The following is a 57,671-nucleotide window of genomic DNA, read 5'->3' as shown; positions in this document are numbered from 1 at the left end:
GCGGTAGTTGTCCTGCTGTGCCGGCACCCCGTCGAGCCCGACGGCCCGGCCGCCGGCGTGGGCGAGGGCGGCGCGCCAGGTGGTCAGCCCGTGGCCGAGGCCGCGGAGTTCGGGACGGACGAGGTAGAAGCCGAGGAAGGCGTAGCAGTCGTCGTAGGTGACGACCGAGATGGCGGAGACCGGCTCCCCGTCGACGCGGCCGAGGAAGAAACCGGCGGGGTCCTGCGCAAAGAAGGCCGGGACGTCGGAGAGCCCGGGATTCCACCCCTCCTCGGCGGCCCAGGACCGCACGAGCGCCCACTCCTGCGGGGTGGCGGACGAGACGGAGAGCGAACTCATGGGGTGTCCTTCGACGGCCGGGGGCGGGCGGACGCCCGAGCGTCGGAACCAACCCGGGCAAAGCGCGCCGAGCATAATGCCGTGCCGCACCAGCACCGACGGATTCCGGCCGCGCGGCACCCTCGGCGGGACGGCGCCCCTGCCGTGTGGGGAATCGTCCCTGCGGGACGTATGCCCACAACGGCGGGGCCCCGCCCGCGGCGGGCGGGGGCGGGCCCACAACCGCGGCGCCGTTCAATGGACCAGGCGCAATCGGGACGGCGATGCCGTCAGGTGGATCGTCTGGCCCCACGTCAGCTCCAGCGCGTCCGATTCGACGCCGTCGCCGAAGGCGACCAGGCGGTCCGACTCGACGGTGAGGCGCAGGCCCCGCCCCGCCCCCAAGAGGCCCTCGACGAGCGTCGTGCCGGTCGTCGGTGACGGCCAGGCCTCGCGGACGAACCAGGCGAGCCGCGCGTCCGCCGGCGCCGGCAGGGCGAGCGTGCTGGAGCGCTGCTCCCACAGGGACCGGAGCCAGCCCGTCGCGCCCGTCCCGGTGCCGACCAGGACGCCCGAGGAGGCCTGGGGCTCGGGCGGGACGTCCGTGCCGTCGAGCCCGAGCGTGTAGCGGGCGGTCTGGTGCCCCGCCGGCCCGACGTAGATCTCGTTCAGCGCGAGGAGCCGCTGCGCGTCGTCCGTGACCGCCTCGACCATCGTCAGCTCGTCGACGGCCGCACCGGCCCCCGCCGCGTACGGCAGCAGCCGCCGCGCCCGGTCCGGCCGGTGCCGGACGAGGACGCCCGGGTTGCGCCCGGGGTCGGCGTCGATGCCGATGACGGGCTGCCCCGTCAGGTACTTCGCCGCGTTGGCGACCAGCCCGTCCTGTCCGACCACGACGACGACGTCCTCGGGCCCGAACAGGAACCGGTCCAGGTCGGCGCGCTCCACCCGGGTCTGGCGCCACGTCAGCGGGACCGCGCCCGCCACCTCGGCGAGCGCCGCCAGGGTGCGTTCGTGCCGCTCGCGCACCGCGTCGACGGAGCGCCCGCGCGCGGCGAGGAAGAACGCGGCCTGCCCGTGCGTCCCGTGCCGGGCGAGCAACTCCTCGTACTCCGTGGTCCGGTGCACGAGCACCGCGCGCGGCGCGAGGCTCACGGCCGCGCCCCGCCCTCGCCGCCGCCGAGCCTGGCGAGCAGACCGGTCAGCACGTCGGGGGAGAGCGTCAGGTGCTCGATGCGCGGCAGGTTCTCCGCCGCCCGGGTCACGGCCAGGGCGTGCAGGGTCGCGGGGTCCGCCTCCGCGTGGGCGCGCAGCCACGCGGACTGCGCTCCGGCGCGCGCCTCGCCGACCTCCCGCGCGGCCTCCGCCTCCGCCTGGGCCAGTCGTACCTTCCGTACGGCCTCGGCCTCGGCGCGTACCGCGTCGGCGGCCGCGTTCTCCTCGGCCTCGCGCCGCGCGTTGGTGCCGCGCTGCTCGACGAGCCGCTCCTCCTGGCGGGCGAGCTCGATCTTGCTGGCGAGCTCGTTCTCGGCGATGGCCCGTTCCCGTTCGACGGCGACCGCGCGCCGCTCGTACGTGGCCCGGTCGGCCTCCTGCTGGATCTGCTCGCGCGCGGGTGTGCGCAGGGCCCGCTCGACCTCGGGCTCGGGGCGGATCGCGACCACCCGGACGGCGACGACCTCGATGCCGGTGTCCGGAAGGCGCGGCTCGGCGGCGAGTCCGGCCGCGATGCGGTCGCGTACGGCCGCCACGCCGTCGACGAGCGCGGCGGCGAGCGTGGTGCGGGCGAGGACGTGGAGGGCGTGCTGCTGTGCGGTCTCGGTGAGGAGGGTGGCGAGCTGTTCGAGCGGGGTGCCGCGCCACGCGCCCGTGTCGGGGTCGATGGAGAAGTCGAGGCGGGTGGCCGCCGCGCCGGGGTCGCCGATCCGGTACGTGACGGTCGACTGCACGCTCACGTCCTGGAAGTCCGCCGTGCGGGCGTGGAAGGCCATCGCGAGCTCGCGGTCGTTGACCGGAACCTCGGAGAGGGCGGCGGTGAGCGGCCGGAACCAGAAGCTCAGCCCCGCGCCGTCGTGGACGAGCCGTCCGCGGCGCTGGTGGCGGATGTGGGCGGTGGGCGCGGAACGCAGATGGCGCCAGCCGAGCCGCCGGGTGATGTCAGCCATGGAAATGCCCCCTTGTCGTCATGCTGACGATAGTGGGCTCGAACGATTGTCGTCAAGATGACGAATAGGGGGTCGTGGCCTCCGCGACCGCCACCCTCACCCCGCGACCGGCACCGGCACCGGATCGCTCTCCGGTGAGCCGAGGCCGGTCGTGCGGGGTGCGGGCCGCGCCTCCGGGGCGGCGGGCGGTGCCGGTACGGCCGGGAGAAGCGCCGCCCCGACCGGTGAGGCCGGCGCCGAGCCCGAAACGGCAGTCGCCGCCACCGGCTCCACCGCCGCCGAGCCCGAAGCGGCGGTCACCGGCGCCGGTACGGGCTCCGCCGCCGTCCCGCCCTTCGTCAGCAGCACCACGCCCCGCGCCGCGACCAGCGAGGCGCCGGCCGCGACCAGCCAGCCCCACGCGCCCGCCCGGAAGGTCTCGCCCAGCAGGGCCACGCCGATGATCGCGGCGGCCGCCGGGTTGGAGAGGTTGACGACGGCCAGCGGCGCCGCGAGCCCGCCCCGGTAGGCGGCCTGGGACAGCAGCAGTCCGCCGCTCGCGAAGGCGGATATCAGCACCGCGAGGAGCGCGGTCTGCCACCAGGTCGGCTCGGCGCCGGGCAGGTCGAGCGCGAGCGCGGCCGTCAGCGTCTGGGTGAGCGCCGAGGCGACGCCCGAGGCGATCCCGGAGGCCGTGGCGTGCCCGAGCCCGCGCGCGGCGGTCCCGTTCTGCTCGCGCCCACGCAGCCGCCCGGAGGCCAGTACGGCGATCAGGAACGCGGTGGACGCGGCGACGATCAGGGACTCGCGCAGGCTGAGCGCCTCGCCGGGGGCCGTCGGCCCGGTCACCGCGACGAGCCCCACGAGTCCGCCCAGGGTCCACAGGGCCCCGCGCCATTCGGTACGGGTCACCCGGCGCCGCGCGTAGTACGCACCGAGCGGCAGCGCCGCGACGAGCGTCAGCGCGCCGAGCGGCTGGACGAGCGTCAGCGGCCCGTAGTGGAGGGCGGCCACGTGGGCGAGGGCTCCGGCGGCGTTGAGGCCGACCGCCCACCACCACTGCCCGCGCGCGAGGAGGGCGCGCAGCGCGCCGCGCCCGTCGGGGGCGGCGGGGGAGGCGGCGGCGAGCCGGGACTGGGCGACGGCGGCGAGCGCGTACCCGGCGGCGGAGACGAGGGAGAGGAGCACCGCGAGCACGGTGCCGACGGCGGGGTTCATCGCAGGGCTCCGACCGGGAGGGGCGCCGCACCGAGCGGGCGGGATACGGGTGGGGGCGCCGTCCGGTGGCCGGGGGCGCGGACGACGAGCAGTGCGAGGCCGAGGAGGACGGCGGCGGCGAGCGCGTCGAACCAGTAGTGGTTGGCGGTGCCGACGATGACGAGCAGGGTCAGCAGCGGGTGCAGCAGCCAGAGCACCCGCCAGCGGGACCGGGTGGCGGTGATCAGGCCGATCGCGACCATCAGGGCCCAGCCGAAGTGCAGCGACGGCATGGCCGCGAACTGGTTCGCCATCGAGTCGGTCTCCGGCACCGCCCCGTAGACGGAGGGGCCGTAGACCCGGGCCGTGTCGACGAGCCCGGAGGCCGCGAGCATCCGGGGCGGGGCGAGCGGCATCAGGAGGTGCAGCGCGAGCGCGGCGCCGGTGAGGAGGGCGAGCACCCGGCGCGACCACAGGTAGTGCGCGGGGCGGCGCCAGTACAGCCAGGCGAGGAAGGCGAGGGTGGCCGGGAAGTGCACGGCCGCGTAGTACGTGTTCGCCGCCCGGATCAGCGGTTCGCCGTGCAGGAGCAGCTGCTGGATCGTTCCCTCGCCCGGCAGGTGGAGCGCCCGCTCGGCGTCCCAGACGCGGTCGGCGTTCCGGAAGGCGCGGGTCTCGTGGCCGTTGGCGAAGAGCCGGCCGAACTTGTAGACGAGGAAGAGCGCGGTGACGAGCGTGAGCTCGCGCAGGAGGGGCGGCCGGGCGGCCGCGGGCGCGGCCGGGGACTCGGGCGCGGACGCCGGCCCCGGCCGAAGCCCCGGCTCCGGCTCCGGTTCGGGATCGGAAGCGGAAGCGGAAGCGGGTCCCGCGTCCTCCCCGGCCCCGTCGTGCCCGGCGGGGCCGGGGGTAGGAGGCATCCCCGGTCCTGCAGGACGTGGCACTCGTATCCCGCGTATCCCGACAGCCATCGCGCGGCCCTCTAATCCGTCAAATCGCCAACAAACGGAGTGAGCCTAGATCCGAATTCAGCGAGACGCAAGCGTCTCGATACGTTTGCGTCTCGATTGTGCACCCCCTACTCTCGTATGTGCAGAGACAGAGGTGTCCGGGAGGGATCGATGTCCACACAGGCCGCGACCGCCGCAGCCCGTCGCAGCAAGATCACGCCGGAGCGCGAGACGGAGCTCTATGACGCCGTGCTCTGCCTTCTCCGTGAAGGCGGATACGACGCGGTGACCATGGAGGGCGTCGCCGCCCGCACCAAGTGCGGCAAGGCCACCCTCTACCGGCAGTGGGGCACCAAACCCCAGCTCGTGACCGCCGCCCTCGCCCGGCGCCGCTGCACCGTCTTCGCCGGCATCGACACCGGCAGCCTCGCCGGCGACCTGCGCGAGGCCGGCCGCATCGCCGCCTCCCACCGCGAGAGGGACGCCGAGCTCATGGAGGCCGTCGCCCAGGCCTTCATCCAGCACCCCGACCTGCGCGCCGCCCTCCGCGAGACCGTCATCGCCCCCGAGGTCGCGGCTCTCGACGCCGTCCTGGCGCGGGCGGTCGAGCGCGGCGAGATCGACGCCGACAACCCGGCGATCGGATTCGTCGCGCCCTGCTTCATGGGCATGCTCCGCATCGAGCGGCTCTTCGAGGAGCGCTTCGCCGACGCCGCGACCATGCGCACCTTCGTCGACGCCGTCCTCCTCCCCGCGCTGCGCGTCGAGGGCTGAGAGACCCGGGGGCGTCGGGGAAGGCGAGGCCTGGGCGCGTCCGGGGGAGGCCGGGCCCGGGCGCGTCGGGGAAGGCGGGGCCCGGCTCGGTCCTGCACCCTGGAGCCATGGCCGCCGCAAGCACCCCCGCCGTCCGCGTCCGCCGCGTCTACGAAGACCCGTCACCCGACGACGGCGTGCGCGTCCTCGTCGACAGGCTCTGGCCGCGCGGCCTCAAGAAGACGGACGCCCACGTGGACGAGTGGCCCAAGGCGCTCACCCCGTCCACCGAACTCCGCCGCTGGTACCACGGCCCCGAGGGCGAGTACGAGGAGTTCTGCCGCCGTTACGAGGCCGAGCTGGACGCCCCGGAGGCCGCCGCCGCGCTCGACCGGCTCAGGGGCCTCGCCGCCGAGCGGACCGTCACCCTCCTGACGGCCGCGAAGGATCCGTCGGTCAGTCACACGTCCGTCCTGCAGCGCGAACTGAACGCGAACTGAACGCGCACTAGGCGAGGCGCGGGCACAGCCGGGGCGCCTCGGCCGCGGCGTCCACCACCCGGCCCCCGCCCCCGGCCCCCTCGATCCTCTCGGCCAACTCCTGCGCCCACGCCACGAGTCCGCCGACATCGATCCCGTACGCGCCGTCAGGTCCGGGCGTCGCACCCTCCAGGCGGTTGGCGCCCCGCCGCAGCAGCCTGGCGCCGCCCGCCGTGTTGCCGCGGGCCGCGTGCGTCAGGCCGACGGCGAGCTGGGCGAGTCCCTGCCACAGGTCCCGCTCCGCCTCCGGGCCGGACTTCCAGGCGTCCTCGAAGACCTCGTGCGCGTGGAAGGGCATCCCCGCGTCCAGCAGCCGCTGCGCCTCGCGCAAGGTCTCGTCGGGCCCGCGGACGACCCCCTCGGGCTGCCGGGGCACGCCCTCCGCCCCGTACGGCAGCGGACGGCCGAGCCCGTCGCGCGGGCGGGCGCTGCGGGCGCGCCCGGCCTCGTCGCGGTCCCTGCCGCCGCCCTCGCCGTGCCCGCCATCATCACCCGTTGTCCGGTTCACCCGTCCATTGTCGCCCCCTGGACGATCACGGGCGCTAGGCTCGTCGGTCCGGCGCTGTTCCGGTCCGCGCGGGTGGTGAGACCGGTAGCGTCATGACCAACAGTTCGTGTGTGGGGAGTGAGTCACCGGTGCCGACGGATCCCGAACAGTCGCCGCCCGCAACGCCGTTCGCGCCGGGTGCCTCCGACGCGGATCGGGGCGGTCTGCTCGAACGCGGCCCGGAGCTCGCCGCGGCCGCCCACGCCGTCGACGAACTCGTCGCCGGAGCCACGGCGGACGGCCCCGGGCGCGGCGGGATACTCGTCTACCGGGGCGAACCGGGCATAGGGAAGACCGCGCTGCTCGCCGAGATACACCGCACCGCCCGGGACCGCTGCACCGTCCTGACCGCCCGCGGCGGCGAGACGCTGACCTCGGTGCCCTTCCACCTCACCCGCCAGCTGCTCCAGCCCGCCCTGGACGGCTTCGGCGCCGACGAGGTGCGGCAGCTCTTCGGCGACCACTTCGACCTCCTGGCCCCGGCCCTGGGGATCGCCCCGCCGTCCTCGGACGCGCCCGCCGACCCGCAGGGCGTGCTGCTCGGCCTCGCCCGGCTCCTCGAGCGCCTCGCGGACCGGCTGCGGGACCGGCCCCCGGTGCTGCTCGTGGACGACGTCCACTGGTCCGACGCCGAGTCCCTGGCCTGGCTCGACACCTTCACCCGGACCCGGCGCGACCACCGGCTGCCCGTCCTCGTCGTCCTCGCCCACCGCCCGTTCGTACGGGAGCCGCAGGGGCCCGGCGCGCCCGCGACGCTCGCCGCGCTCGCGGACCGCGCCGTCCTCACCCTCGGCCTCAACGCCCTCACCTCCGGGGCCACCGCCGAGCTCGCCCGGGACGCGCTGGGCGGGCACGCGGACGAGTCGTTCTGCCAGGAGCTGTGGACGGTGACCTCCGGCAATCCGTACGAGACGGTCGAGTTGCTCGCCAACGCCCGCGACCGGATGCTCGAACCCGTCGCGGGCTCCGCGGGCCAGCTCCGCGACCTCGGCGCCGGGACCCGCGGCGGCGGCCTCGTCGCCCGCCTGGAAGAACTCGGCAGCGGCCCGACCCGCCTCGCCTGGGCGACCGCGGTCCTCGGCACCGACAGCACCCCCGAGCTCCTCGCGGCCCTCACCGGCATGAGCGAGAAGCAGGTCGCCGAGGACACCGAACTCCTCCGCGCCGCCAGGATCGTGACGTCCCCGACGAACGGCCGGAACGGACTGGCCCTCGTGCCCGTCCCGCCGCTGGAGTTCACGCATCCGCTCATCGCGACGGCCGTGTACGGCTCGGTGCCCACGGCGATGCGGACCGCCATGCACGGGCGCGCGGCCTGGGCACTCACCCAGGCGGGCAGCGGACCGGCCGCCGTCTCCCGCCACCTCCTCGAAGTGCACCCCGACGACGACCAGGACGTCGTGACCGGGCTCCGGGCCGCCGCCGTCGAACACCTCGCCGTCGGAGCCCCCGACGCGGCCCGCCGCTGCCTGGAGCGGGCCCTCATCGAGCCGCCCGGCCCCGACACGTACGCCAGGGTCCTGTACGAACTCGGCTGCTCCTCCCTGCTCACCGCGCCCGCCGCCACCGTCGGCCACCTGCGCTCGGCGCTCGACCTGCCCGGCCTCGACGACGACCTGCGCATCGACGCGACCTTCCGGCTCACCCAGGCCCTCGCCCACAACAACCAGCTCCAGGAGGCCGCCAGGGCCGCCGCCGTCGAACACGCCCGGACGCCGCCCGGCACCGGCCGACGACGCCTCCAGGGTGCGCACTTCATGTACGAGGGGTTCCAGGCGGCCGAGGCGGACGGACCGGACCGCTCCCGCCGCCTCGCCGAGCTCACCGCCGGCTTCACGGGGGCCGACAACTCCGAGCGGGCCCTCATCACCGTCCGCGGCTTCGACGCGATGATGCGCGGCGAACCCGCCGCCGAGGTCGTACGGCTCTGCGACCTCGCCCTCGTCGACGGCGCACCCGCCCGGGGCCTCAGCTGGACCGACCAGGAGTGGGGCTTCGAGATCCCGTCCCTGACCGGCATCGCGTACGCCTTCGCCGACCGTCCCGACCGGGCCGAGGCCCTCTTCACCGAGGCCGTCCGCGCCTTCGAGATCTCCGGCTGGAGCGGCGCCCACCTCGCCTTCGCCCGCGCCCTCCTGGGCCTGGTCCACCGCCGGCGCGGCAACCTGCCGCTCGCCCAGCACCACCTGGAGGAGGGACTCCGGCTCGCCGACCGCGTCGGCGACGGCCTCCCCGTCCACTGGGACACCGCCTGCCTCCTCGTCGACACCCTCGTCGCCCGGGGCCGTACGGCCGAGGCGCGGACCGTCGCCGACCGGTACTCCTTCGGCCCGCCCTGGCCGGGCGCGATCGTGCTGCCCGACGGCCCCAGCGTCCTCGGCCGGCTGCTGCTCGCCGAAGGCCGCGTCGACGAGGCCGTGTCCACCCTGGAGGGCGCCGCCGAGGCCCTGACCGTACGGGGCCGCCACCACATCGTGTGGGCCCCCTGGCCGCTCGACCTCGCCCGCGCCCTCGCGCCCACCGAACCGGAGCGCGGGGCCCGGATCGCCCGCGAGGCCCACGGCCACGCGGAGCGCCTCGGCACGCACACCGCCCTCGGCGAGGCCCTCCGCTGCCTGGCCCTCTTCGCGGACGACCCGGCCGAGTCCCGCCGCCTCCTGGAGCAGGCGGTCGAGCACCTCGCGGCGTCGCCGTCCCGCTACGAGGAAGCCCGCGCCCGCCTCGACCTCGCCCACGCCACCGGCGACGCGACCGCCCTCGCCGAAGCCGCCGCCCTGGCCGCCACCTGCGGCGTCGACCCCCTGACCTCGGAGGTGTGACAGCCCGTGTGTCCTCACCACCCTCCGGAGTGAGGTAATGTTTTCCCTGCACGGCGACGCGGGAGAAACCCCGCGGAGACGAGCACCGGGACGTGGCGCAGCTTGGTAGCGCACTTGACTGGGGGTCAAGGGGTCGCAGGTTCAAATCCTGTCGTCCCGACTCGAAGGAGTCGCAGATCAGGGGCCGTTTCAGAGCAATCTGAAACGGCCCCTGACTCGTTTCTGGGAACCGGTCCAGCCGGCCTCCGCGCGCGGCGGCAGCACGGTGGTCGCGCCCACGGCGAAACCGAACTCGGCGGGCACGTCACGGGTGAAGCCCGCCGGCGGTCCTCCAGGTGGCAGGCGATCTCCCGTTCGATGAGCAGCACGTGGAGGGGACGACCGCGCAGCGGGTGGGGTCAGGGCTTCGGGACGGTGTTGATGTACTCGGTGCCGGTGCTGTGGAAGTCGTCCACCGTCTTCTGGACGTCCGCCCGGGAGACGGCCTCGTCGGCCTTGTAGTAGACCCAGTCGACCTTCATGTCCCAGACGCGCGGGCCACCGGTGAAGGGGAGGTCGATGAGCCAGTTGCTGAAGTGGATGTCCATCTGCTCGCGCGGGACGTACTTGCCGGAGCTGGTGAAGAGCTCCTTGCCGTCCAGGGAGTAGGTGACCTTTCCGTCCATGGCGGTGATCATCATGGTGTGCCAGCCCCCGAGGCGCCGCTTGAGGGTGTTGTGGACCCGGTCCGGCGGGTCGGCCTTGTACCAGCTGACGTTGTCGAGCTGCGGACCCACCGAACCCCAGCCGCCGTTCGGCAGGTACTCGAAGTCGAGTTCGCTGTAGTTCTCCGAGGAGTCCGAGGGGGAGATCGGGAAGAAGGTCTGGACGACGTGGTCGCCGTCGCGTCCGCTCGTGGGCTGGTCGCTGAGGTGGACCCGGGCGGCGAAGGTTCCCGTGAAGAAGTTCCGGCTCGTGGTCTGCACCTCGACCTGTGTGGTGCCCTGCTCGGTGCCGTCGGTGGAGGAGCGCAGTCGCAGGACCTTGCCCCCCTCGGCCGTCGGGTCGGAGGGGAAGGCGGCGCCGTCGGCGCTCCAGGTGTCCTTGACCCCCGGGCCGCCCCCGCCGGTACGGACCTCCCAGCCGTGCGCGGCGAGGGAAGGGTCGTCGGCGCCGGTGTAGTCGAAGTCGTCGAACAGGGTTCCCGGCGGCCCGGTGGGCGTCGGCGAGGCCTCCTGCGCGGGCCCGGCGGCGTCGGCGCCCCCGCCGGTCGCGGGGTCGGCGGAACACGCGGCGAGTACGCACAGGAGGGCGGGCAGCGTGAGCGCGGTCCACGCTCGGCGACGAGAGGTGCGGCGGGGCTGGCTCACACAGGCTCCTTGGGGCCTAGAGGCGGTGACTGGACACGCCCGTTGCATGCGGATCAATCGCTGATCGCATGAATCGAGCGGTCATCCTAGCGAAGGATTCAAGCCGTCCCACCTCGTGTCCGCGACCCGGCCCCCCAAGGGTCGGGAGACACCCGCCGACATACCGATCCGGTTACGACGCTCGATCGGATCGTGCCAAATGCGTCCATCGCATACCAATCGATTCAGGCCGTGCGCTACGGTCCGCTCTACGCTTCAGCGGTCTCCACACCCTGCACAAAAAGGCCACACACGATGCGCCAAGTCGCCACATCCTCCGGGCGCGGATCGGTACACCCGGCACAACCCGGCATGGCCGAATCGCGTTATGAGGAGCCTGCTCCGGCACCGGTGTTCGTCGACCAGTCGGGTCTGCGCAGCCGTCTGCTGCGGCGTTTCGGCTGGCCGGTCTCCGTGGTCGGCGCGATCCTGGCGGCCGCCATGGGCAGCAGCCTCATCGGCATGCAGTCGGACGCCCCGGCGATGGAGATACCGCCGAAACCCTCGTACTTGCCCGACAGGGGACCCTTGTCGCCCTCCTGACCCCGGAGGGTGCGGTCTGCGACACCCCACCCGAAAGTTCGGCCATCACGCCGAATGTCGTGACATTCCACGACGACCCGCGACCATCGTGCCGCCCGGAGCGACGCCTGCGGGCCGGCCGAGCGTGCCTGATCGTCCGCACCACCCATCTCCAGGAGCGCCCTTGTCCCGCCACCAGCGTCGTCGGCAGTCCCTGCTGAGGCCACGCCGACTGGCTGCGCCGCCGCTGCGCTTCTTCATGCCGCTGTCCCTGCTGGCCTGCCTGCTCGCGCTCCTCGTCCTGCGCGGCCTCGCCACCAACGAGGCGTTCCACGACACCCGGATCGCGACCTCGGTCGACAAGACGACCGTGCCGGAGAACCTGCTCAAGGGCGGCCCGATCATCGACGCGCGCGGCTCCAAGAACGAGCGCCCGGTGAGTTATCGGATCCCCCATCACACCGTGGTCCTGAGCTTCGACGACGGCCCCTCGCCGGAGTGGACCCCGAAGATCCTGGACGTGCTCGCGGCCCACGACATCCGCGCGGACTTCTTCGTGACCGGTGCGATGACCACGCGCCACCCGGAGCTGATCCGGCAGATCGTCGCGGGCGGCCACGAGATCGGCGTGCACACCTTCACCCACCCCGATCTGGCCTACCAGTCCCACACCCGGACCAGCTGGGAGCTGGCGCAGACGCAGCTGGCGCTGGCCGGCGTCGCGGGCGTCCACAGCGCGCTGTTCCGCCCGCCGTACTCCTCCGACGCCTCGGCGCTCGACGACTGGAACTACCCGGTGATCAAGTACGTGGGCTCCCACGGCTACCTCACCGCGTTCATCGACCGCGACACCGACGACTGGAAGCGTCCCGGCGTCGACGAGATCGTCAAGGCGGCGATGCCGCGCAAGCCCGGCGCGGGCGAGCTGATCCTGCTGCACGACGCGGGTGGCGACCGTACCGAGACCATCGCCGCGCTCGAGCAGATCATCGAGAAGCTGCAGGGCGAGGGGTACCGCTTCGCCACCATCTCCGAGGCGCTCGGCGCCACCAACGCCACCGTGCCGGTGCACGGCTACCAGCTGTGGGCCGGCAAGTGTTTCATCTGGGCCAGCCAGGCCGCCGTGCTCACCCTGCCCGTCCTGGTCGGGATGCTCGCCGTCGTCGGCTTCCTCAACTTCGGCCGGTTCGCGCTGATGCTCGTCCTCGCACCGCTCCACGCCCGGCGCTCCCGGCGGCGGGACGCGTGGGGACCGCCCGTCACCGAGCCGGTCACCGTCCTCGTCCCGGCCTACAACGAGCGCGAGTGCATCGCGAACACCCTCAACTCCCTGATCGCCAGTGACCATCCGATCGAAGTGATCGTCATCGACGACGGCTCCACGGACGGCACCGCGGACATCGTCGAGGAGATGAACCTGCCGTTCGTCCGGCTGATCCGCAAGGTCAACGGCGGCAAGTCCAGCGCGCTCAACACCGGCATAGCGGCCGCGTCGCACGACATCATCGTGATGATGGACGGCGACACCGTCTTCGAGCCGTCCACCGTGCGCGAGCTGGTCCAGCCCTTCGGCGACCGGAGGATCGGCGCGGTCGCGGGCAACGCCAAGGTCGGCAACCGCGACAGCCTGATCGGCGCCTGGCAGCACATCGAGTACGTCCTCGGCCACAACCTGGACCGCCGGATGTACGACATGCTCAACGTCATCCCGACCATCCCCGGCGCGGTCGGCGCCTTCCGCAAGGAGGCCCTGCAGCGGGTCGGCGGGATGAGCGACGACACCCTCGCCGAGGACACCGACATCACCATGGCGGTGCTCTGCGACGGCTGGCGGATCGTCTACGCCGAGCGCGCCCGCGCCTGGACCGAGGCCCCCGCCAGCGTCCAGCAGCTCTGGTCCCAGCGGTACCGCTGGAGCTACGGCAGCATGCAGGCGATGTGGAAGCACCGGCGCGCCGTGACCTCCCGGGGCCCGGCCGGGCGCTTCGGCCGGATCGGGCTGCCGCTCGTCGTGCTGTTCGGCGTGGTCGCCCCGCTGCTCGCGCCGCTGGTCGACATGTTCCTGCTGTACGGCGTGCTGTTCGCGGACGCCCCGATCACCCTCGCCAGCTGGGGCGGCTTCATCCTGCTCCAGGCCGTGCTGTCCTGGTACGCCTTCCGGCTCGACGGCGAGAAGCCCCTGCATCTGATCAGCCTGCCGATCCAGCAGCTGGTCTACCGACAGCTGATGTACATCGTCCTGTTGCAGTCCACGATCACGGCGCTGACCGGTGGCCGACTGCGCTGGCAGAAGCTCCGGCGCACCGGCGAGGTCGCCGCACCCGTGGAGGCCTGACCATGACCGTATCCCTCGGGTTCGGGGGCACCCAGGACACCGTGCAGCTGCGCATCCCCGCCGCTCTGCGACGGGAGTCCCAGCCGGAGCCGTCGGCACCGTCCCCGCGCAAGGGCGGCCGGGACCGCTATCTCGACCTGCTGCGCGCGCTGGCGCTGGTGCGCGTGGTGCTCTACCACAACTTCGGCTGGTTCTGGCTGCCCATCGTCTTCCCGTCGATGGGTGTGATGTTCGCGCTGGCCGGGTCGCTGATGGCGCGCTCGCTCAGCCGTCCCGCCCTGGGCGTCATCCGGGGCCGTCTGCGTCGGCTGCTGCCGCCGATGTGGCTGTTCGGCGCGGTCATGCTCATCCTCGAGATCGCCGACGGCTGGGGGCCCGAGGCCGAGGGGCATCCCAACTGGTGGTGGGGCAAGCTGCTGTTCTGGCTCGTGCCGCTGAGCACTCCGCCGTACGCCGAGTCGCTGAACGGTTTCGACCATCTGGTGGGGCAGGGCTGGGCGGTGCAGGTCATCGTCCCGCTCTGGTACCTCCGCGCGTACCTCTGGTACGTCCTGCTCTCACCGTTGATGCTGTGGGCGCTGCGGCGGATGCCGGTGGTGACGCTGTCCGTGCCGCTCGCGCTGGCGATCGTCATGAACACGTTCTTCATCGACCAGGAGTTCGTCTACAGCCGGGTCTGGGAGACCGTCAGCGACTTCGCCACGTTCGGCTCCTGCTGGATCCTCGGCATGGCCCACCAGGAGGGCCTGCTCAAGAAGATCCCGCAGTACGTCGTGCCGTCCGTCGCGCCGCTGGTCATGGTGGCCGGCTGGTGGTACCTGCAGACCCGACCGGTCGATCCGACCGTGCCCACCGACATCGAGAGCTGGCCGATAGCCCAGGCCCTGTGGTCCTTCGGCTTCGTCGCCGTCCTGCTCCACGTCAGTCCCTCCTGGGAACAGTGGCCCAGACCGCTGGAACGCTGGAACGGCCTGGTCAGCCTGCTCAACGCACGCGCTGTCAGCGTCTACCTCTGGCACGAGACCGCGTTGGTCGCCGCCATCCCGCTGATCGACCCCCTCTGGTCCGTCGGCTTCTTCTACGAGCACGGCCAGTGGCTGCTGACCAGCCAGTGGTTCCCGCTGATGGTGGCGATCCCGCTGATCGGACTGCTGGTGCTGACCTTCGGCTGGGTCGAGGACGTGGCCGCGAAGCGCTCTCCGCGGCTCTTCCCCTACCCGCGCCGCGTGCGGGGCAGGCGCCGGGCCGGCGTCTGACACGGGCCGTCCGACCCGCGGACGTGCCGGGACGGCAGTGACCCGCGCCACCGATTCCGGTGCCGCGGGTCACTGGCCAGGGCCTGCTGCCCGATGCTCGGCCGGCGACGCGGATGAGCTTCCGGTTCGCGAACTCGTCGACACCGTAGCGGCCGAGCTCCCGACCGGAGCCGGATGCCTTGACGCCGCCGAACGGCAGTCCGGGCTCCTCGGTGGCCACCACGTCGACGGCCTGCGTTGCCACGACCACCGGGTCCCGACGCGGGACGGCCACTCGACCGGCTCCGGTCTCTGTGCCCTCTTCGCCGACGCGACCGCGTCGGCGAAGAGGGCACAGCGGCGTCACGGTGCCAGGTCGGTCACCGCCCACGTCGCGTCGTGACTGCGGGTCAGACCGCTGCAGGGACGACGGGCTGGGACTGGGTGGCGCAGTGGATGCCGCCGCCCCCGCCGGCGATGTTGTCGATCCTGACCTGGACGATGGTCCGGCCGGGGTACGCGGCCCGCAGGATGTCGTAGGCCACACCGTCGGCGTAGCTGTCGCCGAACTGGGGGACGAGAACCGCGCCGTTCACGGTCTAGTAGTTGGTGTAGCTGGACAGGAAGTCCGTTCCTCTTCCTCGGATGTACCGCCGGTCGGGTCCAGGCAGTTCGGTGATGTCCGGTCGGCGCCCCCGGGCGTCGGTGGCGCTCTGCAGGACCTTCTTGGTCTCGTTGTAGACGGCGACCCACTTGCTGCTGGTGCCGGGGCCGGGCTGGTCGAGGATCACCTTTCCGGGCGCGACGAAACGTGCCAGACAGTCGATGTGGCAGTCCGTGATGTCCTGCCCGGCCAGACCGGGGACCCAGATGACCTTGTCGACGCCGAGGGCCCACTTCATCGACTGCTCCACCTGGTCCTGGGTCATGCCCGGGTTCCGGTTGCTGTTCACCATGGAGCTGACCGTCGCCATCAGGGTGCCCTGACCGTCGGTCTCCAGCGAACCGCCCTCTCCGACGAACGGAGCCTGGATCCTGTTGACCCCGTACCGGCCCAGCAGTGCCGTGGCCGCCACGGCGTCGTTGGCGTAGGGCTGGTAGTAGCTCGTGCCGGTCTTGCCCCATCCGTTGAAGTTGGTGTCGACACCGGCGATGGCGCCAGGCGCGACGACGAACGTGGGGCCGAAGTCACGGATCCAGAGGTCGTCGTTGGCCATCTCGACGACTTCGATGCCGTGGTACGCGCCGGAGCCGCAGACGTACCGGGCATCGGCGGCCTGCGAGGGGCGCGCCAGGACGACGACCGGCTCGAACCGGGAGATGGCGTAGGCCACGCGTGCGATGTCGTTGCGGACGCCGTCGAGCTGTGTGGACCAGACCGACGAAAGCGCCGGCCAGGCCATGAAGGTACGGACGTGAGGGTCGGTCTCCGCGGGGATCCGCAGCGTGGCGCCCGATCCGGCGGTGGCCGCGACGGCGGTCGTGGGCAGTGCGGACCCGAGGGCGGCGAGGCGCGACGCGCGACCGGCCGAGAGTCCAGCGATCCGCCGACTCGCGAGCCTTTTCGACGAGTCGGCCGGGTTCGTGGACCTCGGTCGCGAGGCCTGCCGCAGCCGCCCCCCGGCGTCGAGGATCTCGGCCGAGTACAGCAGGTCCAGTGCCTTGGGCAGGCCGACCAGACGCGGCAGGAACCGGGTGGAGACGGCCTCGGGTGTGATGCCCAGGCGGCCGAGGACGAGGCCGAAGCGAGCGTCGTCGGACATCAGCCGGGCGTCCATCGCCAGGGTCATGGTGGCGCCGATCCCGACGGCGGCACCGTTGATCGCGGCGATCACGGGCTTGCGGCAGGCGTGCACGGCGAGCGTGACCCTGCCGCCGGTGTCCCGGACCCGGCTGATGTCGGGGTCGGACAGGTCACGCATGTCGGCGAGTGCGGGCGTGCGCGACTCGTCGAGCCGAACACGTTGCCCTCGGAGCTGAGGTTCATGCCGGCGCAGAAGGCCTTGCCCGCACCGGTGACGACGACGGCGCGTACGTCGTCGTTCTCGTTGGCCTCGGAGAAGGTCCGCTCGAGTTCCCCGGCCTTGGTCGGAGTGAAGGCGTTGAGGCGGTCGGGCCGGTCGAGGGTGACGGTGAGGATGCCGTCGTCGACGCGGTGGCGGAGGGTGGTCCATGCCATGAGGTCGTGCTGCTGTTCCTGTTCCTCGGCCGGGGCGGTGATCATCCGCGGAGGTCGGCGAGCCTGCCCAAGGGCCTCCACCGGCGGGGCCGGACCGCCCGAGGCGCAATCCGCCGCTTCGCGGCGATGTCGGCGGGTCGAACGGGGTCGTGTCCTCCCGGTTCAGCAGGGCCCGATGCGTCGTCGGCGATCCGGCGAAAACGGTGACACGTTCGCGCTGTGGGAGTTCCAGGGCCGACGCCGAGCGACCCTCACTCCTGGGGGTCAAGGGATGCAGGTTCACATCCTGCCGTCCCGAGACGGTGCTCTCGCGGTTGCTGCTCGCCCTGCAGACGGGGAAAATGGTGATTGAGCTCCGGCTCGTCGCCGGGGCGTGGCCGGTGGAACTGTCCCACCGCGCCGAGAGTCGGTGATCGGGGGCCGGATGCCCAGGATCCCCCGCGGCGTGGCCGACGCGTCTGCCGGACGGGCCGTGGTACGCGACCGCCAGGGCACACTCATCGCACTGGATCTGGAGACCGGCGCGGTGTTGTGGCGTCAGGGACGCGACCTTCGGCCCTGCGCGCTGGTGGCCGGGACCGTGGTGGCTCTGCGCGTCGGTTCCCTCGTCCGTGTCGAGCAGCTCGACACGGACGAAGGAACCGAACGCTGGACGTCGCCCCCTGTCGATCTGCCGGTGTGGGCGCGCCCGGCGCTGCACGACTCGCCCGAGTTCGGCGTGGACACGGACGGGGACCAGGACCCGGTCGTGATCCGGTGGACCGCCCGGGCCCTGTACCGGGGCGGAGCGCCACCAGGTCCCGACGTGGCGGGGAGTCAGCCCCGCACGGCGCACGGCGCCCTGCGGATCGGTGTGGCGAGTCCGTCGATTGAGCCGCAGGCCTGGACGGCGACCGAGGCGGAGGCGGAGGTCCCGCCCCCGCACCCGCCGCTCGCCGCCGACGTCCTGGAATACGGGCAGGTCGGCGACCTCCGGATGGAGCTGACCGTGGGCCCCGGCTCCGGCGGCGAGGACGCCGTCGTACTGCGGGCGGTGGACACCCGTACCGCTTCGGCCGTCTGGGAGGTGGTGCTCGACGAGACGGCCGAGAGCCGTCCCCGCAAACTCAGACCGTAGCCATGCCGAGCATGGATCCCCTCACATCAGAGGCGGCGCATCATGACCATCTCGGACGAACAACTCGCTCAAGCCAAGGACATCAGCGTCGAGCAGGTGCAACTGCTCCGCAGGAGCCGGGGGGCCACGAACGAGACACTCGACGGCCTGCCCGTCACGGCGGTGCGACGGGCACTGCGCCGCCTCGACTACCCCGACCTGCCCCATGCACGCGTACTGTTCCGCCTCGAACAGGAACGCGGCGACGACGGTACGGTGCCGCCGCACGCCCAGGGGGCGGCACGGGCCCGGATGCGCTCCCTGCTGCGGAGCACCGCCCCGGCTCCCGAGACGGCCGGCGTACCGACCGGTCATCTCCGCGGCGCCCGCGCGGACAGGCCGGCGCCGACGGCGGGGATGGCCCTCACCCGCTGGGAGTGGCTCGGCCCCGGGAACATCGGCGGCCGCACCCGAGCGATCGTGGTCGACCCGGACCACCCGAACAAGATGTGGGCCGCGAGCGCCGGCGGCGGCGTGTGGATCACCCGCAACGGCGGCGCGAAGTGGGCGCCCGTGGACGACTTCCTCGGCAACCTCGCCTGCGCGTGCATGGCGATGGACCCCTCGGATCCGTCGACGGTCTACGTGGGCACCGGCGAGGGCTTCTCGAACGTCGACGCCCTCCGCGGCAGCGGCATCTTCCGCACCACCGACGCGACCACGTGGACACCCCTGCCGGCCACGCAGACCGAGGACTTCCGCGCCGTGAACCGGATCGCGGTCTCCGCATCGGGTGCGGTGGTCCTCGCGGCCACCGACACCGGACTGTTCCGCAGCTCCGATCCTGCGCGGGCGACGTGGACCCGGGTCCTGGACATCCCGCCCGGGCAGGTCGTGTTCGACCCGAGCGACGACAAGAAGGCGGTCGCCGGCTCACTCGACGCGGGTGAGGCCTGGTTCAGCGCCGACGGCGGGCTCACCTGGCAGGCCGCGACGCACGGCCCGTGGTCGGGCCGGGTCGAACTCGCCTACGCGGTGAAGGACCCGACGATCGTGTACGCCTCGGTGCAGGCGCAGACCGGCCGCATCTTCCGGTCCACCGACGGCGGCAGGACGTACAAGAGCAGGCAGACCCGGGACCCGAGCGGCCAGGTGGCCGACTACCTGGGCGACCAGGGCTGGTACAGCAACGCGATCTGGGCCGGGGACCCGACGAACGCGGACCTGCTGGTCACCGGTGGCGTCAATCTGTGGCGCAGTACGGACGGAGGCGACCATCTCGCCGAGATCAGCACCTGGTGGGACCCGGCCTCGGCGCACGCCGACCACCACGCCATCGTCTCGCACCCCTCCTACGACGGGACGCACAACAGGACGGTGTTCTTCGGCAACGACGGCGGCGTGTTCAAGGCCGCGGACCTCGCCGTGGTGGGGACGGAGCCGAAGGCGCCGTTCGTCGACGGCTGGACCGAACTGGACAACAACTACGGCGTCACGCAGTTCTTCGGCGGATCCGGCAACACCGTCAGCGGAAAGATCATCGGTGGTGCACAGGACAACGGCACGCTCGTCTTCGACCCCGCGGCGGGGACCGAGGGCTGGGCGGAGTTCCAGGGCGGTGACGGCGGCTGGTGCGCCTGCGACCCGACCGACCCCGACGTCCTCTACGGCGAGTACGTCTTCCTGAACATCCACCGGAACGACGACGGCGGCGCCACCGACGATCCGGACCGGTACATCAGCGGCCAGTTCTGGAACCCCGCGATTCCGGGCTGGGACTGGAAACCGGTGCCGTTCCGGATCCCCGACGCCAAGAACCAGCGGGCACTCTTCATCGCACCGTTCGTCATGGATCCGGGCAACCCGCAGCGGCTCCTCGCCGGCGGCCTCTCGCTGTGGCGGACGAACAACGCGAAGGCGCCGAACACGCCGACCTCGGGCCCCAGCTGGACGTCGATCAAGCCCAGCGCGGGCTCGCCCATCAGCGCCCTCGCCGTCGCCCCGACCGACTCCGACATCGTCTGGGTGGGCCACCGCAACGGCATGCTCTTCCACACCACCAACGGCACGGCGACGACCCCGACCTGGGAGCGCGTCGGAGTGATCGGCCCGAGTCCGCTGGGGCCCCAGCGGTACTGCACGTGCATCACCGCCCACCCGGCGGACGTGAAGAGCGCCTACGTCGCCTTCGGAGGGTTCGAGGCCGGCAACCTGTGGGTGACGAACGACGGGGGCGCGGAGTGGACGGACCTCTCCCCGACGCTGCCCGCCGCCCCCGTACGGGCGCTCGCCGTGCATCCGCGGCGCCATGAGTTCCTGTACTGCGGCACCGAGGTCGGCCTGTTCGCGAGCGAGGACGAGGGGACGACCTGGTCGCCGACGAACGAGGGCCCGGCCAACTGCTCGGTCGACGACCTGTTCTGGATGGACGAGACCCTGGTCTGTGTGACCCACGGCCGCGGCATGTTCCGGATCGACCTCTCTTCGGTCTGACGGTCTCCGATGGTGAAGGTGAGCACGATGATGCGCAACGTACGCCTGCGGGGCCGGATCGAAGCGATCGCGGCCTCCCTCAGTGGACTGTTGTTCCTCCTGACCCTGGTCTGGCCCACCTGGATCGAGGAGGTCTTCGGAGTCGACCCCGACCAGCACAGCGGGGCCCTGGAATGGGTGATCGTCGGGGTCGCCCTCTGCGCCACGATCACGTTCTCGCTGCTCGCGCGCGCCGAGTTCCGCAGGGCACGCGCCGTGCGGACCTGAGACGGGCCGCATGCCGGTGGAGCCGAGCCAGGGCCTGTGACAGCAGGCCCTGGCCCTCCGGCTCCGTCGGTCGTACGGAGACGGGTCAGGCGAAGCGTACGGGCAGCCGGTCGAGGCAGATGTGCCGGCCGTTCTCGAAGTAGCGGGTCGGGTTCTCGGTGAGGGTGAACTCCGGGTGCCGGAGGAGTTCGTGCAGCACCTGGGCGAACTCCGCCCGGGCGAGGTGGGCGCCGAGGCAGAAGTGGATGCCGTGGCCGAAGGTGAGATGCCGGTTGATGCCGCGGTCCAGACGGAAGGCGTCCGGGTCGGGGAAGACCTCCGGGTCGCGGTTGGCCGCACCGGTCAGCAGCACCACCCTGGCGCCGGCCGGGATCTCCGTGCCGCTCACGACGACCGGCCGGGTGGTGACGCGGGTGCCGTGGTCGACGGGCGTCCACAGCCGCAGCGCCTCCTCCACGGCGGCCGGGACCAGGCCGGGGTCCCGTCTGAGCGCCGACTGGAGTTCGGGCTGCCGGCCGAGCTGCCACAGCAGGTGCGCCAGGGTGTTCATCGAGGTCTCGTGGCCGGCGATCGCGTACGCGACGAGCATCACGTGCAGCTCCTCGCGTGTGGCGGGCCGCCCGTCGAACGGCAGGCGTACGAGGGTGCTGAGGTAGTCGTCGCCGGGCTGTTCCCGGGCCCGGCGGATCTCGCCGTCGAACAGCGCGGCGAACGCCGGCCAGAAGCCTCCGGGCCCGTCGTCCTTGGGCATGCGTGCCCAGGTGTTGCTCGTGAGCTCCCGGATGCTGTGCTGGGCGTGCTCGGTGAAGCCGACGGCGAGCCCCACCACGGCCAGCGGCAGCGGCACGGCCAGCTCGGCGACCAGGTCTCCGTGGCCGCGTTCGGCGATCGGGGTGACGTGCGCGCGGATCAGGTCCGCCAGCGCACCGTGCAGTTCGCGGACGCGGGACAGCTGGAACGGCGGCTTCATCGCGGCACGGAATCGGTTCTGCTCGGGCGGGTCGTACTCCAGCGGCGCGAAGCGGGGCGTGCCGGCGGCGCGGGGGAAGAAGACGCCGGACGCGGAGCTGAAGGTCTCGTGGTCGGCCAGCGCGGCCCGTACGTCCCGGTAACGGGAGACGATCCAGGTGCCGCCATGGGCGTGGGAGTGGGCGACCGGTGTGGCGGTGCGGATCGCCCGGTGCACGTCCACGGCGAGGTCGGGGGTCAGATGCGGGTCGTGGGCGTCGAAGTCGGCGGTGAGGCGGGCCAGGTGGGGGCAGCCGGGGCCGGGGAAGGAGGAGGCGTCGTGGGTGGCCGGTGCGGTCTGTGTCATCGTCGCCCTCCGGACGCCGCGGTGGGGTCGTGGGACTCGTCGGTGATCCAGCGGACCATGCGGCGCAGCGGTTCGGTCGCGTCCTGGGGAAGGTCGGGGCGGTAGTCGGTCGCCCGGCCGAGAGGCACCAGGCGTTGCACGCCGTGGAAGGGCGCCAGATCGCGCAACTGCTCCTTGAGGACGTCCGGGTAGACCCCGAGGGTCTGCGTGGAGGCGTCCATCCCGGAGAGCGCCTGCCCGGTGTCGTCCACCGGGATCACGTTGGCGACACGCCCGGACAGCGCGGTGTGGAAGGAGACGGGGTCCGGAGTACGGGAGAGGACCACGGCCCCTTCGTCGGCCCTGCCGCCGATCACCCGGTACCAGTCGCCGCCGGTCGCGCGCAGGGCACGCAGATGCTCGCGCAGGGCGGGGTCGAAGTGCCGGGCCGGAGTGCTGCGGTGGGCGGGCAGCGCCTGGATCTCGGCGTGCAGCAGTTCCGCCCACTCCTCGGCCCGCCGCAGTCCCCCCGCGTCGGTTCCGGTCACCACGTGCACGACGCGGGCGTTGAAGCAGGCCAGTTGGTTCAGCTCGCCGACGTCGGCGGCGGCCAGCTTCGCACTGTGGGCCATGGCGGCGGCGTCGGTGAAGCCCTCCGGGCCGATCACCGTGCCGCTGGCCTTGGGGTCGAGGGCGACGATCTCGAGACCGGGACGGACGTAGCGGGTGATGTGCCGCATCGCGGCCATGCCGCCCCAGGCGATGATCTTGTCCAGGTTGCGCGGCTGGTAGAGCGTCTGCTCGACCGTCTCGTCACCGCCCTTCCAATAGGCCACCGCCAGGTGCCGGGTCAGCGGGTGGTCCGGTGCCGCATCGGCCAGCGTGCGGGCGATCGCGACCGCCGTGAGGGGGTCGTTGGACGGTGTCTTGACGATCGCGTCGGAGCGGGTGAGCGCGTTCCGGATGACGGTGAGCGCGGCGATCATCGGGTGGTTGCCCGCGATGACGTGCACCGTCCGCGCCCCGACGGCGCGGACCGCTGCGCCGCGTCCGTCGCGGCCGGGCACGGGGACCCAGCCGTCGAGGAACCGCGTGCCGACGGTGTGCTCCGCCACGTCGTGCAGCGCCTCGCGGGTGAACAGCGCCGGCAGGCCCTCGTACGCGGCGCGCAGCACCGGTTCGGTCATGTCGGACCAGGCGGCCGCGGTGCGCAGCGCCTCGCGCAGCAGCGGATTGGCCTCCAGCGTCAGGAGGGGGCCGAGCGCCGTGAGCAGGTCGATGATCTCGGCGGTGCTCAGGCCGTGCAGCTCCCGCAGGGCGCTCGGGTCACGCAGCGGCAGACGGGGCAGGAGAGCGGCCGGGTCGGGGGCGTGGAAGGCGGGGCGACCGGGACGGCCTCCGAAGGGGACGAGCCGGTCGGTCACGGTTGTTCCCCGCACGTACGCCGGCACGGTCAGGGAACCGGCGGCGGTGTCGGGCGGAAGCGTGGGCGCGGTCATGGGGTGATTCCTTGGGGTCGACAGGGTCACAGGGCGGCGTCGGCGAGGTATTCGAGGGCGTCGTCCAGCGCCTCCGGAGTGGCCGCGCACGTGATCTTGTCGTCGTCCTCGAACCGGGAGATGCCGGGCTCCACCCGCGGTGTGGTGCGGCCGCAGGAGCAGGGGTCGTAGGACACCGCGACACGGTCGCCGGTGACGAAACCGCCCCAGTACACGTCCGCCGTGAGGTCGAAGAAGGCCGCCCTGCCGCGCACGGTGCCCTGCCGGGGGAGAGGGCGGCCGGTGTCCGGGTCGAGCACGTAGGGAACGATCCACGGTTCGACGTGGTAGGCGCCCGCCGGGCAGACCAGACTCAGCATGATCAGTTCCACCATGGCGTAGACCAGCCGTACGGACGGCACGCCGGCGAACCCGGCCACCTGGGCCGCCCAGTCGTCCGGCAGCACCGAGCCCTTGGTGCCCCCGCCGGGCATCAGGACGGAATCGGGGGCGAAGACGCCGTCGAGCCCCTGGTCCAGGCCCGCGCGGGCCCACTCGTAGTAGGTCTCCCACAGGCTGAGCGACACGACGCGTTCGCCGCGCAGCCGTTCGGCGAGGTCGGCGGTGAAGCGGCGCATGGCCTCGGGCGCCGAGCGGCGGCCGGCCAGGTAGCGGTCGCGCTGCTCCCGCAGTGCCGCCGGGATCTCCACCTGACCCGGCCGCCCGCCGGCCGCCTTGACCCGGGCGGCGAGCAGCATCAGGTCGGCGCTGAGGTGGCCGGGGTCGAGGGTGTGGAAGTGGTCGGGGCTGTGGCGGGAGAGCTGCTCGAACATCGCCGTGGCGTGCCGGGCGATGCCGCTGCGCCCGCTGCGGTACGAGGGCCAGACGACGTGCACCGGTTCGTCCGCCGGGGTGCCCGCCGGCACGGTGTCGTGCCGCACGATCTCGTACAGCAGGCTGTACTGCTCCGCCGTGTGCGGCACGAAGGACATGGTGCCCGAGGTGCCCGAGGAATGGGCCAGGCGCAGCCGGGTGTGGTCGTCGATCAGGGTCAGCCAGGCGTCGACGCTGTCGCAGCCGGCGGTGTCGAGGCCGCCGAGGTCGACGGTGGTGAGCCGGGAGATCCAGCGGGTGAGCTGGTCGAACCGGCCCTGGGACAGCAGCGACGGAGGGTAGGACTTGTAGACGGTGTGGGGCAGGAGGAGCTGGGCCGCGTCGTCGAGCGCGCCGATGCCGTCCAGGTTCTGCTCGCGGGCGAGCGCGCCGACCACCGGCAGCCGGTCCACGAGTTCGGTGAAGCGCATGCGCAGCGCGGCGAGTTGGAGCGCGGCCAGGTCGGGTGCCGGCAGCCGGTGCATGGACGCGCGGTCACCGCCGAACCAGCGCAGCGGATCGTCGGCGAACTGCCGCACCTCGTGGTCGGGTCGGCGAGGAGACGGGGGGCGTACGGGGGTGGTGGTCATCGGTGGATCACTCCTTTATGCGAGCGGGGTCGTGGCGGTCGGCTCGGCCTGCTCCGCCGGTTCCGCGAGTTCCGTCAGGTACGTCGCGATGTCGGCGGCGGCGGGGCGGCTCCACAACAGCGTGGGCGGCAACGGGACCGCGAGACGGCGTTCGAGGTCGGTGCGGAAGGCGACGGTGCGCAGGGAGTCCAGACCCAGATCGGACAGGGCGTGGTGGGCTGCGATGCCGGCGGGCTCGCCGCCCAGGACGCGGGCGGCCGCACCGCGGACTTCCCGGAGCAGGACGTCGTACCGGCGCTGGGCGGGCAGCTTCCGCCACACCGGGTCGGGGGCGGTTTCACGTGCACGGCCCGCCGTGGGTGCGGTCCGTGCCCGCAGCTCGCGCAGGAGAGGTGGCGCCACCGGCGGGTTCGGGTCCTCACCGGGGCCCGGATCGGTCAGGCGGAACACGGCCAGCTCGCCGTGCCGGCCGGCATCGGCGCCGCCCCACGCCTCCAGGGCCTCCTCGGCGTCGAGGGCGTCCGTGCCCCGGGCCCGTAGCTCGGCGGTCACGGTGTCGGCCCCGGCGGCCATGCCGAGCCCGCGCCAACTCGTCCACGCCAGCGACAGCGTGTCGCGGTGCCCGCCGGCCCGGCGGTGCCTGGCGAGCCCGTCGAGGAAGGCGTTGGCCGCGGCGTACGGGCCCTGGCCCGGCAGGTGCAGCAGTTGGCCGGCGGACGAGTACAGGACGAAGAAGTCCACGCTGCCCGGCGGGAAGAGGCCGTGCAGGGCGAGTGCGCCGCTCGTCTTGGCGCGCAGCACGTGCTCCCACACGGGCGCGTCTGCGTCCGGCAGGAAGCCGCCGGCGGTGACGCCCGCCGCGTGCACGACCCCGCGGACCGGTGGCAGTCCGAGCGCGTCGGGGTCCAGAGCCCGGCGCAGGGCCTCCTCGTCGCACACGTCGGCGGCCACCACCCGTACCGTGACGCCCGCGTGCTCCAACGACCGTACGGCGGCGACGCGTTCGGCCTCCGCTCCCGGCGGCAGATCGTCCCAGTCCCGGCGCGCGGGCAGTCCCGTACGGCCGAGGAGGACCAACCGGCGTGCGCCACGCCCCGCGAGCCAGGCGGCGGTGCGCAGGCCGAGCGCGCCGAGCCCGCCGGTGACGAGGTAGGTCCCGTCCGGACGGCACCGCGGCCCTCCGTCCTGGACGGGCGGGGCCGGTACCAGGCGGCCGGCCCAGGCGGTGCCCGCCTCGACGGAGACGACGTCCTCGGCGCCGGTCCGGCCCAGCAGCCCGGTGAGCGCCGCCAGATCGTCCGGGCCGGGCGTGGCGGGCAGGTCGATCACTCCGCGGTACAGGTGGGGGAGCTCGCCGGCCAGCGCGCGGCCCAGGCCCCACAGGGCGCCCTGCGCCACCGCGCGTACGTCGTCGGCCGTCCCCGCGCCGCGGGTCACGACCCACAGGGCCGCCGGGGCGCTGTTCGCGGCGAGCGCCGTGGCGGTGCGTGCCAGGAGCCGGACGTGCTCGAGGGCGGCCCGGTCGGGGCCGAGGCCGCCGTCGTCGTGCGGCGGGGCGACCAGGACCACGTCGCCGGGTGCGGTGCGCAGTCCGTCGGGACCGTGCAGGTGCTCGGCGCCCAGGGCCCGGGCGAAGCCGGGTTCGGACCCGACCACCACGACGCGCCGCGGGGGCCGGGCGTCCGGCTGGGGCGGCAGGGGGCGGCGGGCGGTGACGAACACGGTGCCGCCGGTCGTGGCGGGGTCGGGCGCCGGGGAGGCGTAGCGCAGCCCGCGCATGCGGATGCGGGTCCGCCCTTCGGGGCCCACGAGGTCGAGGTCCACGGTGTCGTCCGTGCCGGACCGCAGCCGGATCACGAGCACGGCCTCCTCGGGCGCCTCGCCGGAGTCCGCCAGGCACAGCGTCGCCAGCGCGGCCGGCATCCGCAGACGCGGCGCACCGGGCAGACACACCGAGGCGGTGGAGAAGGCCGCGTCCAGGAGCGCGGCCCAGGTGCGGGGCCGTCCGGTCGGCGCGGTGACGATGGCGTACGCCGATTCCTCCGTGCGCACCAGTTCCTTGACCGTCCAGACGAACCCCATGGACGGCACGTCCAGCTCCGCGAGCCGGTCGGTCACCAGGGACGGATCCTCCACGACCGCCTCGGGGCCGGGGCCGGTGAGCGGCGGCAGCGCGTCATGGGCGCACGGGGTGGTGCGGGCGGTGGTGTGGGTGAGCCAGGCGCCGGTCTCGGCACCGTTCTCGCGTGTCTCTCGTGCGGCGAGGCGCGAGGACAGCCGCAGGGCGTCGGACTGCAGCGCGACCTGGACGTCACGGGGGACTCCCGCGGCGACCGGGACGGCGAGACGGACCCGGGTCAGACAGCCCGCCTCCGCGCCTCCGCCGGCCAGTGCGGTGGCGCGCGCGAGGGTGTGCACCAGGACGGCGGCCGGCACCACCTCGGTTCCCGCCACGGGATGGTCGCCCGGGTAGGGGCGGCCCGCCATGTCCAGACGGGTCTGCCACAGGTGCAGCGGGTCGGGCCCGGGCCCGGTGGTGTGCTCGCCGAGCAGGGTGTGACCGGCCGGGTCGTGACCGGCACCGGACGAGCCGCCCGTCTCGGAGGGCGCCGCCCAGTGCCGTGTCTGCTGCCAGGCGGTGGCCGGCAGGTCGGTGAGGCCGCCTTCCCCGTGGTGCGCCGTCCAGTCGAGCTCGACGCCCGCGCCGTACAGCGCCGCCGCGTTGGCGAGGAGCGTGGCCCGCTCACGGCTGTCGCGGCGCAGGGTGTGCGCGACGACCGGACCCGGGCGACCCGGGGTGCGCGCGCCCGACAGGGTCTCGGCGACCGAGTGCGCGACCACCGGGTGGGTGGACACCTCGACGAAGGCGTGGTGCCCGTCCTGCCACGCCGCTTCCACAGCGGCCCGCAGTCGCACGGGAGCGCGCAGGTTGGTGGCCCAGTAGGCGCCGTCGCGGGGAGCGTCGTCGCGCGGTCGCGCGAGCGCGGTGGTGTACAGCGGCAGCCGTGGCGGACGGATGGTCAGGTTCGCGCAGGCGGTTTCGAGCGGCGCGGTCAGTGGGTCGAGCAGGGGGGTGTGGAAGGCCGTGTCGCTGGCCACCGGCCGGGTGGACGTCCCCTGCCCGGCCCAGGCGGCGGTCAGCCGGGCCAGCGCGTCCGCCCGGCCCGACAGCACGCAGCTGGTGGGCGAGGCGTCGATCGCCGCCCACACGTCCGTCACCCCCTCGGTCGCGAGGCGCCGCTCGGCGTCCTGGAAGGACAGGGGTACGAGGGCCATGGCGCCGTCTCCCGCGGCCCGCTGTACGAGGGCGGCGCGTCGGCACGCCAGCCGGGCGGCGTCCGCCTCGTCCAGCACTCCCGCGACGGCCGCGGCGGCGATCTCGCCGACGGAGTGTCCGATCACCGCCGCCGGCCGGAACCCGTAGGAGTGCCACACGGCCGCGAGGCCGAGCTGCACCGCGACGGTGAGGGCCTGAACGCGCCCCGTGTCGCCGAGGTCGGCCGCGTCGAGTGCCTCCCGCGGTGAGAACCCGGCCTCGGTACGGAAGACGTCGTCGAGCCGGTCCAGTACGGCGGCGAAGGCGGGTTCTTCCGCGAGCAGGGTCCGTCCCATGCCGGGCCATTGCGCGCCGTGCCCGGAGAAGACCCAGACCGCGTCCCCGAGCGGTCGGACAGCGGGCAGCTCCTGCTCGTCCTTGCGGGCCAGGTCGCGCAAGGAGACGGACAGTTCGTCGAAGGTGTCGGCGGTCACGGCGGCCCGGTGCGCGAGGGGCGAGCGGTGCACGGCGAGCGTACGGCCGACATCCGCCAGGGCGAGCTCCGGGTGGGCGGCCGCGTGTCCGGCCAGCCGTTCGGCGTTGGCGCGCAGGTGGCCCGCCGACGCGCCGGAGAGCGGGAACAGGCCGCGGGCGGGCCGGTCGGCCGCCCGACCGGACGGGGCGGGAGGCTGTTCCAGGATCAGGTGGGCGAGGGTGCCGCCGTAGCCGTAGCTGGACACGCCGGCCAGTCGCCGGGGACCTCGGGTCGGCCAGGGGCGTTCCTCGGTGACCAGACGCAGCCCCGCGTCGGCCCACGGAATCGCCGGGCTCGGGCCGGCGACGCCGGGTGTCGCCGGCAGTCGCCCGTGGCCCAGGGCCAGGACGCAGGTGAGCAGGCCGGCGGCGCCGGAGGCCGCCTCCAGGTGGCCGATGAGCCCCTTCACCGACCCGATGAGGAGTGGATCGTCGGCCTCGCGCACCACGCCGTAGGCCGCGGCCAGCGCTTCGGCCTCCACCGGGTCGCCCGCGCGGGTACCGGTGCCGTGCGCCTCGACGTAGTCGAGGTCGCCGGGCGCGATCCCGGCCGCCCGGCACGCGGCCCGCAGAACCGCCTCCTGAGCGCGGGCGCTCGGAGCCATGATGCCGGGAGTACGGCCGTCCTGGCCGACGGCGCTGCCGCGGATCACGGCGAGCACGCGGTCGCCGTCGCGGCGGGCGTCGGAGAGCGTCTTGAGCACGGCGACGACGCATCCCTCACCGCGCCCGTACCCGTCCGCCGCCGCGTCGAAGGGCTTGCTGCGACCGTCGGGGGAGGTCGCTCCGGCCCGGGCCAGGGTGACGGCGAGGCCGGGGCCGGCCATCAGCATCACGCCTCCGGCCAGCGCGATCCGGCACTCGCGGGCGCGCAGCGCCTGGCAGGCGGTGTGCACGGCCACGAGGGAGGAGGAGCAGGCGGTGTCGATGACGGCACTCGGGCCGCGCAGGTCCAGTGCGTGCGAGATGCGGTTGGCCGCGCCGCACGGCGACGCGCCGATCCCGCTCCACGCCTGGATGCCGGGCAGGTCCTCGAGGACCCGGCGTCCGTAGTCGTCGGCCCCGATGCCCACGTAGACGCCGGTGTCCGACCCCGCCAGGCCGCGGGCCGGGACCCCCGCGTGCTCCAGCGCCTCCCAGGCCACCTCCAGGGCCATGCGGTGCTGCGGGTCCATCATCGCGGCCTCGTCGGCCGGGATGCCGAAGAAGCCCGCGTCGAAGCCGGCTATGTCGTCCCGGTACGCGCCGCGGGAGGGCGTGCCGGCCAGGACGCGTCGGGCGGCGGCGCCGCCCCGTGCGACCGCCTCGGCCCACCGGTCGGCGGGTAGGTCCCCCACGACGGGTTCACCGTTCGACAGCCGCTCCCACAACTGTTCCGGGGAGTCGATGCCGCCCGGAAGGCGGCAAGCGATGCCGATCACCGCGATGGGTTCACGTTCGGGGCTTGCCGGGATACTGGGCATGCGGCGGGACTCTCCTCGGGTGGTGTGGACGGCCTGCTTCGGTGCCCCGTGCGGCTCGGGGCATGCGGCGGACTGGCCGGCCGCACCGAGGGTGGTGCGACCGGCCAGTGATCGGACGGGGGGCGTCAGAGCTTGACGCGCGTGCCGTCCCAGATCTCCTTCTGCCAGATGTCACCGAACAGCCAGTTGCCCGGGGCGTCCGGGTCCGGGCTGGTGTAGTACTCCTTCCAGGCGACCAGCAGCTCGTCGACGGAGAGGCTTCCGTCACCGTTGCGGTCGAGCTTCGCGAAGGCGATGCGGCTGTTCTCCTCGGAGGTGCCGAACGCCTTCTGGAAGTTGGCGAACTCCGGGGCGTCCACGCTGCCGTCGTCGTCCTGGTCGCAGATCGCCCACAGCGCCTCGGCCAGCGGCCGGAAGCCCGCGGTGAAGCCCGCCTCGTCCTCGGCGAAGGCGCGGCGCAGCCCCGTCCGCCACTCCTCCGGAGTGACCTGGCCGTCCTTGTTCAGGTCGGTGGCGGCGCTGACGTGCTGCCAGAACAGCCCGAACGCCTTGAAGAGATCCTGCGCCTTGTCGGAGCCGAACGGCTCGCCGATGTACGCCACGATCCGGGCCGCCAGGGCCAGGGCGTCGGCACTTTCGAGGACACCGTCGCCGTTCTGGTCGCCGTGTCCGAAGCACACGTCGAGCTTGCGGTCGAGCAGCTGGTCAACCTCGTGCGGACTCATTTGTGGACCTTCCTGTGTCGAGGCGCAGGGAATTCCGGGCCGGAAAGCGGACCCGGACGCGCCCTTAAGAAAATAGGCGACACGGAAGAGGCGGAAAGCAATTAAAGGAGAGCGCCCCCTGTTTTGGCTTTAACGCATGCCTGACCAGTGCATCCGTTCCTCGCAGTGGGCGGAGTGGATCATCGACCGGTCGCTGCGCACGCCCAGGAGGTCACGAGTGATCAAGGAGAAAGGGAAGCGGTCGGGAAACCCGCTGGGGCCGTCGTTTTCCAGTCTTTTCGCCGCCACGCCTTCACCGTGACACCCCTGTATTCATGTATGAAGGTGTGACAAATGATGAGGGTGGGGCAGGACGGCTTTTCCGCGGGTGGGCCATGCCATGTCGTCGACGGCGAGGAACGGCTCGCCGGCCACGGTCGCGGGGGTCGCCCCGGTCAGTGCCCGGACGTCCCGGTGCAGGTGGGACTGGTCGGCGTAGCCGGTGTCGGCCGCGACGTGGGCCGCGCCTTCGCCCGCGACCAGGCGATGAGCGGCGTGATCGAAGCGGACGAGTTTCGCGGCGCGCTTGGGCGGCAGGCCGAGTTGCGAGCGGAACCGCGACCACAGCCGCTTCCGGCTCCACCCGACCTCGTCCGCGAGTCCGTCGATCCGGGTCAGGCCGTGGCCGGCGACGATCCGGTGCCAGGCCCAGGCCACCTCCGCGTCCACCGGCGGTCCCGCCTCGTGCCGACGGGCGAGCAGCAGGTCCGTCAGCGCGAAGCGCTCCTGCCACGAGGAGACGTCCGCGAGTCGTTCGCGGATCCGTGACGCCTCCCGGCCCCACAGGTCGTCCAGCGGCACGACGGCGCCGTCGAGGCCGGCGGGAGAGACGCCCAGTACCGCGCGGGCGATCACCGGGGACAGTCGCACCTGCACGCACTCGACGTCCACTCCCCGCGCCCGGACCGCGCCACCGGTGCCGAGTCCCGGCCCGGCGACGAGACTTCCCCGCTGCTGCCCCGTCGCACAGTCGAGGACGGGTGTCCCGTCGCCGAACTCCAGGAGCAGCGTCACGGCCGGGTGCGGGACGATCCGGAGCGCGTCCAGGTCGGGGACGCGGAACCCGGCCATGGTGACACCGGCCACCGGGCTGGGCCGCCGCGGGCACTCGACGCCCCATGTGGCGGCACCGTGCGCGAACGTCTGCATCGTTCCATGATGCTCCGCGAGCCGGCCGGGGGGAACATTCGTCCAATACGCCGGAGCGTGCCGGCGCGGACGATCGGCACATGACAGCTTCCGACGGCGGTCCGTGGGTGGACAACGGCGCCGAAACCACCGAGAGTTCGCTTCTGCCGCTGGACGACGGCGACATCCACGTGTGCCAGGACGGCCCCCGCGACGCACCCGCGCTCCTGCTCCTCCACGGTTCCGCGTCCTCGACGCGCTCATGGGACCCGATGGTTCCCCTGCTGACCGGCTCTCACCGTGTCATCCGGATCGACCTGCTCGGACACGGGCGATCGGCCGAACCGGACGACCGCAGCTACGCCGTCCCGGACCAGGCGGGCCGGGTCGGTGCGGTGCTGGAGCGGCTCGGCGTCGAACGTGCCGTGGTCGTCGGCCATTCCAGCGGCGGCGTCGTCGCCACGGCCCTCGCCGAACACCGGCCCGACCTGGTGACCGCGCTCGCGCTCGTCAACACCGGCCCCGGCCTCGGCGCCTTCATCGCACCGGAGCCCGCCGCGACCGGCTCCCCGCAGTGGCCGCCGAGCGACGAGCAGCTCCGCCACTTCGCGAGCACCGCGGTCAGCCGCGAGGGGTACCGGATCCCGGAGGAACTCCTGGACGACGTACGCGAGATGACCCTTCACACGTTCACCGCGACGATGCAGGCCACGCGCTCCTACCTGGAGCAGCGGGCGCTGCCGGACCGGCTGACGACCCTGGGCAAGCCGCTCCTCGTGCTCTTCGGCGAGGACGACCGCCGATGGAGGTCCTCGTCCGCCGCCGACTACCGCGCCGTTCCCGGCGCGGAGGTCGAGTTGCTGCCCGGCCTCGGGCACTCGCCCCTGATCGAGGACCCGCAGCGCACCGCCACCCCGCTGCTGGCCTTCACCGCGCTCCACGCCGTACGGGTGGACTGAACGAAAGGAGGGGTCCCATGCGGATCCTCGTCTCCGGTGCCGGCGTCGCCGGACCGGTGCTGGCCTACTGGCTCACCCGGCACGGCTTCTCCGTCACCGTCGTCGAGTGCGCACCGGCCCTGCGCAGGACCGGCGGCCACGCGGTCGACCTCTTCCGGCCCGCGATGGGCATCTCCGAGAAGATGGGCGTGCTCCCGCGCATCGAGGAGCGGGCCACCGGCACGACCCGGATGACCGTCCACCCGGAGGGCTCACGGCGTCCCGTCCGGGCGGACCTCTCCAAGATCTTCGGCGCCGCCTCCGACCGGCACGTCGAGATCATGCGCGACGACCTGAGCGAGATCTACCGCGACGTCACACGCGACGACGTCGAGTACGTCTTCGGCGACTCGGTCACCGCGATCTCGCCTGCCGGCGAGGTGCGGTTCGAACAGGCCTCCCCGCGCCGCTTCGACCTGGTCGTCGGCGCGGACGGCCTGCACTCCACCGTGCGCCGCCTCGTCTTCGGCGAGGAGTCGCGCCACCACGCCTTCATCGGGGCCTACTTCGGGGTGCTGACCCTGCCCGACGCCTCGGTCCTCGACGGCGAACTCCTCATGCACGTCGGCGTCGGCCGCACCGTCGGCATGTACGGCGCGCGTCACCTCGGCGACGCGCGGGCCTTGTTCCTGTTCCGGAGCGAGCGCGAACTCGACTGCGACCACCGCGACGTCCCCCGGCAGAAGGAGCTGTTGCGCGGCGCTTTCGCGGGCATGCACGCCGATGTGGACCGCTGGCTGGACGAACTCGACCGCACCCCGGCGTTCTACTTCGACTCGATCACCCAGCTGCGCATGGACACATGGTCGCGGGGAAGGGTGACGCTCGTCGGCGACGCCGGCTACAGCCCCGGTCCCGCCGTCGGCGGCAGCACCAGCCTGGCCGTCGTCGGCGCGTACGTCCTCGCGGGGGAGCTCGCGCGGGCGGGTGGCGACCACGAACGTGCCTTCCCCGCCTACGAGCGCGCGATGGCGGAGCACGTACGAGGCAGCCGCGAGGCCGCGCTGAGCGCGGCGAAGACCCTGATCCCCACGTCCCGTCTCGGCGTACGAGGACTGGCCCAGGGCGCCCGCCTGATCTCCGCCCTGCCCGCGGGCCCCGGCCGCGCCCTTTTCCGTCTCGCCACGAGGAGCACACGCCACCACGACTCCGTGACGGTCGACGACTACTCGCCGTCGTCCGTCGCACCGGCGCGGTGAATGTTCACGTCTGTCAGGACATGGCACCGTGATCGCACTCTTCGGTCCTGTTGACCCTGCTGTTCCTGTGGGTCCTCGTCTCGCACCGGTTGTCGCGGTGGAGCATCACCGCCCCGATCGCCTTCGCCGCGGCCGGCATCCTGCTCAGCGGCGGAGATCACCCGGTCGTCCCCCTCGACGCGGACACCCACACCTTCCAGCGGGCCTTCGAGCTCGTCCTCGCGGTCATGCTGTTCACGGACGCCACCGAGGCCCGCGAGTACGCGCGGCTGCGCGAGCCCGTGGGTCAGGTGCGGCTGCTCGGGCTCGCCCTGCCGGGGTCCCTCGTCCTCGCCGTGCTGTTCGGCGCCCTCGTCTTCCCCGGCACGGGCTGGTGGCTGCTCGCCGTCATCGCCCTCGTCGTCATGCCCATGGACCTCGCCCCCGTCCTGATGCTCCTGCGCGACGAGCGGCTCCCCCTGCGGGTGCGTGCGGCGCTCAACATCGAGGGCGGCTTCAACGACGGGCTCATCTCGCCGCTCTTCGTGTTCTGCCTCGCCCACGTCGTCTCCGAGGGCGACGCCTTCGGACACCTCGTCACGAACGCCCTCAAGGGCGCGGTGTGCGCGACGATCGTCGGCTCGGTCCTCGGATTCCTCGCCTCCGAGGCGGTGCGGTGGGCGCTGAGGTCCGGCTGGGCCGAGCCCGCGAGCCTGCGTCTGGCCGGGCTCGCCCTGCCCTTCCCGGCCTACTCGGCCTCCGTCCTCGTCGACGGCGACGGCTTCGTCGCGGCGTTCGTCGCCGGCCTCTGGTACGCGCACGTCGCGTCCGAACTCAGCGAGGACTCCCTCGGCCTGGTGAACGACGTCAGCCATCTGCCGGCCCTGGCCGCCTGGTACGCCTTCGGGGCGGTGGCGACGCAGGCGTTCACCGGCGGCCACGTCCTCCGGTACTTCGCCTACGCGCTGCTCGTCCTCGTCGTGGCCCGCTCCGTGCCCGTGATCGCCTCGCTCTCGGGGACGGCGTTCAGCCGCCCCGAGCGCATCGCGATCGGCTGGCTCGGCCCGCGCGGCGTCACGTCGATCGTCTTCTCGGTCCTCGCCTTCGCCCGCTGGTCCGCCCGGCACCCGCAGCCCGAGGAGGCCGATCCGGTGAGGTGAGTGCGGGTCAGGCGACGGGCGCGGTGGACCGGTCGTCGTCGGCGGCGGACGGATGGACCGTCTCGGCGGGCGGGTCGGCGGTGCGCCGCACCCACACCCAGTACAGGGCCGCGGTGACCGCGAGGCCGACGATCCACGAGATGTCGGCGCCGTCGAGCTTCTTCGTGATCGCGCCGGTGTACAGCTTCGTGGCCAGGAACGGGATCTGGACGGCGACACCCACGACGTAACAGGTCAGTGCGGTCACGTTCCAGCGCCCGTAGCGGCCGGCAGGGTCGTACAGGGCGGGGATGTCGACGCGTTCGCGGGAGACCAGGTAGTAGTCGACCAGGTTGATCGCGCTCCACGGGGTGAACACCATCAGGATCAGGAGCACGAAGTTCTTGAAGTTGTTCAGGAAGTCGGCGCTGGCGGCGAGCGCGATGCCGATCGACACGGCGGTGAAGCCGACGATGTAGGCGGCGCGGGCCGCGGTCGAGATGCGTGAGCGGCCGTCGAAGGCGGTGACGGTCGTCAGGATCGACATGAAACCGCCGTACGCGTTGAGGCAGTTGACGGTCAGCTTGCCGACCACGATCACCAGGTAGACGAGGAGGGCGAGGCCCGCGGGCCCGGCCAGGTCGCCGAGGAAGCCCACCTGGTCGGTGAGGAAGGCCTTGCCGGCGACGGCCGCGGTGAGCGCCCCGAGGGTCATGGCCCACTGGGAGCCGATCACGGAACCGGCGAACGTGGACCAGAACGTGGCGCGTGTGCTGGTGTCGCGCGGCAGATAGCGCGAGTAGTCGGCGACGTACGGGCCGAAGGTCAGCTGCCAGCCCGCGCCGAGCCCGACGGCGAGCAGGAACGTCGCCGTCTCGAAGCCCTTGGTCCCGACGTGCGCGCCGACGTCGTACTGGGTGAACACCCGCACGAGGAGGTAGCCGAGGCCCAGCACTCCGGCGACGGTGGCGATCCGGCCGGCGGCGTGGATGAGCCGGTAGCCGGTGACGGCGACCACGGCGGTCAGCACGCCGAAGACGAGGATGCCGATCCGTGCGTCGTCGATGTGCAGCAGCTCGGACATCGCCTGGCCGGCGAGCACGCTGCCGGTCGCGGCGAAGCCGAGGTACATGAGGATCACGAGGAGCAGCGGCAGGACCGCGCCGTGGACGCCGAACTGCGCGCGACTGGAGATCATCTGCGGTACGCCGAGCCGCGGGCCCTGCGCGGAGTGCAGCGCCATCACGATGCCGCCGAGCACGTTGCCGATCAGCAGCGCGGGTATCGCCCACAGCGCGTCGGCGCCGAAGACGACGGACAGCGCGCCGTCCACGATCGCGGTGATCTGCATGTTGGCGCCGAACCACAGCGTGAACTGGCTGCGCGGCGTACCGTGCCGCTCGGCGTCGGGGATGACCTCGATGGTGCGCCTCTCCATCGAGAGACGTTCCCCGGGGGTGTGTTGGACCGGCATGGTGGAGACCTCTCCCCGCAGCGATTCCTGTGTATCCGGACGCACCGCAGTCATGTGCCCGCACTGCGGTGCGCCGAATCTCGCATGGACTCCAACAGGGATCAAGGCTCTGAATGAACAATTTCAGAGATCGAGACGGAGATCCGGGGCGCTACGCCACGCCTCGGACGCGGCGGACGAGGACGCCTCCGAGGAGGATGGCCAGGGCTGCCGTCGCGTACAGGCCGGTGTAGCCGCCGAGGTGGGCGATGACCGGCGAGGCGAGGGCGGGCGCGAGGACCTGGGGGCCTGAGTTGGCGATGTTGATGACGCCCAGGTCCTTGGCGCGGTCGGCCGCCTCGGGCAGGACCTGGGTGACCAGGGCCTGGTCGACGGCGAGGTAGATGCCGTACCCCGCGCCGAGGACGGCCGCGGCGGCGAGCGCGGACGGCCAGGTGTGGAGCAGGGCGAGCAGCAGCGCGGCGGCGGCCATGACGACCGAACAGAGGGCGACGAAGCCCTTGCGGCGCCCCGCGCGGTCGGACAGGACGCCCACGGGGACGGCCGTGAGCGCGGCGCAGAGGGTGTAGACCACGGTCAGGATCAGGACGCCGGTGCCGGGGTCGTCGTAGTGGACGGCGTCGGCGAGGAAGTAGAACAGGTAGAGCGTGCCGAGCGCGTTCCCGAGGTTGATCAGGAACCGGGTGAGCCACGCCCAGCCGAAGTCGGGGTGCTGCCGGGGGCTCAGCCAGAACGAGCGGGCGAACGCGCGGCCGTCGAAGGCGGGGCGCAGGGCCTTGGGCAGCGCGGGCTCGGTCTGGCGCAGGACGAAGGGGAGGGCGAGGACGACGGTGAGCACGGCGAGCGTGACGTAGCCCGACCCGACGCCGGTGACGAGGAGCGTCGTGATCAGCGCGCCGAGGACCAGGCCGATGGACTGCGTGAGGCCCGTCCAGCCGGAGACCTGGGCGCGCTGCCCGAGCGGCACGCGGTCGGCGATCGGGGTGGTGACACCGGCCAGCATCGCGTTGAGGCCGGCCTGCGCGAGGCACCACCCGACGGCGACGCCCCACACGGTGTGCTGGGAGGCGGTGAAGGCGAGGCCCGCCGCCCCGGCGAGCGCACCGCCGAGGATCCAGGGCCGGCGTCGGCCGAAGCGGCTCGTGGTCCGGTCCGACCACGCGCCGGCGAGCGGGTTGGCGAGGACCGCGACCAGCGCGCCGAGGCCGGTGACCAGCGACAGGGCGGTGTTCTTGTCCTGCGGGTCGATGTGCTCCAGCTGGAGCGGCAGCAGGATCTGGATGGGTGTCATGAAGGCCATGAAGACGGCCAGGGTGGCCAGCGAGAGGCTCGCCGTCCATCCGGCCGAGACCGGGACGGTGGGCTCGGCGAGGACGGCGGCCCGGCCGGCCCCGTCCGCCGCGCCCTGCGTGCGGGCCCGGGTCATGAGGACGTTCGGGCCCGCTGCGAGGCGATCAGGTCCCGGTACCACGCGAAGCTCGCCCGGGGCGTGCGGCGCCCGGTGGCGAAGTCGACCTCGACCAGGCCGAAGCGCTGGTGGTACCCCTCGGCCCACTCGAAGTTGTCGAGCAGTGACCAGGTGAAGTAGCCGCGCACGTCCACCCCTCGGGCCACCGCGTCGGCGACGGCCGCGAGGTGTCCGGCGAGGTAGTCGATGCGCTCCCGGTCATCCGTACCGGCCGGCTGCGAGCAGCCGTTCTCGGTGATCCACACGGGCGGAAGCGCGTCGCCGTAGCGGGACTTGAGGCCGGTGAGCAGCTCCGTGAGCCCGTCGGGGACGACGGGCCAGTCGAACGCCGTACGCCGGTACGCCTCCTGAGGCTCCGCCAGATCGAAGGGCAGGCCCGCGGCGGGATCGGCCGGGGCCGTCACCCAGGTCGGGTTGTAGTAGTTGATCCCGAGCCCGTCGAGCGGCGCGGCGATCGTGGCGAGATCACCGTCGCGCACCACGCCTCCCCAGCTCGGATCGGCCATGCCGTAGGCCGAGAGGTCGGGGTGACTCCCCAGGAGGACCGGGTCGTTGAAGAGCCTGTTGTGCAGGATGTCGTACGCCGAGGCCGCCGCCGCGTCGACGTCGGGACGGGCGTCCGTACGCAGACGCACGGGCGTGCAGTTGTTGGCGATCAGCACCTGACCGTCCGGGACGGCGGCCCGCAGCGCCTCCGTCGCGAGGCCGTGGCCGAGCAGCTGGTGGTGTGCGACCGGCAGCGCGTCGAGGAGCAGGGCGCGCCCCGGGGCGTGGACGCCGAAGCCGTACCCGAAGGACATGTGCACGAAGGGCTCGTTCAGGGTGATCCACCGCTTGACCCGGTCGCCGAGCCGCTCCGCCGTCACCGCCGCGTACTCCGCGAACCGGTACGCGGTCGCGCGGTTCAGCCAGCCGCCCTCGTCCTCCAGGGCCTGCGGCAGGTCCCAGTGGAAGAGGGTCGGCGTGGGCTCGATCCCGGCGGCGAGCAACCCGTCGACCAGCCGGTCGTAGAAGTCCAGGCCGCGCGGCTCGATCTTGCCCGCACCGGTCGGCAGGACGCGCGGCCAGGAGACCGAGAAGCGGTACGCGTCGAGCCCGAGTCGCCGCATCAGTGCGACGTCCTCGTCGAACCGGTGGTAGTGGTCGCAGGCCGTGTCGCCGGTGTGGCCGTCGCGGACGACCCCGGGGCGCCGCACGAAGGTGTCCCAGATCGACGGCCCCTTGCCGTCCTCGTCGGCCGCGCCCTCGATCTGGTACGCGGCGGTCGAGGCGCCCCAGACGAAGTCGGCCGGGAGCTGGGGGAGTTCGGTGGGACTGATGGTCACGGGCACCTGCCTTCACTGCGGCGCGCCGACTGCCGGCCTGCCGTCCGAGGTGGGCCGCAACGTAACATGAACACGCGTTCACGTTCTATGGCTGGGACAGGCCGGATCCCCCTGCCCGGCCGTCAGCCGGTCGTCAGCCGGCCGCGCAGGTCCTCCCAGTAGCAGTGCAGCATCCGCTTGAGCTCGTCCACGGTCTCCAGGTCCGGCTCGCCGCCGCCCTTGAACACCTCGTGCAGCACGGCGTTGGCCGCCCACACCACCATCCGCGTCGCCCGCTGCGCCCGCTCGCCGCCGGAACCGCCGGTCAGGCGCTCGATGATCCGCCGCAGGCCGTCGGCGATGAGCGCGTTGCTCGCCTCGTCCGCCCGGGCGAGCTCGGGACTGAGGTGCCGCCCGGCCCACAGCGCCATCCCGCCCGGCTGGGACCGGAACAGCTCGGTGTAGACGTCGACCATCGTCCCCACCAGATCGGTCAGTTCACCCGCGACGGCTCGCTCGACGAGCCCGTCGATCGCGGTCTCGAAGCCCTCCAGGTACCGCCGGCCGAGCGCGTCCACGACGGCGCTCTTGTCGGGATGGAACTGGTAGATGCTGCCGACCGGCACACCCGCCTCCTCGGCGATCCGCCGCATCGTCAGCGCCTCGTACCCCTCCTGGGACAGGATCCGGTCGGCCGCCGCGAGGATGGCCTCGGCCCGTGCCCGGCTGCGCGCCTGCTGCGGCTGCCTGCGCACCCGCGGCCGCGCGTCCGGCTCCGGCTTCGTCGCTTCCGTCATCACACGGTTCTATCACTAACCTGCGTTGTTCCTAGAATGGTCCCGTGGAGGACATCGACGCGATCGCGGTGCTGCAGGATCCTGTACGGCGCCGCCTGTACGAGTACGTGGTGGCGCAGGGCCGCGAGGTCGGGCGGAACGAGGCCGCCGAGGCGACCGGGGTGGCGCGCACGCTCGCCGCGCACCATCTGGACAAGCTGACCGGGGCCGGACTCCTCGAGAGCGGCAGCCGCCGGCTGTCGGGGCGCTCGGGGCCCGGGGCGGGCCGCCCCGCCAAGGTGTACACGCGGGCGCGGGGCGAGCGCTCGGTGTCGCTGCCCGCCCGCGACTACCGCACCGCCGCCGAGCTGCTCGCCGAGGCCGCCGAGCAGGCCGGGCTCGATGCCGGGCTCTGCGCGGCGGCCCGCCGTCGGGGCGAGGCCCTGCGCGGCCCGGCGGGTCCGTGCGGCGGCCTCGGCGAGGCCGTGGAGGCGCTCGCGGCCCGCGGCTACGAGCCGTACCGGGAGGACGTCGAGGGGGAGGCCGCGGGCGCCGTCCGGATGCGCAACTGCCCCTTCCATGCCGTCGCCGAAAGCTTTCCGCCGCTCGTCTGCGGCATGAACCTCGCGCTGCTCGAAGGGCTGCTCGGCACGGAGGGTCCCGTGCGCGCCCGTATGGACGCCCGGCCGGGGGAGTGCTGTGTGGTGGTCGAGGCGGTGGAGGCTTCTGTCTGAGTTCTAAAAACAATGATGATTGACATAGAAAACCGGCGCGTGCTGGGATGAGGCCATGACCGCACCCACGCGCCCCGTCCACCTTGCCCAGCTCAACGTCGCACGGCTCCGTCACCCCCTCGACGACCCGCGCGTCGCGCCGTTCGTCGAGGCGCTCGACCCGGTCAACGCCGCCGCCGACGGAGCGCCCGGCTTCGTGTGGCGGCTCGTGGAGGACGGCGGGGCCGACGCCACCGGCCTGCGCCCGCTGGGCGACGACGTCATCGTCAACCTGTCCGTGTGGGAGACCCAGGAGGCCCTGTGGGACTTCGCCTACCGCAGCGGGCACCTGGAGGTCGTGCGGCAGCGGCGCGACTGGTTCCACCGGCACGTCGAGGCGCATCTGGTGCTCTGGTGGGTGCCCGCCGGGCACGTCCCGACCGTCGCCGAGGCCGTCGAACGGCTCGAGGACCTGCGGGCGCACGGACCGTCCCCGCGCGCCTTCACCTTCGCCTCCTCCTACACCGCCGCCGAGGCCGAGGCCGCCGAACACACGCCGGACGGCGATTCGGCAGCGGTCTGAGCCGGCCGCCGGCTGACGGCTGTCGGTCCTCAGCCGAAGTCGGGGATGGGGTGGGCCGGAGCCAGGGCGGCCGCGATGCGCTGGGCGATCGTGTGGGCCGAGTGACCCGCCGCGGCGTTCGGGCCGTTGGTGGTCGACACCGCGATGGCGAGACGTTCGGACGGCAGGTAGTCCTGGGACGCCGAGTACCCGAAGAACAAGGGGTGCTGGGACACCCAGTCGCCCAGGACGAGCAGCCCCAGGCCGTAGTGGGTGGCCTCCGTCTGCGCGAGGCAGACCGTCGCCGGACACGTGCGGGTGGCGTGGCCCAGGCCGACCGTCCCCGGGTCCAGCAGCTCCTCGTACGACGCGGGCGAGAGCAGCCGGCCCGAGCCGATGCCGACGGCCGAGCTCGCCAGGTCGCAGATGTCGGTGGTCTCCACCGCGCCCGGAGCCGTGGTCCACGAGGGGTTCCAGAAGGTCGACTCCTCGTACCTGCCCCGGTCGGACGTGAAGGCGTGCAGGACGGGCGTCGGGATGTCGGGCGTGAAGCCGTTGCCCGTCTCGCGCAGCCCGAGCGGGCCGAGGACCTGACGCCGGAGCAGGACGTCGAGCCGTGTGCCGGTGATCTTCTCCAGGGCGGCGCCGAGGAGCACGAAGCCGGCGTGCGAGTAGCTCCAGTTGGTGCCCGGCTCGTACCAGCGGTCCTTGCCCGTCGACAGCCGTACGAGCTCGTCGGCCGTCCACTGGCGGAACGGATCCGCCAGGACGGCCTGCTGGAACTCGGGCAGCCGGACGTAGTCGACGAGGCCGGTGGTGGAGGCCGCCAGCATCCGCAGGGTGATCCGGTCGCCGTCCTCGAGGCCGGGCAGCCAGCGGGCGACGGGGTCGTCGAGGCGCACCCTGCCCTGGTCGACGAGCCGCAGCAGCGCCGTGCCCATGTAGCTGATGGCGATGTTGCCGTTGCGGAAGTGCATGGCGGGCGTGGCCGGTACGCCCGTCATCGACTCGCCGAGCGCGGCGGTGACGAGCTCGCGGCCGTCGACGGTGACCCGCAGGATCACGGACTTGAGGCCCATCTCCGTTTCGGCCGCCTCGGCGATCCGCAGGACCTCGCGCGCCGGGCCGCGCTCGGGCAGCCGGGAGGCGACGCAGGGCCGGCCGTGGCGGGTGTCGTTCGTCGGGGCGCCGGCCGCCGCGGCCGGGGCGGCGAGGGCGAGGAGCGCGGCGACGGCGGTGACGGCGGCGCGGTGCGACCGTCGAGCGGACCGGGGCGGTCCGGGCTTGGAGCGGGGTGGTCTCATGGCCGGAGTATTGGCCGGTGGGCGCCGCGCGACGGCCGAGGCGCCGCCGACCCGCGCGAACATCACCCGTCAGGCCCGCGCGGGCGGTGCCCGGCCGGCGCCGCCGCCGCGGGAGCGCGGTGACGGCACCGGCAGGGGAGCGCGTCAGCCCGTCGTCGCGTTCACCGCGTCCTCGATCAGGTTCACGACGTCCTCGGGCCGGGAGGCCAGGGAGGCGTGGCTGGCGTCGAGTTCGACGACCTTGCGCGGGTTGATGCGCTGCGCCATGCGGCGCTCGTTGTCCGGGTGGATCGCGTGGTCCTGGGTGGACACCTGGTACCAGCTCGGCTTGGTGCGCCAGGCGGGCACGGTGACCGTGTCGCCGAAGGTGGAGCCGACCGGCGCCTTCTGGGTGACGGCCATGACCAGGGCCTCGTCGGCGGTGAGGTCCTGGCAGAAGGTCTGGTGGAACTCGTCCTTCTTGATCCACAGGTATCCGTCGGAGTCCGGGACGATGCTGTCGAAGCCCGCCGGAGGCATCTGCTGGGTGATCTGGCCGGGGCTCTCGCCGGCGTCCGGCGCGAAGGCGGCGATGTAGACGAGCGCGGTGACGTTCGGCAGGTTGCCCGCCTCGGTGATCACCGCGCCGCCGTACGAGTGGCCGACCAGGACGACCGGCCCGGCGACCTGGTTGATCATCTTGCGGGTGCGCTCGGCGTCGTCGGCGAGCGAGGTGAGCGGGTTCTCGACGGCGTGGATCTGGTCGTACCCACGCTTGTTCAGCTCGACGATGACGTTCGCCCAGTGGGCGGCGCCACCCCAGAAACCGTGGACCAGGACGATGGCGGGCTTGTCGATCATGGCTCTCTTCCTCACCGGCGGGACTCGTGTCGTGATGCACACATCACTCAGAGTGATTGTGTGCTGCGGCGCCCCGCGCGGCGAGGCGCGCGGTCCAGGGGAGTGACCGAGAGAGTGACCCGCCCTACCCGATCAGCTCGTGCGTCATCCTCATCAGGCGCTCGCGCGCCTCCGTGTCGTACGCCTGCTCGTGCGCCCGCGCGTCGGCGAACCGGTCGAAGTAACGGCCGGTGACGCCGGCCAGGTCCGGGTCCAGAAGCAGGCGTACGGTCGGGCGGACGCCCTCCTCCGTGGTGATGACCGGCGTGAGGCCGTAGGCGCGGACGCCGGGCGTGTCCATCAGGTGGGCCGGGTGCAGGGCGTTCACCGTGACCCCGGTGCCCTCCAGCTCGTCGGCCAGCTCGAAGGTCGCCATGATCATGGCCAGCTTGCTCCGGCAGTACGCGCGCAGGCCCTCGTAGCCCCGCTCCAGCATCACGTCGTCGAGGTCGACGGCCTCCTGCCCCATCGAGGCGACGTTCACGACCCGCGCCGGAGCCGAGGCGGTGAGCAGCGGCAGCAGGGCTCGGGTGAGTGCGTACGGGGCCAGGTGGTTGACCGCGAAGCGGAGTTCATGGCCCTGGCCGCTCAGCTCCCGGGTGAGCGGCTGCGCGCCGCCCCCGGCCACCGCGTTGTGGATCAGCCCGTCGAGGTGCGGCTCCGCCGCCCGGATCCGGGCGGCCATCGCGCGGACCTGGTCCAGGTCGGAGAGGTCGGCGAGGTACGTGCGGACGGTGGTGCCGGGCCCCGCGGCCCGGGCCTCGGCGGCCACGGCCTCGAGGCGTGAGGCGTTCCGGCCGTGCAGGAGGAGGGTGCCGCCGCGAGGCGCCAGGTCGAGCGCGAGCGCGTGCCCCATGCCCTGGGTGACGCCGGTGATCAGAGTGGTGTGCCGGTTCATGGTGACGACAGTGGCAGCGCCGGGCGCCCCGAGGGAGTGCGTACCGCACCTGGTGTCCACACCACCAGGCACGGCAGCCCCCTCCCGGCCGGCCCGATGAGCCGGCCGGGAGGGGCGGGTTCAGCGCAGGTCGAACCGGTCGAGGTTCATCACCTTGTCCCACGCCGCCACGAAGTCGTGCGCGAACTTCTCTCCCGCGTCCGCCGACGCGTACACCTCCGCGAGGGACCGCAGCTGGGAGTGCGAACCGAAGACGAGGTCGACCGGCGTGGCGGTCCACCGCACCTCGCCCGTGGCGCGGTCACGGCCCTCGAAGGCGTTCTCGTCGGCCGCCGAGGCCTTCCACTCCGTGCCCATGTCGAGGAGCCCGACGAAGAAGTCGTTCGTCAGCGACTCCGGCCGGTCGGTGAAGGCCCCGTGCGCCGACTGCCGGAATCCGGTGCCGAGCACCCGCATGCCGCCGACGAGGACCGTCATCTCGGGGGCGGTCAGGGTCAGCAGGCTGGCGCGGTCGAGGAGAAGGGTCTCCGGCGACAGCTTCTCGCCCGCCCGGAGGTAGTTGCGGAAGCCGTCCGCCCGGGGTTCGAGCACCGCGAACGACTCCACGTCGGTCTGCTCCTGCGAGGCGTCGGTGCGCCCCGGCGCGAACGGGACCGTGACGTCGTACCCGGCGTTCTTCGCGGCCCGCTCCACGGCCGCGCACCCGCCGAGCACGATGAGGTCCGCGAGCGAGATCCGCGCCCCGGCCGCGCCCGTGAAGTCCGCGCGGATCCCGTCGAGGGTCTCGATCGTCCGGGCCACCTCGGGCAGGTCGTTGACCTCCCAGTCCTTCTGCGGCGCGAGCCGGATCCGCGCACCGTTGGCACCGCCGCGCTTGTCCGTGCCGCGGAAGCTCGCGGCCGACGCCCAGGCGGTGGTGACCAGCTCGGAGACGGAGAGCCCGGAGTCGAGGATCCTCGCCTTGAGGGCGGCGACGTCCGCCTCGCCGACCAGCGGGTGGTCGACCGCGGGGACCGGGTCCTGCCAGAGCTGCGGCTCGGGGACCCACGGGCCGAGGTAGCGCGAGAGCGGGCCCATGTCACGGTGCAGCAGCTTGTACCAGGCCTTGGCGAACGCCACCGCGAGCTCCTCCGGGTGCTCGTGGAAGCGCTTCGCGATCGGCGCGTACACCGGGTCGAGCCGCAGCGAGAGGTCCGTCGTCAGCATCATCGGGGCGTGCCGCTTCGACGGGTCGTGCGCGTCGGGCACGGTGCCCTTCGCCGCCGGGTCCTTGGGGGTCCACTGCTGGGCGCCGGCCGGGCTGGTCGTCAGCTCCCACTCGTACCGGAACAGGTTGTCCAGGTAGCCGTTGTCCCACCTCGTCGGCTCGTTGGTCCACGCCCCTTCGAGCCCGCTGGTCAGCGTGTCGGCGCCCTTGCCGGTGCCGTACGTGTTCCGCCAGCCGAGGGCCTGCTGCTCCATCGGGGCGGCCTCGGGCTCCGGGCCGACGTACTGCGGATCGACCGCTCCGTGACACTTGCCGAAGGTGTGGCCGCCGATGATGAGCGCGGCGGTCTCCTCGTCGTTCATCGCCATGCGCCCGAACGTCTCCCGGATGTCCCGTGCGGCGGCGATCGGGTCCGGATTGCCGTTGGGGCCCTCCGGGTTGACGTAGATCAGGCCCATCTGCACGGCGCCGAAGGGACCGGTCAGCTCCCGGTCGCCGCTGTAGCGCTCGTCCCCGAGCCAGGTGTCCTCGGGGCCCCAGAAGATCTCCTCGGGCTCCCACACGTCCGGGCGCCCGAAGCCGAACCCGAAGGTCTTGAACCCCATGGACTCCATGGCGCAGTTGCCGGCGAAGACCAGCAGGTCGGCCCAGGAGATCTTCCGCCCGTACTTCTGCTTGACCGGCCAGAGCAGCCGGCGCGCCTTGTCCAGGCTCGCGTTGTCGGGCCAGCTGTTCAGCGGGGCGAAGCGCTGGGCGCCGCGGCCGCCGCCGCCCCGGCCGTCCGCGATGCGGTACGTCCCCGCGGCGTGCCAGCTCATCCGGATGAAGAGCGGCCCGTAGTGGCCGTAGTCGGCGGGCCACCACTCCTGGGAGTCCGTCATCAGCGCGATGACGTCCCGCTTCAGCGCCTCGACGTCGAGGCCCGCGAACTCCTTCGCGTAGTCGAAGTCCTCGCCCATCGGATCGGACAGGGGCGAGTTCTGATGGAGGACCTGGAGGTCCAGCTGGTTCGGCCACCAGTCCGCGTTGGTCTTGGGCCGGGTCTCGGTGGGGGTGGGGGAGGCGATCGCCGGGTTCTCGCTGTCGCTGCCGGGCACGTGGGTCCTTCTTCCGCTCATCTGTGACGGTTTCGGCGTCCGTCATGGTCGCGTACGGCGGACCGCGGGGTGGCGATAACACGCAGAGCCCGGCCAACCGACAGAAACGATCGGAAGGAGGGACTTTCGTATCGAAGGGTGATGTGGTTCCTATCGCGCGATCAGTGCCCGGGCCGCCCGGGCGATGTGCGTACGGGAGATGCCGCACGCGTCGAGCAGCTCAGCCGTGGTGCCGGACCCGGGCAGTTCCGTGACGGCGAGATGGCCGAAGCTGAGACGGGGGAAGGCGGGCCGCCCGGCGTCCGCCGCGAGCGCCGACAGGACGGCCTCGCCGAGCCCGCCCTCGGGATGGTGGTCCTCGACGACCAGGACGGCGCCGGTCTCCCTGGCAGCGCGCGCGAGGGTGCCCCCGTCGACGGGCTTGACCGAGTACAGGTCGACGACCCGGGCCCGTACCCCCTCGGCGGCCAGCTCGTCCGCGGCCGCCAGGCACTCGTGCAGCGTGACACCGGCGCCGACGAGCGTGACCCGGTCGTCCGGACTCTGGCGCAGGGTCTTCGACCCGCCGACGGGGAACGTCTCGTCACCGTCGTACAGGACCGGATAGGCGCCGCGGGTGGCACGCAGGTAGGAGATCCCGTCCCGGTCGGCCATGGCCGCGGTCAGCGCGGCCGCGGAGGTCGCGTCGCTCGGGTACAGCACGGTGGAGCCGAGGACGGCGCGCATCATGGCGAGGTCCTCGAGGCCCATCTGCGACGGGCCGTCCGCGCCGATCTCGACCCCGCAGTGCGACCCGCACAGCGCCATCGAGATCCGCGAGACGGCGGCCATCCGGATGAAGTCGTGCGCGCGGGTGAGGAAGGCGGCGAAGGTCGCGGCGTACGGGCGGAAGCCGCGCACGGCCATGCCGACCGCGTCCGCGATCATCTGCTGCTCGGCGATGTACGTCTGGAAGTACCGCTCCGGGTGGGCCTTCGCGAACTCCTCGGCGTGGGTCGAGTTGCCGACCTCGGCGTCGAGGACGACGACGTCCGGCCTGGCACCGAGCGCGGCCAGGGCGGCACCGAACGCGACCCGGGCGGCCACGGCGTCGCCGACCTCGTAGCGGGGCAGCTCCACCGGCTCGGCATGCCGGGCGGAGGGGCGCGCGGGCGGACGGGCGGGCGGCTGCGGACCACGCACCCGCAGATCGCGTACGCCGCCGAGTTCGGCGACCGCGCGGGCGGCCAGGTCCTCGGGCAGCGCCTTGCCGTGCCAGCCGTCCTTGTCGGCGATCTCCGCCACGCCACGGCCCTTCACGGTCCTGGCGACCACGACGGTCGGCGACCGGCTGCCGGCGGCCGCGGTCAGGGCCCGGTCGATCGCCTCGAGGTCATGGCCGTCGACCACGAGCGCCCGGCACCCGAAGGCCTCCACGCGGCGGGCGTACGTGTCGGTGTCCCATTCCAGCTCGGTGGGCCCGCTCTGGCCGAGGCGGTTCACGTCGAGCAGGACGGTGAGATTGCCGAGCCGGTGGTGTCCGGCCTTGTCGAGGGCCTCCCACACGGAGCCCTCGGCCGTCTCGCCGTCCCCGCACAGCACCCACACCCGGGAGGACCGCCGCTCCAGATGCCGGAGCGCGAGGGCGATCCCGACGGCGTAGCCGATGCCCTGGCCGAGGGAGCCCGTGGCCACGTCCACCCAGGGCAGCTCGGGCGTCGGATGGCCCTGGAGCCGGTGGCCGAAGCGGCGGTACGTCGACATCAGCTCGTCGTCGCCGATCGCCCCGGCGGCCTTGAGCATCGCGTACAGCAGGGGCGATGCGTGCCCCTTGGAGAAGACCAGGTGGTCACCGGCCGGGTTGTCGGGCGTCGCCCAGTCGTAGCGGAGGTGGCGGGCCATCAGGACCGCCATCAGATCGGCCGCCGACAGACTGGAGGTCGGGTGCCCGGAGCCCGCGGCCGTACTGGCCCGCACCGAGTCGACCCGGAGCTGCTGGGCGAGCTCGGAGACCTGGGCCAGGTCGCTGTGGGGGCCGAGCGTGGTGGGGGTGAGGGGTGGTGCGGTCATGACCGGGTCCTTTCCGATCGGTCCGTTCGCAACCGGTCCCTGCCGGCCGGTGCCGTTCGCAAGCGGTCCCTGCCGGCCGGCTCCGTTCCCAACCGTTTCCTTCCGGCCGGTTCCGTTCGCACACGTCCATCCTGACGGCTCCTTCCGTACCGCGCGGCCTCACGCGGCACGCAGGACCTCCGCCGCGCCCTCCTTCCCGGACAGGCCGGCGCGCACGAGGGCGGCCGCCAGGCGGGCCAGGTCCTTCGGGGGACGTGACGGGCGAGGCCCGCCGGGGTGTGGGGGAGGGCGAGAGCGGCGGCCTCCGCCGGCGCGCGTTCGTCGAAGTGCGGGCGCAGCTCCGGCCAGACGGCCTGCGCCTCGCGGCAGAAGACGCCCGCGCCCACCGGGCCGATCCCGGGCACCTCCTGGAGCAGCCCGCGCAGCTTCTCCGGCTCCCCGGAGGCCCGCTCGCGGAGCCGCCGCAGATCGCCGCGGTAGCGGTCGAGGACCAGCGCCGCGCCGTCACCCAGGGCGGTCGCCGTGCTCTCGTCGTACCGGACGCAGTGCGCCCGCCCGAGCGCGTCCACACGGGCCCGCCAGGAGGAGTCCGCCATGGCGCGGGGGGTCCGCAGCCCGGCGGCGAACAGCTCGCGCGCGGCGGCCGTGGCGATGCCGGCCCTGATCCGGACCGAGCACAGGACGGTGAGGACGAGGAGCCGGTACAGCGGGGCGGGCTCGTCCCGCAGGGTGATCCCCGCCTCCTCGGCGTCCGTCCGTACGCGCGCAGCAGCCGGGCGATCCCCTCGGAGGTGTCCACCGCGACCTCCCCTGCCGGCCGGCCCCCGCCTTCGGCCCGCGTCTACCCGCGCGTCCGGCCCTCACGCGTCCGTATCCACGCGTACGGGCCGGAGCAGCGGGTAGTCGGTCGGGGAGAGGGGACGGGGACCTGCGTCCCGTACGCCACCCCGGGCCCGGTCGAGCACGTCAGCGAAGGGGCACGTCATGGACTTCAGCGACGGCAGATCCCACGTGGTCGTGGGCGTCGACGGCTCACCCGCCTCGTACCCCGCCAAGGTGCTGATCGAGGCGCAGGCCGGCGCCGGCCTGCTCGTCGTCGACGGTCGCGGCCGGGGCGGCTTCACGAGCCTGCTCCTGGGCTCGGTCAGCCGGCAGTGCGCCGTGCACGCGTCCTGCCCCGTCGTCATCGTCCGCGGACACGACGCCGTGACGCCCGTCCCGCACCCCGGAGGCCGGTTCCGATGAACGCGTCGATGTCCCTCGTCCACGTCCCCGGTGGCCCCCTCCTGCTTCCCGCCGACGAGGTGACCCTCCTCCTGCGGCGCCTCGCCGAGAACTGGCGTGAATCGGCCGAGGCGTACGACTCGGGCCTCGAACCGGAGACGGTCGAGGCGCTGGTCGGCGCGCTGACGGAGGTCGCCGACCGCATCGACGCCGAGTGCATCGGGCTCATGCCCCTCACCCGCGAGGGAGAACCCCGGAGCGAAGGAAGGTGACCAGGATGAGTGAGCCGCGGAAGCCACGGCATCCGGACGAGCCGGTGCCCCGGGAGCCCGAGGACCAGCAGGCCACGGTGGAGGACCCGCTGTCCGTCCCCCTCCCCGAAGGGGACCGCGAGGCGAGCCCGCCGGACACCGACGAGGCCGGCACGGGCCCCCGGGGCCGGGTCCGGGAAGGCACCGCCCATCCCGAGCACCCCGCCCCGGAGGAGCCGTCCGGCTGACGGAGGCGAGGTGCGCGATCCGCCTGGCCCGCCGGCCACGAGCGGCCGCACGCGTGCGCGTACGAGTAAAATCCGGATCGTGTCCGCACACGGGCTCCGGACGTCCGCGCGAGGCGGGACGGAGGTCGACGTGACAGGTTCCGAAGACTCCGCCGGGCCCGCGGCCGTCGCCCGCGGCTTCCACGAACTCGCCGCCGAGAACCGCTGGCTGCACGACCGGTTCGCCCGCCGCCACCTCCTCGACCTCGCCACCGGAGTGCTCGCCGCACAGCTGCGGCTGCCGCCCTCCGAAGCCGCCGAGTACCTCTCCGCCCTCGCCCAGGCGACCGGCCTGTCCGCGGAGGACCTCGCCGCGGACATCGTGAACGCGGCCGCCGACGGCAGCGGCCCCGCCGTCACCGTCCCCCCGGAGAGCGAAGAACCCCGGCCCGGCCGGGCGGCCCCCACGCACCCCGGCGAGGCCCGCCGGGCCCGCCGCACGGCCGCCGCGGCGGAGGCCGCCGACACGGTCGGCGAGGCGGCCAGGACCCTCCTGGACGAGGGACTCGCTCCGCTCGGCGTGGACAGTCTCTGGCTGTGGCAGCGCGTCGACCGCGACTGCCTGCGCCTCGCCGGCTGCGCGGGGGCGGGAGCCGCCGAGGCCGCCGCCTGGCAGTGGATCCCACCCGCCGCCCCCGAGCCGTTCCGTACCGTCCTCGTCGGCACACCCGTCTGGCTGGAGGACGGGCCGCCCCCCGACGAGGTGCTCCCGGGCCCGACCGCCCGCGCCGCCCGCGCCCTGCTCCCGCTGCGCCGCCGCGACCGGACCGTCGGCGTCGCCCTCGTCGGCTGGCCGGGCCCCACACCCCTGGACACCACGGCACGCCGGGCCCTCACCGGCCTCATGGAAGTGGCGGGCACGGTCCTCGACACCGCCGGTTCGCCACCGGCCGCCGTCCCCGTCCTCGTCGACGTGCTCGACTCCCTCGCGCAGCCCGCGATGCTGCTCTCCGTGCCCGGCACGTCCGGGGAACCTGCCGTCGAGCACCTCAACGACGAAGGGGCCGTCGCGCTCGGAGGCACCTCCTCCGGGAGCGACGCCTCCCTGGCCCGCGCCTTCCCCCTCGTCCACGCCGACCTGGCGCGCATGGCACGCCGCGCCGCCGGCACCGCCCGCACCCAGCAGGCCGCCCGGCTTCCGGCGTCCCCCGGGCCCGGGGACCCGCCGCCGCTCCTCGACGTGCGCGTGCTTCCGGCCGGCGGAGGCCACGCCATCGTGCTGTGGCACACCGTCGGCGCCACCGGCCTCGCCGCGGCCCGGGCGGTCGCCCGGCTGCAGAGCGTCGCCCCCTTCCAGGACAGCCTGACCGGCGGCGGGACGCTGTGGTCACCCGAGGCGTACGGCATCTTCGGCATGGCGCGCGACGAACCGCCGGTCCCGCTCGCGGAGCTGCGCGACCGGGTGCGCCCGGACGACCGCGACGCCCTCGCCGACCTCGTGACGACCGTGACCGAACGCCAGACGGGCGGGCAGACGGTCCTGCGGATCGCGCTCCCCGACGGGACCGTCCGCCACGTGCGCGTGGCCGCCGAACCGCTGATCGCGGAGGGGATCGTCACCGGCCTCGCCGGGGTCTACCAGGACGTGTCGGACAGCCGCAGGACCGAGGCCGCGCTCACCGCCACCTTCGACCACCTCACCGCCCTGCACGACCAGGCGGAGGTGCGCCATCAGCTGGCCCTCCAGCTCCAGCAGGCCATCGTGCCCGAGGGGCCCGGGCTCCAGGAGATGCCCGGGGACCTGGTGGTGGCCGCCCGGTACCGGCCGGCGGCGAGGGAGTACCGGGTCGGCGGCGACTGGTACGACGTGCTCGCGCTGCCCAGCGGCAGGATCCTCGTGGCCGTCGGCGACATCGCGGGGCACGGCATCGACGCCGTCACCGGCATGGTGGCGCTCCGCAACGCCCAGCGGGCGCTCGCCTTCACCGGCCACTCGCCCCGGCAGCTGATGGAATGGCTCAACGAGGTGACCCTCCGCACCGGAGACGGCATCACCGCGACCGCCGTCTGCGCCCTGTACGACCCCGAGGACCGCGGTCTGCTCTGGACGAGCGCCGGGCACCTGCCGATGGTGCTGCTCAGGGACGGCGCGGCGAGGCTGCTCGAACCGCCGCAGGACCTCCTGCTCGGCGCGGTCCCCGAGTACGGCTACCGGGAGCAGCGGATCGGGCTGCGCCCCGGGGACACCCTGCTGCTGTACACCGACGGGCTGATCGAGCGCCGCCACGACGGCCTCGACGTGGGCGTCGCACGGCTGGCCGCCGATGCGGAGCGGCTCGCGGGCCACGCGCCGGACACGCTCGTCGACTCCCTGCTCGGCACGGCGGCCGGCGACACCGACGACGACACCAGCATCGTCGCCGTACGGGTCAGGGGCCGACCGCCGGCCGCGTGACCTCTCGACCGGCGCGCCGAGCCGAAGCCGAGCCGACACCCGCGGACCCGCCTCCGGCGGCCGCCCTCGGCGCCCCGCTCTCCGCGTCCGCTCTCAACCGGCGAGCCAGCTGCGGATCTTGGCCGTCAGCTCGTCCTCGTCGACGGGCTTGGCCACGTAGTCGTCGGCGCCCGCCGCGAGGGCCTGGGCGCGGTCGCCCGGCATCGCCTTCGCGGTGACCGCGATGACGGGGAGCCCCGCGCGGTCCGGCATCCGCCTGATGGCCTCGATGGCCGAGTAGCCGTCCATCCCGGCCATCATGACGTCCATCAGCACCAGCGCGATCTCGTCGTGGGCGGCGAGCACGTCGAGGCCGGCCCGGCCGCCGTCGGCCGTGAGGACCCGGAAGCCGTGCCCTTGCAGGACTTCGGTGAGGGCGAACACGTTGCGGGCGTCGTCGTCCACCACGAGCACGGTCCGGCCCGCGAGGCCGTCGGGGGAGCCGGTGCCGTCCGGGCGGTCGGCGGAGGAGGCGCCGGGGGCGGTCCCCGCCCGGCCGGCGGAGCCGTCGGCTTCCGCGGCGAGTTCGGCGGGCCGCGGAGCCGGCAGGTGGAGCGTGAAGGTGCTGCCGCGGCCGGGGACGCTCTCCGCCTGGATCGCCCCGCCGAGGAGCCCGGCCACCTCCCGGCTGATCGAGAGACCCAGGCCGGTCCCTCCGTACCGGCGGGCGACCGTGCCGTCGCCCTGCTGGAAGGCCTCGAAGACGTTCCGGAGCTGTTCGGCGGGGATGCCGATGCCGGTGTCGGTGACCCGGAAGGCGAGGACGTGCCCGGCCCCGGCCAGGGTCGGCGGGGTCTCGGCGGGGGACGCGTACCCGACGGTCAGCGACACCCCGCCCTCGTTGGTGAACTTCAGGGCGTTGGACAGCAGATTGCGCAGGACCTGCCGGATGCGTGCCTCGTCGTTGACGAGAGTCTCGGGCACGTCGTCCGCCAGAGTGACGGTGAAGTCGAGGTGCCTTTCGTCGGCGACCGGGCCGAAGGTCGCCTCCAGGTACTCGAGGAGCTGCCGCAGGGCGAAGGGTTCGTGCCGGATGTCCATCTTGCCGGCCTCGACCTTCGACAGGTCGAGGATGTCGTTGATCAGCTGGAGGAGGTCGGATCCGGCGGAGTGGATGACCTCGGCGTAGTCGATCTGCTTCTGCGTCAGGTTTCCCTCGGCGTTCTGGCTGAGCAGTCGCGCGAGGATGAGCAGGCTGTTGAGCGGGGTGCGCAGCTCGTGGCTCATGTTGGCGAGGAACTCGGACTTGTACATCGAGGTGCGCGAGAGCTGCTGGGCGCGCTCCTCCAGCTCCTGCCGGGCCTGCTCGATGACCAGGTTCTTCGACTCGATGTCCTTGTTCCGCTCGGCCAGAAGGGCGGCCTTCTCCTTCAACTCGGCGTTGGAACGCTGGAGTTCCTGCTGTCCCGTCTGCAGCTCCTTGGTACGGGAGCGGAGTTCGTCGGCGAGCTGACGTGACTGGCCGAGGAGTTCGTCGGTGCGGAGGTTGGCGACGAGCGAACTGAGCACGGCTCCCGCGCTGACGACGAAGCGGTCGAGGAAAGCCCGCTGCAGGGGTGTGAAGGGGCTCAGTGACGCGAGCTCGACGGCGCCGAGGACCTGTTCCTCGACCACGATCGGCAGGACGATCAGCATGCCCGGGTCGCCGGAGCCCGTTCCGGAGGCGATGGTGGCGTATCCGGGGGGTACGTGCTCGACCACGAGGGTGCGGCGGTCGTGGGCGGCCTGTCCGACGAGGGACTGGCCGGGGCGGAAGCGGCGGGGTGGGGTGTGCGGGTCGTCGGGGGAGCCGTAGGAGGCGGTCACGACGAGTTCGGTGCCCCGTTCGCCGTCCGTGGCGAGGAAGAAGGCGCCGTACTGGGCGCCGACCAGTGGTGGCACCTCGGCCATGATGAGTTCGGCGATCTCGGGCAGGCCGCGGGTGCCCTGGAGCAGGCCGGTGATGCGGGCGAGGGTGGTCTGGAGCCAGTCCTGTTCCTGGTTGGCGCGGGTGGTGGCGCGCAGTGATTCGACCATGGAGTTGATGTTGTCGCGCAGGTCTTTGACCTCGCCGGGGGCGTCGACGGTGATCGAGCGGGTCAGGTCGCCCTCGGCGACGGCGCTGGTGACCTCGGCGATGGCGCGGACCTGGCGGGTGAGGTTTCCGGCGAGTTCGTTGACGTTCTCGGTGAGTCGTTTCCAGGTGCCGGAGACGCCCTCCACCTCGGCCTGGCCGCCGAGTTTGCCTTCGGTGCCGACCTCGCGGGCGACGCGGGTGACCTCGGCGGCGAAGGAGGACAGCTGGTCGACCATGGTGTTGATGGTGGTCTTGAGTTCGAGGATCTCGCCGCGTGCCGAGACGTCGATCCGGCTGGTCAGGTCGCCCTGGGCGACGGCGGTGGTGACCTGGGCGATGTTGCGTACCTGGTTGGTGAGGTTGTCGGCCATGGAGTTGACGTTGTCGGTGAGGTCCTTCCAGGTGCCGGAGACGCCGTGCACGGTGGCCTGGCCGCCGAGTTTGCCCTCGGTGCCGACCTCGCGGGCGACGCGGGTGACCTCTTCGGCGAAGGAGGACAGCCGGTCGACCATGGTGTTGATGGTCTCTTTGAGTTCCAGGATCTCGCCGCGTGCGTCCACCCGGATCTTCCGTGTGAGGTCGCCGCCGGCGACGGCGGTGGCGACCTGGGCGATGGAGCGGACCTGGTTGGTGAGGTTGTCGGCCATGGTGTTGACGCCGGAGGTCAGCTCGCGCCATACCCCGGGTGCGGGGGGTTCGCGGATCCGGCCGCCGAGCAGTCCCTGTCCGCCGACCTCGCCGGCGACCCGGGTGACCTCGGAGGTGACCAGTGACAGCTGGCCGACCATGTCGTTGTAGACGCCGGCGATCTCACCGAGGATGCCGCCCCCGGTGTCGGGGAGTCGGACGGACAGGTCGCCGTCCCGTACGGCGGTGAGCCCGGCGAGCAGCCGTCGGAGGCCGTCCTCCCCGGGTTCCGTCTGCGGCGCGGCCGGGTCCGGGGTGGAACCGTGCTCTGCCATGGGGACCTCGCACAGGGGGTGGCGCGGGCCCGGGTGCAGGCTGCACGGAGGTCCCGCATCACCCTCCACTCTAGGCCGGGCCCGGTCCATCGGGCGGGGCCGTCACCACCACCTCCACCTCGAACCACACGGCCGTCCCCCGGCCCGGAGACGCAGCCCCAGCTCACCGCGAGCCGTTCCAGGAGGACGGCCTCGGGGGCGAGCAGCAGGGCGTCCTCGGCGGCGACCTGCCCGGGTTCCCCGGCGGGCCCGAACCAGCCGCTCAGGGCCCGCTCCGTGAGTTCGCGACACTCCGCACCACTCCGTCACCCTCCGTCAGCTCGTGGCGGCGGGAACGAGCGGGCGCACGCCGTACGCGCGGGCCGGCCATACGGTGCTGCCGCCCCGTCCGGGCCGCCGAACCGCGCGGTGCGGCGACTTCCCGGGGTCAGCCCTCGGCGTCGGTGTCCGCGAGCGCGGCGTCGGTGTCCGCGTACACCTGGAAGACCTGCAGCGCCCCGGTGATCTCGAAGATGCGGCGGACCGGCGGCCGCAGCCCGGCGAGGTCCAGGTGCCCGCCTTGGGCGAGCAGCCGCAGCCGCGTCCGCAGGAGCACGTTCAGACCGGTCGAGTCGCAGAACTGCAGCCCCGTGCAGTCGACGACGACGCGCACGGCCCCCGCGCTCTCGGCCAGCGCGTTCCGCAGGGGTTCCACCGTGTCGTGGTCGAGCTCGCCGTCGAGCGCGAGGACGACGGCCCCGGGGTGTCCGCCGTGCCGGCTCACCACCAGCAGACGGTCCTCCGCCCGCGTAGGCCTCGCCTCTCCCGTCCGGCTCGCAGCCTCCATGGGGTTCACCCGCCTCCTCGTGTACGATTCCGCACCCCCCTGGCTCCAGACTTCCGAGGGACCCCTCCACGGCCAGAAGCCCCTACCTCATTCCTGCCCCTTTTCGCCCGCTTCTGACCCCCTGGGACTTGCCCCGTTCCCCCGTTGGTTCCTTCCCGAACCACGTCGCCTCTCGGCGCAGGCGCCGGCCGGCCTCGCCGACTTCCTTCCGGATCCCGGTCGCCGGTTCGTCCATCGACTCCTCGGGCTGCTCGCGGGAGCCGTCGGGTCCGTCCTGGCCCTGCTGCTTCTTCACGTGGCCGCGGCTGCCCCGGATCCCGTCGCCCATTCGCCCGGTTCAGCCGCTCGCGCGGTCGGTCGCCGCGTCGTCCTGGAGGAGGCCGTCCCTGAGCTCGTGGAGGATGCGGGTGAGCAGTCGCGAGACGT

At 73.1% G+C, this 57,671-nt stretch carries 43 protein-coding genes, 1 tRNA gene and 2 pseudogenes (1 of these 46 running past the window's edge); 19 read left to right on the top strand and 27 right to left on the bottom strand.

The window, feature by feature from the left end:
- The 5 genes from ACFYX3_RS19330 to ACFYX3_RS19310 all read right to left on the bottom strand — a co-directional run.
- On the bottom strand, positions 1-339 hold the start of the coding sequence (locus tag ACFYX3_RS19330; protein ID WP_389014717.1) for a GNAT family N-acetyltransferase. The gene continues 513 nt to the left of window position 1, outside the view; only the first 339 of its 852 coding nucleotides appear in the window; its start codon is at positions 337-339; its stop codon lies beyond the left edge, outside the window.
- A gap of 234 nt (positions 340-573) precedes the next feature.
- Positions 574-1,473, bottom strand: a complete 900-nt coding sequence (locus ACFYX3_RS19325) for a hypothetical protein (RefSeq protein ID WP_389014714.1) — start codon at positions 1,471-1,473, stop codon at positions 574-576.
- Positions 1,470-2,483 (bottom strand): SPFH domain-containing protein, encoded by a 1,014-nt coding sequence (locus ACFYX3_RS19320; protein WP_389014711.1) that lies wholly within the window; start codon positions 2,481-2,483, stop codon positions 1,470-1,472. Before ACFYX3_RS19320 ends, ACFYX3_RS19325 begins: the two co-directional genes overlap by 4 nt.
- A 96-nt stretch (positions 2,484-2,579) precedes the next feature.
- Positions 2,580-3,680: a DMT family transporter gene (locus ACFYX3_RS19315; RefSeq protein WP_389014708.1), complete on the bottom strand. Its 1,101-nt coding sequence runs from the start codon at positions 3,678-3,680 to the stop codon at positions 2,580-2,582.
- The gene (locus tag ACFYX3_RS19310; protein ID WP_389014705.1) at positions 3,677-4,576 is read right to left on the bottom strand and encodes a phosphatase PAP2 family protein; all 900 of its coding nucleotides are present in this window, start codon (positions 4,574-4,576) and stop codon (positions 3,677-3,679) included. Before ACFYX3_RS19310 ends, ACFYX3_RS19315 begins: the two co-directional genes overlap by 4 nt.
- Positions 4,577-4,777: 201 nt before the next feature.
- Between ACFYX3_RS19310 and ACFYX3_RS19305 the strand changes: the two genes are divergently transcribed.
- Entirely contained in the window at positions 4,778-5,380 is a 603-nt protein-coding gene (locus ACFYX3_RS19305; protein WP_376587651.1) for a TetR/AcrR family transcriptional regulator, read from the top strand.
- Positions 5,381-5,487: 107 nt separating this feature from the next.
- Positions 5,488-5,859, top strand: coding sequence for a DUF488 domain-containing protein (locus ACFYX3_RS19300; protein WP_389014700.1), 372 nt, complete (start codon positions 5,488-5,490; stop codon positions 5,857-5,859).
- Between the two features lie 7 nt (positions 5,860-5,866).
- Here the strand turns inward: ACFYX3_RS19300 and ACFYX3_RS19295 are convergent, their stop codons facing one another.
- On the bottom strand, positions 5,867-6,406 hold the full coding sequence (locus ACFYX3_RS19295; protein ID WP_389014697.1) for a DUF309 domain-containing protein: 540 nt from the start codon (positions 6,404-6,406) through the stop codon (positions 5,867-5,869).
- Between the two features lie 203 nt (positions 6,407-6,609).
- On the opposite strand from ACFYX3_RS19295, the gene ACFYX3_RS19290 reads away from it, so the two are divergent.
- Positions 6,610-9,264, top strand: coding sequence for an ATP-binding protein (locus ACFYX3_RS19290; protein WP_389015281.1), 2,655 nt, complete (start codon positions 6,610-6,612; stop codon positions 9,262-9,264).
- Between the two features lie 86 nt (positions 9,265-9,350).
- Positions 9,351-9,424 (top strand) — tRNA-Pro (locus tag ACFYX3_RS19285).
- Between the two features lie 238 nt (positions 9,425-9,662).
- On the opposite strand, the gene ACFYX3_RS19280 is transcribed toward ACFYX3_RS19285, so the two are convergent.
- Positions 9,663-10,613, bottom strand: a complete 951-nt coding sequence (locus ACFYX3_RS19280; protein ID WP_389014694.1) for a glycoside hydrolase family 16 protein — start codon at positions 10,611-10,613, stop codon at positions 9,663-9,665.
- Between the two features lie 351 nt (positions 10,614-10,964).
- On the opposite strand from ACFYX3_RS19280, the gene ACFYX3_RS19275 reads away from it, so the two are divergent.
- From ACFYX3_RS19275 to ACFYX3_RS19265, 3 genes are all read left to right on the top strand, one after another.
- On the top strand, positions 10,965-11,195 hold the full coding sequence (locus ACFYX3_RS19275; protein ID WP_389014691.1) for a hypothetical protein: 231 nt from the start codon (positions 10,965-10,967) through the stop codon (positions 11,193-11,195).
- 238 nt (positions 11,196-11,433) lie between these two features.
- On the top strand, positions 11,434-13,509 hold the full coding sequence (locus ACFYX3_RS19270; protein ID WP_389015278.1) for a bifunctional polysaccharide deacetylase/glycosyltransferase family 2 protein: 2,076 nt from the start codon (positions 11,434-11,436) through the stop codon (positions 13,507-13,509).
- A gap of 2 nt (positions 13,510-13,511) precedes the next feature.
- Entirely contained in the window at positions 13,512-14,765 is a 1,254-nt protein-coding gene (locus ACFYX3_RS19265; protein ID WP_389014688.1) for an acyltransferase, read from the top strand.
- Positions 14,766-15,154: 389 nt separating this feature from the next.
- Here the strand turns inward: ACFYX3_RS19265 and ACFYX3_RS19260 are convergent.
- Both ACFYX3_RS19260 and ACFYX3_RS19255 read right to left on the bottom strand, forming a co-directional pair.
- Positions 15,155-16,666, bottom strand: a pseudogene (locus ACFYX3_RS19260) (agmatine deiminase family protein).
- Positions 16,576-16,968 carry an enoyl-CoA hydratase-related protein gene (locus ACFYX3_RS19255; protein ID WP_389014685.1) on the bottom strand — a complete coding sequence of 131 codons (393 nt, stop codon included), beginning with the start codon at positions 16,966-16,968 and terminating at the stop codon, positions 16,576-16,578. The pseudogene ACFYX3_RS19260 and the gene ACFYX3_RS19255 overlap by 91 nt, the downstream one beginning before the upstream one ends.
- Positions 16,969-17,368: 400 nt before the next feature.
- On the opposite strand from ACFYX3_RS19255, the gene ACFYX3_RS19250 reads away from it, so the two are divergent.
- From ACFYX3_RS19250 to ACFYX3_RS19240, 3 genes are read left to right on the top strand one after another with little or no spacing between them, the layout of a single operon-like run.
- On the top strand, positions 17,369-18,040 hold the full coding sequence (locus ACFYX3_RS19250; protein WP_389014682.1) for a PQQ-binding-like beta-propeller repeat protein: 672 nt from the start codon (positions 17,369-17,371) through the stop codon (positions 18,038-18,040).
- 42 nt (positions 18,041-18,082) lie between these two features.
- Positions 18,083-20,512: a WD40/YVTN/BNR-like repeat-containing protein gene (locus ACFYX3_RS19245; protein WP_389014679.1), complete on the top strand. Its 2,430-nt coding sequence runs from the start codon at positions 18,083-18,085 to the stop codon at positions 20,510-20,512.
- 27 nt (positions 20,513-20,539) lie between these two features.
- A complete protein-coding gene (locus ACFYX3_RS19240; RefSeq protein WP_376583026.1) occupies positions 20,540-20,779 on the top strand; it encodes an ABC transporter permease in 240 nt (79 codons plus the stop codon).
- Positions 20,780-20,864: 85 nt separating this feature from the next.
- Here the strand turns inward: ACFYX3_RS19240 and ACFYX3_RS19235 are convergent, their stop codons facing one another.
- From ACFYX3_RS19235 to ACFYX3_RS19210, 6 genes are all read right to left on the bottom strand, one after another.
- The gene (locus ACFYX3_RS19235) at positions 20,865-22,094 is read right to left on the bottom strand and encodes a cytochrome P450 (RefSeq protein ID WP_389014676.1); all 1,230 of its coding nucleotides are present in this window, start codon (positions 22,092-22,094) and stop codon (positions 20,865-20,867) included.
- Positions 22,091-23,572 (bottom strand): acyl-CoA reductase, encoded by a 1,482-nt coding sequence (locus ACFYX3_RS19230; protein ID WP_389014673.1) that lies wholly within the window; start codon positions 23,570-23,572, stop codon positions 22,091-22,093. The genes ACFYX3_RS19235 and ACFYX3_RS19230 overlap by 4 nt, the downstream gene beginning before the upstream one ends.
- 26 nt (positions 23,573-23,598) lie before the next feature.
- Positions 23,599-25,014: a hypothetical protein gene (locus ACFYX3_RS19225; protein ID WP_389014670.1), complete on the bottom strand. Its 1,416-nt coding sequence runs from the start codon at positions 25,012-25,014 to the stop codon at positions 23,599-23,601.
- 15 nt (positions 25,015-25,029) lie between these two features.
- The gene (locus ACFYX3_RS19220) at positions 25,030-30,267 is read right to left on the bottom strand and encodes a type I polyketide synthase (protein ID WP_389014667.1); all 5,238 of its coding nucleotides are present in this window, start codon (positions 30,265-30,267) and stop codon (positions 25,030-25,032) included.
- 125 nt (positions 30,268-30,392) lie between these two features.
- A complete protein-coding gene (locus tag ACFYX3_RS19215; RefSeq protein ID WP_382652662.1) occupies positions 30,393-30,992 on the bottom strand; it encodes an EF-hand domain-containing protein in 600 nt (199 codons plus the stop codon).
- A 312-nt stretch (positions 30,993-31,304) separates the two neighbouring features.
- Entirely contained in the window at positions 31,305-32,180 is an 876-nt protein-coding gene (locus tag ACFYX3_RS19210) for a helix-turn-helix domain-containing protein (RefSeq protein ID WP_389014664.1), read from the bottom strand.
- Positions 32,181-32,260: 80 nt separating this feature from the next.
- Here ACFYX3_RS19210 and ACFYX3_RS19205 point away from each other — a divergent pair, with 80 nt between their 5' ends.
- The 3 genes from ACFYX3_RS19205 to ACFYX3_RS19195 are packed head-to-tail and all read left to right on the top strand — an operon-like array spanning position 32,261 to position 35,495.
- On the top strand, positions 32,261-33,118 hold the full coding sequence (locus ACFYX3_RS19205) for an alpha/beta fold hydrolase (protein ID WP_389014661.1): 858 nt from the start codon (positions 32,261-32,263) through the stop codon (positions 33,116-33,118).
- Between the two features lie 17 nt (positions 33,119-33,135).
- Entirely contained in the window at positions 33,136-34,356 is a 1,221-nt protein-coding gene (locus ACFYX3_RS19200) for an FAD-dependent monooxygenase (protein WP_389014658.1), read from the top strand.
- A gap of 50 nt (positions 34,357-34,406) precedes the next feature.
- Complete coding sequence (locus ACFYX3_RS19195; RefSeq protein WP_389014654.1) at positions 34,407-35,495, top strand: cation:proton antiporter; 1,089 nt, start codon at positions 34,407-34,409, stop codon at positions 35,493-35,495.
- 7 nt (positions 35,496-35,502) lie between these two features.
- On the opposite strand, the gene ACFYX3_RS19190 is transcribed toward ACFYX3_RS19195, so the two are convergent.
- From ACFYX3_RS19190 to ACFYX3_RS19175, 4 genes are all read right to left on the bottom strand, one after another.
- Positions 35,503-36,948, bottom strand: a complete 1,446-nt coding sequence (locus ACFYX3_RS19190; protein ID WP_389014651.1) for a purine-cytosine permease family protein — start codon at positions 36,946-36,948, stop codon at positions 35,503-35,505.
- A 151-nt stretch (positions 36,949-37,099) separates the two neighbouring features.
- A complete protein-coding gene (locus ACFYX3_RS19185) occupies positions 37,100-38,374 on the bottom strand; it encodes an MFS transporter (protein ID WP_389014648.1) in 1,275 nt (424 codons plus the stop codon).
- A complete protein-coding gene (locus ACFYX3_RS19180) occupies positions 38,371-39,747 on the bottom strand; it encodes a GH1 family beta-glucosidase (RefSeq protein ID WP_389014645.1) in 1,377 nt (458 codons plus the stop codon). Before ACFYX3_RS19180 ends, ACFYX3_RS19185 begins: the two co-directional genes overlap by 4 nt.
- Positions 39,748-39,863: 116 nt before the next feature.
- The gene (locus tag ACFYX3_RS19175; protein WP_389014642.1) at positions 39,864-40,517 is read right to left on the bottom strand and encodes a TetR/AcrR family transcriptional regulator; all 654 of its coding nucleotides are present in this window, start codon (positions 40,515-40,517) and stop codon (positions 39,864-39,866) included.
- A gap of 44 nt (positions 40,518-40,561) precedes the next feature.
- Between ACFYX3_RS19175 and ACFYX3_RS19170 the strand changes: the two genes are divergently transcribed.
- Positions 40,562-41,230 carry a helix-turn-helix transcriptional regulator gene (locus tag ACFYX3_RS19170; RefSeq protein ID WP_389014639.1) on the top strand — a complete coding sequence of 223 codons (669 nt, stop codon included), beginning with the start codon at positions 40,562-40,564 and terminating at the stop codon, positions 41,228-41,230.
- Positions 41,231-41,285: 55 nt separating this feature from the next.
- Positions 41,286-41,792: a DUF3291 domain-containing protein gene (locus tag ACFYX3_RS19165; RefSeq protein ID WP_389014636.1), complete on the top strand. Its 507-nt coding sequence runs from the start codon at positions 41,286-41,288 to the stop codon at positions 41,790-41,792.
- Positions 41,793-41,821: 29 nt separating this feature from the next.
- Here the strand turns inward: ACFYX3_RS19165 and ACFYX3_RS19160 are convergent, their stop codons facing one another.
- The 6 genes and pseudogenes from ACFYX3_RS19160 to ACFYX3_RS19135 all read right to left on the bottom strand — a co-directional run bounded on the left by ACFYX3_RS19160 (position 41,822) and on the right by ACFYX3_RS19135 (position 49,939).
- The gene (locus ACFYX3_RS19160) at positions 41,822-43,075 is read right to left on the bottom strand and encodes a serine hydrolase domain-containing protein (RefSeq protein ID WP_389014633.1); all 1,254 of its coding nucleotides are present in this window, start codon (positions 43,073-43,075) and stop codon (positions 41,822-41,824) included.
- Between the two features lie 144 nt (positions 43,076-43,219).
- Entirely contained in the window at positions 43,220-43,915 is a 696-nt protein-coding gene (locus ACFYX3_RS19155; protein ID WP_389014630.1) for an alpha/beta hydrolase, read from the bottom strand.
- Between the two features lie 124 nt (positions 43,916-44,039).
- Positions 44,040-44,852, bottom strand: coding sequence for an SDR family NAD(P)-dependent oxidoreductase (locus ACFYX3_RS19150; protein ID WP_389014627.1), 813 nt, complete (start codon positions 44,850-44,852; stop codon positions 44,040-44,042).
- 120 nt (positions 44,853-44,972) lie between these two features.
- A complete protein-coding gene (katG, locus tag ACFYX3_RS19145) occupies positions 44,973-47,156 on the bottom strand; it encodes a catalase/peroxidase HPI (protein ID WP_389014624.1) in 2,184 nt (727 codons plus the stop codon).
- A gap of 150 nt (positions 47,157-47,306) precedes the next feature.
- Positions 47,307-49,205, bottom strand: a complete 1,899-nt coding sequence (locus ACFYX3_RS19140; RefSeq protein WP_389014620.1) for a transketolase — start codon at positions 49,203-49,205, stop codon at positions 47,307-47,309.
- Positions 49,206-49,364: 159 nt separating this feature from the next.
- Positions 49,365-49,939, bottom strand: a pseudogene (locus ACFYX3_RS19135) (endonuclease).
- Between the two features lie 250 nt (positions 49,940-50,189).
- Here ACFYX3_RS19135 and ACFYX3_RS19130 point away from each other — a divergent pair.
- The 4 genes from ACFYX3_RS19130 (at position 50,190) to ACFYX3_RS19115 (ending at position 53,362) form a co-directional block, all read left to right on the top strand.
- Complete coding sequence (locus tag ACFYX3_RS19130) at positions 50,190-50,450, top strand: universal stress protein (protein WP_389014617.1); 261 nt, start codon at positions 50,190-50,192, stop codon at positions 50,448-50,450.
- The gene (locus ACFYX3_RS19125) at positions 50,447-50,701 is read left to right on the top strand and encodes a DUF6213 family protein (RefSeq protein WP_389014614.1); all 255 of its coding nucleotides are present in this window, start codon (positions 50,447-50,449) and stop codon (positions 50,699-50,701) included. Before ACFYX3_RS19130 ends, ACFYX3_RS19125 begins: the two co-directional genes overlap by 4 nt.
- Before the next feature lie 5 nt (positions 50,702-50,706).
- Positions 50,707-50,928: a hypothetical protein gene (locus ACFYX3_RS19120; protein ID WP_389014611.1), complete on the top strand. Its 222-nt coding sequence runs from the start codon at positions 50,707-50,709 to the stop codon at positions 50,926-50,928.
- 130 nt (positions 50,929-51,058) lie between these two features.
- A complete protein-coding gene (locus ACFYX3_RS19115) occupies positions 51,059-53,362 on the top strand; it encodes a SpoIIE family protein phosphatase (protein ID WP_389014608.1) in 2,304 nt (767 codons plus the stop codon).
- A 93-nt stretch (positions 53,363-53,455) separates the two neighbouring features.
- Here ACFYX3_RS19115 and ACFYX3_RS19110 read toward each other — a convergent pair whose 3' ends face one another.
- Both ACFYX3_RS19110 and ACFYX3_RS19105 read right to left on the bottom strand, forming a co-directional pair.
- The gene (locus tag ACFYX3_RS19110; RefSeq protein ID WP_389014605.1) at positions 53,456-56,419 is read right to left on the bottom strand and encodes a HAMP domain-containing protein; all 2,964 of its coding nucleotides are present in this window, start codon (positions 56,417-56,419) and stop codon (positions 53,456-53,458) included.
- Positions 56,420-56,846: 427 nt separating this feature from the next.
- Complete coding sequence (locus tag ACFYX3_RS19105; RefSeq protein ID WP_389014602.1) at positions 56,847-57,245, bottom strand: STAS domain-containing protein; 399 nt, start codon at positions 57,243-57,245, stop codon at positions 56,847-56,849.
- Positions 57,246-57,671: the final 426 nt, after the last annotated feature.

This window comes from Streptomyces sp. NPDC002463 (assembly GCF_042889835.1).
Lineage (GTDB): Bacteria > Actinomycetota > Actinomycetes > Streptomycetales > Streptomycetaceae > Streptomyces > Streptomyces nymphaeiformis.
This window is presented reverse-complemented; position numbering and strand designations above follow the sequence as displayed.

Coding starts and splice junctions, on each gene's coding strand:
- ACFYX3_RS19270 (WP_389015278.1), top strand. CDS start 11,434: ATGCCGCTGTCCCTGCTGGCCTGCCTGCTCGCGCTCCTCGTCCTGCGC.
- ACFYX3_RS19320 (WP_389014711.1), bottom strand. CDS start 2,483: ATGGCTGACATCACCCGGCGGCTCGGCTGGCGCCATCTGCGTTCCGCG.
- ACFYX3_RS19160 (WP_389014633.1), bottom strand. CDS start 43,075: ATGAGACCACCCCGCTCCAAGCCCGGACCGCCCCGGTCCGCTCGACGG.
- ACFYX3_RS19275 (WP_389014691.1), top strand. CDS start 10,965: ATGGCCGAATCGCGTTATGAGGAGCCTGCTCCGGCACCGGTGTTCGTC.
- ACFYX3_RS19205 (WP_389014661.1), top strand. CDS start 32,261: ATGACAGCTTCCGACGGCGGTCCGTGGGTGGACAACGGCGCCGAAACC.
- ACFYX3_RS19220 (WP_389014667.1), bottom strand. CDS start 30,267: ATGCCCAGTATCCCGGCAAGCCCCGAACGTGAACCCATCGCGGTGATC.
- ACFYX3_RS19240 (WP_376583026.1), top strand. CDS start 20,540: ATGATGCGCAACGTACGCCTGCGGGGCCGGATCGAAGCGATCGCGGCC.
- ACFYX3_RS19150 (WP_389014627.1), bottom strand. CDS start 44,852: ATGAACCGGCACACCACTCTGATCACCGGCGTCACCCAGGGCATGGGG.
- ACFYX3_RS19210 (WP_389014664.1), bottom strand. CDS start 32,180: ATGCAGACGTTCGCGCACGGTGCCGCCACATGGGGCGTCGAGTGCCCG.
- ACFYX3_RS19165 (WP_389014636.1), top strand. CDS start 41,286: ATGACCGCACCCACGCGCCCCGTCCACCTTGCCCAGCTCAACGTCGCA.
- ACFYX3_RS19225 (WP_389014670.1), bottom strand. CDS start 25,014: ATGACCACCACCCCCGTACGCCCCCCGTCTCCTCGCCGACCCGACCAC.
- ACFYX3_RS19110 (WP_389014605.1), bottom strand. CDS start 56,419: ATGGCAGAGCACGGTTCCACCCCGGACCCGGCCGCGCCGCAGACGGAA.
- ACFYX3_RS19120 (WP_389014611.1), top strand. CDS start 50,707: ATGAGTGAGCCGCGGAAGCCACGGCATCCGGACGAGCCGGTGCCCCGG.
- ACFYX3_RS19310 (WP_389014705.1), bottom strand. CDS start 4,576: ATGCCTCCTACCCCCGGCCCCGCCGGGCACGACGGGGCCGGGGAGGAC.
- ACFYX3_RS19235 (WP_389014676.1), bottom strand. CDS start 22,094: ATGACACAGACCGCACCGGCCACCCACGACGCCTCCTCCTTCCCCGGC.
- ACFYX3_RS19200 (WP_389014658.1), top strand. CDS start 33,136: ATGCGGATCCTCGTCTCCGGTGCCGGCGTCGCCGGACCGGTGCTGGCC.
- ACFYX3_RS19305 (WP_376587651.1), top strand. CDS start 4,778: ATGTCCACACAGGCCGCGACCGCCGCAGCCCGTCGCAGCAAGATCACG.
- ACFYX3_RS19315 (WP_389014708.1), bottom strand. CDS start 3,680: ATGAACCCCGCCGTCGGCACCGTGCTCGCGGTGCTCCTCTCCCTCGTC.
- ACFYX3_RS19140 (WP_389014620.1), bottom strand. CDS start 49,205: ATGACCGCACCACCCCTCACCCCCACCACGCTCGGCCCCCACAGCGAC.
- ACFYX3_RS19125 (WP_389014614.1), top strand. CDS start 50,447: ATGAACGCGTCGATGTCCCTCGTCCACGTCCCCGGTGGCCCCCTCCTG.
- ACFYX3_RS19300 (WP_389014700.1), top strand. CDS start 5,488: ATGGCCGCCGCAAGCACCCCCGCCGTCCGCGTCCGCCGCGTCTACGAA.
- ACFYX3_RS19190 (WP_389014651.1), bottom strand. CDS start 36,948: ATGCCGGTCCAACACACCCCCGGGGAACGTCTCTCGATGGAGAGGCGC.
- ACFYX3_RS19265 (WP_389014688.1), top strand. CDS start 13,512: ATGACCGTATCCCTCGGGTTCGGGGGCACCCAGGACACCGTGCAGCTG.
- ACFYX3_RS19105 (WP_389014602.1), bottom strand. CDS start 57,245: ATGGAGGCTGCGAGCCGGACGGGAGAGGCGAGGCCTACGCGGGCGGAG.
- ACFYX3_RS19230 (WP_389014673.1), bottom strand. CDS start 23,572: ATGACCGCGCCCACGCTTCCGCCCGACACCGCCGCCGGTTCCCTGACC.
- ACFYX3_RS19175 (WP_389014642.1), bottom strand. CDS start 40,517: ATGACGGAAGCGACGAAGCCGGAGCCGGACGCGCGGCCGCGGGTGCGC.
- ACFYX3_RS19255 (WP_389014685.1), bottom strand. CDS start 16,968: ATGATCACCGCCCCGGCCGAGGAACAGGAACAGCAGCACGACCTCATG.
- ACFYX3_RS19215 (WP_382652662.1), bottom strand. CDS start 30,992: ATGAGTCCGCACGAGGTTGACCAGCTGCTCGACCGCAAGCTCGACGTG.
- ACFYX3_RS19155 (WP_389014630.1), bottom strand. CDS start 43,915: ATGATCGACAAGCCCGCCATCGTCCTGGTCCACGGTTTCTGGGGTGGC.
- ACFYX3_RS19185 (WP_389014648.1), bottom strand. CDS start 38,374: ATGACCCGGGCCCGCACGCAGGGCGCGGCGGACGGGGCCGGCCGGGCC.
- ACFYX3_RS19245 (WP_389014679.1), top strand. CDS start 18,083: ATGACCATCTCGGACGAACAACTCGCTCAAGCCAAGGACATCAGCGTC.
- ACFYX3_RS19130 (WP_389014617.1), top strand. CDS start 50,190: ATGGACTTCAGCGACGGCAGATCCCACGTGGTCGTGGGCGTCGACGGC.